Origin of the sequence: Halorussus litoreus (genome assembly GCF_003382685.1) — an archaeon.
GTDB classification, from domain to species: Archaea; Halobacteriota; Halobacteria; order Halobacteriales; family Haladaptataceae; genus Halorussus; species Halorussus litoreus.
The window spans coordinates 55,299-111,598 of record NZ_QLVG01000017.1 but is presented as its reverse complement, the minus strand read 5'-3'; the positions used below and the strand labels follow the sequence as shown (position 1 = coordinate 111,598).

51 protein-coding genes and 1 pseudogene (1 of these 52 only partly in view) are annotated in these 56,300 nt (G+C 67.3%); 25 read left to right on the top strand and 27 right to left on the bottom strand.

The genetic code is table 11. The features are described 5' to 3' along the window. Positions 1-179: 179 nt before the first annotated feature. The 4 genes from DPQ64_RS11005 to DPQ64_RS10990 form a co-directional block, all read right to left on the bottom strand. Positions 180-1,634 (bottom strand): serpin family protein, encoded by a 1,455-nt coding sequence (locus DPQ64_RS11005; protein ID WP_115864388.1) that lies wholly within the window; start codon positions 1,632-1,634, stop codon positions 180-182. Positions 1,635-2,017: 383 nt separating this feature from the next. Continuing rightward, complete coding sequence (locus tag DPQ64_RS19250) at positions 2,018-3,868, bottom strand: PKD domain-containing protein (protein WP_198662098.1); 1,851 nt, start codon at positions 3,866-3,868, stop codon at positions 2,018-2,020. A gap of 145 nt (positions 3,869-4,013) precedes the next feature. Next, entirely contained in the window at positions 4,014-4,943 is a 930-nt protein-coding gene (locus DPQ64_RS10995; RefSeq protein ID WP_115864387.1) for an HhH-GPD family protein, read from the bottom strand. Positions 4,944-5,311: 368 nt separating this feature from the next. Further along, entirely contained in the window at positions 5,312-5,578 is a 267-nt protein-coding gene (locus DPQ64_RS10990; RefSeq protein ID WP_115864396.1) for a YgaP family membrane protein, read from the bottom strand. 375 nt (positions 5,579-5,953) lie between these two features. Here DPQ64_RS10990 and DPQ64_RS10985 point away from each other — a divergent pair, with 375 nt between their 5' ends. From DPQ64_RS10985 to DPQ64_RS10975, 3 genes are all read left to right on the top strand, one after another. Next, on the top strand, positions 5,954-6,283 hold the full coding sequence (locus tag DPQ64_RS10985) for a hypothetical protein (RefSeq protein WP_115864386.1): 330 nt from the start codon (positions 5,954-5,956) through the stop codon (positions 6,281-6,283). A 78-nt stretch (positions 6,284-6,361) separates the two neighbouring features. Further along, the gene (locus DPQ64_RS10980; RefSeq protein WP_115864385.1) at positions 6,362-7,072 is read left to right on the top strand and encodes an RNase P subunit p30 family protein; all 711 of its coding nucleotides are present in this window, start codon (positions 6,362-6,364) and stop codon (positions 7,070-7,072) included. Then, positions 7,056-7,730, top strand: coding sequence for a class I SAM-dependent methyltransferase (locus DPQ64_RS10975; RefSeq protein ID WP_115864384.1), 675 nt, complete (start codon positions 7,056-7,058; stop codon positions 7,728-7,730). The genes DPQ64_RS10980 and DPQ64_RS10975 overlap by 17 nt, the downstream gene beginning before the upstream one ends. Before the next feature lie 9 nt (positions 7,731-7,739). Here DPQ64_RS10975 and DPQ64_RS10970 read toward each other — a convergent pair whose 3' ends face one another. Beyond that, the gene (locus DPQ64_RS10970) at positions 7,740-10,157 is read right to left on the bottom strand and encodes a PGF-CTERM sorting domain-containing protein (RefSeq protein ID WP_115864383.1); all 2,418 of its coding nucleotides are present in this window, start codon (positions 10,155-10,157) and stop codon (positions 7,740-7,742) included. Positions 10,158-10,521: 364 nt separating this feature from the next. On the opposite strand from DPQ64_RS10970, the pseudogene DPQ64_RS10965 reads away from it, so the two are divergent. Then, a pseudogene (locus DPQ64_RS10965) lies at positions 10,522-10,866 on the top strand (DUF7528 family protein); the annotation flags it as partial. Between the two features lie 177 nt (positions 10,867-11,043). On the opposite strand, the gene DPQ64_RS10960 reads toward DPQ64_RS10965, so the two are convergent. The 6 genes from DPQ64_RS10960 to DPQ64_RS10935 form a co-directional block, all read right to left on the bottom strand. Then, entirely contained in the window at positions 11,044-12,072 is a 1,029-nt protein-coding gene (locus DPQ64_RS10960) for a phosphate signaling complex PhoU family protein (RefSeq protein WP_115864382.1), read from the bottom strand. A gap of 105 nt (positions 12,073-12,177) precedes the next feature. Continuing rightward, positions 12,178-13,374 carry an ATP-NAD kinase family protein gene (locus DPQ64_RS10955; protein ID WP_115864381.1) on the bottom strand — a complete coding sequence of 399 codons (1,197 nt, stop codon included), beginning with the start codon at positions 13,372-13,374 and terminating at the stop codon, positions 12,178-12,180. Positions 13,375-13,465: 91 nt separating this feature from the next. Then, entirely contained in the window at positions 13,466-14,164 is a 699-nt protein-coding gene (locus DPQ64_RS10950) for a hypothetical protein (RefSeq protein WP_198662097.1), read from the bottom strand. Positions 14,165-14,647: 483 nt separating this feature from the next. Then, positions 14,648-15,334: a competence/damage-inducible protein A gene (locus DPQ64_RS10945; protein WP_115864380.1), complete on the bottom strand. Its 687-nt coding sequence runs from the start codon at positions 15,332-15,334 to the stop codon at positions 14,648-14,650. A 260-nt stretch (positions 15,335-15,594) separates the two neighbouring features. Continuing rightward, positions 15,595-16,926, bottom strand: a complete 1,332-nt coding sequence (locus DPQ64_RS10940; RefSeq protein ID WP_115864379.1) for a class-III pyridoxal-phosphate-dependent aminotransferase — start codon at positions 16,924-16,926, stop codon at positions 15,595-15,597. Between the two features lie 87 nt (positions 16,927-17,013). Continuing rightward, positions 17,014-18,279: an MgtC/SapB family protein gene (locus tag DPQ64_RS10935; protein ID WP_232820560.1), complete on the bottom strand. Its 1,266-nt coding sequence runs from the start codon at positions 18,277-18,279 to the stop codon at positions 17,014-17,016. 161 nt (positions 18,280-18,440) lie between these two features. Between DPQ64_RS10935 and DPQ64_RS10930 the strand changes: the two genes are divergently transcribed. Next, positions 18,441-19,769, top strand: coding sequence for an AI-2E family transporter (locus tag DPQ64_RS10930; RefSeq protein ID WP_115864378.1), 1,329 nt, complete (start codon positions 18,441-18,443; stop codon positions 19,767-19,769). 121 nt (positions 19,770-19,890) lie between these two features. Here the strand turns inward: DPQ64_RS10930 and DPQ64_RS10925 are convergent, their stop codons facing one another. Further along, positions 19,891-20,178 carry a PadR family transcriptional regulator gene (locus DPQ64_RS10925; protein ID WP_115864377.1) on the bottom strand — a complete coding sequence of 96 codons (288 nt, stop codon included), beginning with the start codon at positions 20,176-20,178 and terminating at the stop codon, positions 19,891-19,893. Positions 20,179-20,427: 249 nt separating this feature from the next. Between DPQ64_RS10925 and DPQ64_RS10920 the strand changes: the two genes are divergently transcribed. Further along, complete coding sequence (locus tag DPQ64_RS10920) at positions 20,428-20,721, top strand: amphi-Trp domain-containing protein (protein ID WP_115864376.1); 294 nt, start codon at positions 20,428-20,430, stop codon at positions 20,719-20,721. Positions 20,722-21,071: 350 nt separating this feature from the next. Here the strand turns inward: DPQ64_RS10920 and DPQ64_RS19245 are convergent, their stop codons facing one another. The 3 genes from DPQ64_RS19245 to DPQ64_RS10910 all read right to left on the bottom strand — a co-directional run bounded on the left by DPQ64_RS19245 (position 21,072) and on the right by DPQ64_RS10910 (position 22,397). Beyond that, positions 21,072-21,218 carry a hypothetical protein gene (locus DPQ64_RS19245; RefSeq protein WP_198662096.1) on the bottom strand — a complete coding sequence of 49 codons (147 nt, stop codon included), beginning with the start codon at positions 21,216-21,218 and terminating at the stop codon, positions 21,072-21,074. Between the two features lie 246 nt (positions 21,219-21,464). Beyond that, positions 21,465-21,902, bottom strand: a complete 438-nt coding sequence (locus DPQ64_RS10915; RefSeq protein ID WP_115864375.1) for a DUF7528 family protein — start codon at positions 21,900-21,902, stop codon at positions 21,465-21,467. Between the two features lie 243 nt (positions 21,903-22,145). Then, positions 22,146-22,397: a hypothetical protein gene (locus DPQ64_RS10910; protein WP_115864374.1), complete on the bottom strand. Its 252-nt coding sequence runs from the start codon at positions 22,395-22,397 to the stop codon at positions 22,146-22,148. Between the two features lie 127 nt (positions 22,398-22,524). On the opposite strand from DPQ64_RS10910, the gene DPQ64_RS10905 reads away from it, so the two are divergent. Together DPQ64_RS10905 and DPQ64_RS19800 are read left to right on the top strand one after the other, a co-directional pair. Further along, a complete protein-coding gene (locus tag DPQ64_RS10905; protein ID WP_115864373.1) occupies positions 22,525-23,268 on the top strand; it encodes a DUF7117 family protein in 744 nt (247 codons plus the stop codon). Positions 23,269-23,439: 171 nt separating this feature from the next. After that, entirely contained in the window at positions 23,440-24,366 is a 927-nt protein-coding gene (locus DPQ64_RS19800) for a peptidoglycan-binding protein (RefSeq protein ID WP_115864372.1), read from the top strand. Between the two features lie 55 nt (positions 24,367-24,421). Here DPQ64_RS19800 and DPQ64_RS10895 read toward each other — a convergent pair whose 3' ends face one another. Both DPQ64_RS10895 and glyA read right to left on the bottom strand, forming a co-directional pair. Continuing rightward, positions 24,422-25,315 carry a bifunctional methylenetetrahydrofolate dehydrogenase/methenyltetrahydrofolate cyclohydrolase gene (locus DPQ64_RS10895; protein WP_115864371.1) on the bottom strand — a complete coding sequence of 298 codons (894 nt, stop codon included), beginning with the start codon at positions 25,313-25,315 and terminating at the stop codon, positions 24,422-24,424. 252 nt (positions 25,316-25,567) lie between these two features. Next, complete coding sequence (gene glyA, locus DPQ64_RS10890; RefSeq protein ID WP_115864370.1) at positions 25,568-26,815, bottom strand: serine hydroxymethyltransferase; 1,248 nt, start codon at positions 26,813-26,815, stop codon at positions 25,568-25,570. A 102-nt stretch (positions 26,816-26,917) separates the two neighbouring features. Here glyA and DPQ64_RS10885 point away from each other — a divergent pair, with 102 nt between their 5' ends. The 3 genes from DPQ64_RS10885 (at position 26,918) to DPQ64_RS10875 (ending at position 32,154) form a co-directional block, all read left to right on the top strand. Next, a complete protein-coding gene (locus tag DPQ64_RS10885) occupies positions 26,918-29,008 on the top strand; it encodes a hypothetical protein (protein ID WP_115864394.1) in 2,091 nt (696 codons plus the stop codon). Between the two features lie 431 nt (positions 29,009-29,439). Continuing rightward, positions 29,440-30,264 (top strand): transcriptional regulator TbsP, encoded by an 825-nt coding sequence (gene tbsP / locus DPQ64_RS10880; RefSeq protein WP_115864369.1) that lies wholly within the window; start codon positions 29,440-29,442, stop codon positions 30,262-30,264. 81 nt (positions 30,265-30,345) lie between these two features. After that, the gene (locus DPQ64_RS10875) at positions 30,346-32,154 is read left to right on the top strand and encodes a YcaO-like family protein (RefSeq protein WP_115864368.1); all 1,809 of its coding nucleotides are present in this window, start codon (positions 30,346-30,348) and stop codon (positions 32,152-32,154) included. Positions 32,155-32,483: 329 nt separating this feature from the next. Here the strand turns inward: DPQ64_RS10875 and DPQ64_RS10870 are convergent, their stop codons facing one another. Then, positions 32,484-32,849 (bottom strand): hypothetical protein, encoded by a 366-nt coding sequence (locus tag DPQ64_RS10870; RefSeq protein WP_232820559.1) that lies wholly within the window; start codon positions 32,847-32,849, stop codon positions 32,484-32,486. Continuing rightward, positions 32,846-35,221 (bottom strand): penicillin acylase family protein, encoded by a 2,376-nt coding sequence (locus DPQ64_RS10865; protein ID WP_115864367.1) that lies wholly within the window; start codon positions 35,219-35,221, stop codon positions 32,846-32,848. Before DPQ64_RS10865 ends, DPQ64_RS10870 begins: the two co-directional genes overlap by 4 nt. A 185-nt stretch (positions 35,222-35,406) precedes the next feature. Here DPQ64_RS10865 and DPQ64_RS18780 point away from each other — a divergent pair, with 185 nt between their 5' ends. Further along, positions 35,407-35,859: a hypothetical protein gene (locus DPQ64_RS18780; protein ID WP_157971669.1), complete on the top strand. Its 453-nt coding sequence runs from the start codon at positions 35,407-35,409 to the stop codon at positions 35,857-35,859. Between the two features lie 189 nt (positions 35,860-36,048). Then, the gene (locus DPQ64_RS10855; protein ID WP_115864366.1) at positions 36,049-36,375 is read left to right on the top strand and encodes a hypothetical protein; all 327 of its coding nucleotides are present in this window, start codon (positions 36,049-36,051) and stop codon (positions 36,373-36,375) included. Positions 36,376-36,481: 106 nt separating this feature from the next. Here DPQ64_RS10855 and ndk read toward each other — a convergent pair whose 3' ends face one another. From ndk to mvk, 6 genes are all read right to left on the bottom strand, one after another. Then, on the bottom strand, positions 36,482-36,946 hold the full coding sequence (ndk, locus tag DPQ64_RS10850) for a nucleoside-diphosphate kinase (protein ID WP_115864365.1): 465 nt from the start codon (positions 36,944-36,946) through the stop codon (positions 36,482-36,484). Continuing rightward, positions 36,943-37,134 carry a 50S ribosomal protein L24e gene (locus tag DPQ64_RS10845; protein WP_115864364.1) on the bottom strand — a complete coding sequence of 64 codons (192 nt, stop codon included), beginning with the start codon at positions 37,132-37,134 and terminating at the stop codon, positions 36,943-36,945. Before DPQ64_RS10845 ends, ndk begins: the two co-directional genes overlap by 4 nt. 3 nt (positions 37,135-37,137) lie before the next feature. Beyond that, on the bottom strand, positions 37,138-37,365 hold the full coding sequence (locus DPQ64_RS10840; protein WP_115796086.1) for a 30S ribosomal protein S28e: 228 nt from the start codon (positions 37,363-37,365) through the stop codon (positions 37,138-37,140). A 12-nt stretch (positions 37,366-37,377) separates the two neighbouring features. After that, entirely contained in the window at positions 37,378-37,740 is a 363-nt protein-coding gene (gene rpl7ae, locus DPQ64_RS10835; protein WP_115864363.1) for a 50S ribosomal protein L7Ae, read from the bottom strand. 374 nt (positions 37,741-38,114) lie between these two features. Further along, on the bottom strand, positions 38,115-38,882 hold the full coding sequence (locus tag DPQ64_RS10830; protein ID WP_368276062.1) for an isopentenyl phosphate kinase: 768 nt from the start codon (positions 38,880-38,882) through the stop codon (positions 38,115-38,117). Between the two features lie 16 nt (positions 38,883-38,898). Further along, positions 38,899-39,888: a mevalonate kinase gene (mvk, locus tag DPQ64_RS10825; RefSeq protein WP_115864361.1), complete on the bottom strand. Its 990-nt coding sequence runs from the start codon at positions 39,886-39,888 to the stop codon at positions 38,899-38,901. A gap of 139 nt (positions 39,889-40,027) precedes the next feature. On the opposite strand from mvk, the gene DPQ64_RS10820 reads away from it, so the two are divergent. The 6 genes from DPQ64_RS10820 to DPQ64_RS10795 all read left to right on the top strand — a co-directional run bounded on the left by DPQ64_RS10820 (position 40,028) and on the right by DPQ64_RS10795 (position 47,168). After that, positions 40,028-40,510: a DUF5518 domain-containing protein gene (locus DPQ64_RS10820; RefSeq protein ID WP_115864360.1), complete on the top strand. Its 483-nt coding sequence runs from the start codon at positions 40,028-40,030 to the stop codon at positions 40,508-40,510. 94 nt (positions 40,511-40,604) lie between these two features. Beyond that, a complete protein-coding gene (gene glpA / locus DPQ64_RS10815; RefSeq protein ID WP_115864359.1) occupies positions 40,605-42,311 on the top strand; it encodes an anaerobic glycerol-3-phosphate dehydrogenase subunit GlpA in 1,707 nt (568 codons plus the stop codon). Continuing rightward, positions 42,301-43,803 carry a glycerol-3-phosphate dehydrogenase subunit GlpB gene (glpB, locus tag DPQ64_RS10810; protein ID WP_115864358.1) on the top strand — a complete coding sequence of 501 codons (1,503 nt, stop codon included), beginning with the start codon at positions 42,301-42,303 and terminating at the stop codon, positions 43,801-43,803. The genes glpA and glpB overlap by 11 nt, the downstream gene beginning before the upstream one ends. Next, entirely contained in the window at positions 43,800-45,227 is a 1,428-nt protein-coding gene (locus DPQ64_RS10805) for an anaerobic glycerol-3-phosphate dehydrogenase subunit C (protein WP_115864357.1), read from the top strand. Before glpB ends, DPQ64_RS10805 begins: the two co-directional genes overlap by 4 nt. Positions 45,228-45,294: 67 nt before the next feature. Continuing rightward, on the top strand, positions 45,295-45,696 hold the full coding sequence (gene paaI, locus DPQ64_RS10800; RefSeq protein ID WP_115864356.1) for a hydroxyphenylacetyl-CoA thioesterase PaaI: 402 nt from the start codon (positions 45,295-45,297) through the stop codon (positions 45,694-45,696). A gap of 89 nt (positions 45,697-45,785) precedes the next feature. Then, complete coding sequence (locus tag DPQ64_RS10795) at positions 45,786-47,168, top strand: hypothetical protein (protein WP_115864355.1); 1,383 nt, start codon at positions 45,786-45,788, stop codon at positions 47,166-47,168. A gap of 23 nt (positions 47,169-47,191) precedes the next feature. Here DPQ64_RS10795 and paaK read toward each other — a convergent pair whose 3' ends face one another. Further along, positions 47,192-48,478, bottom strand: a complete 1,287-nt coding sequence (gene paaK / locus DPQ64_RS10790) for a phenylacetate--CoA ligase PaaK (RefSeq protein WP_115864354.1) — start codon at positions 48,476-48,478, stop codon at positions 47,192-47,194. A 285-nt stretch (positions 48,479-48,763) separates the two neighbouring features. Here paaK and DPQ64_RS10785 point away from each other — a divergent pair, with 285 nt between their 5' ends. The 5 genes from DPQ64_RS10785 (at position 48,764) to DPQ64_RS10765 (ending at position 54,878) form a co-directional block, all read left to right on the top strand. Then, a complete protein-coding gene (locus DPQ64_RS10785; protein ID WP_115864353.1) occupies positions 48,764-49,942 on the top strand; it encodes a thiolase domain-containing protein in 1,179 nt (392 codons plus the stop codon). Continuing rightward, positions 49,939-51,435 carry an OB-fold domain-containing protein gene (locus tag DPQ64_RS10780; RefSeq protein WP_115864352.1) on the top strand — a complete coding sequence of 499 codons (1,497 nt, stop codon included), beginning with the start codon at positions 49,939-49,941 and terminating at the stop codon, positions 51,433-51,435. Before DPQ64_RS10785 ends, DPQ64_RS10780 begins: the two co-directional genes overlap by 4 nt. 519 nt (positions 51,436-51,954) lie before the next feature. Further along, positions 51,955-52,842, top strand: a complete 888-nt coding sequence (locus DPQ64_RS10775) for a 3-hydroxyacyl-CoA dehydrogenase family protein (protein WP_115864392.1) — start codon at positions 51,955-51,957, stop codon at positions 52,840-52,842. After that, positions 52,839-53,699 carry an enoyl-CoA hydratase/isomerase family protein gene (locus DPQ64_RS10770; RefSeq protein WP_115864351.1) on the top strand — a complete coding sequence of 287 codons (861 nt, stop codon included), beginning with the start codon at positions 52,839-52,841 and terminating at the stop codon, positions 53,697-53,699. The genes DPQ64_RS10775 and DPQ64_RS10770 overlap by 4 nt, the downstream gene beginning before the upstream one ends. An 84-nt stretch (positions 53,700-53,783) precedes the next feature. Beyond that, complete coding sequence (locus DPQ64_RS10765) at positions 53,784-54,878, top strand: S1C family serine protease (protein ID WP_115864350.1); 1,095 nt, start codon at positions 53,784-53,786, stop codon at positions 54,876-54,878. 49 nt (positions 54,879-54,927) lie between these two features. On the opposite strand, the gene DPQ64_RS10760 is transcribed toward DPQ64_RS10765, so the two are convergent. Further along, on the bottom strand, positions 54,928-55,671 hold the full coding sequence (locus DPQ64_RS10760) for an SDR family oxidoreductase (RefSeq protein ID WP_115864349.1): 744 nt from the start codon (positions 55,669-55,671) through the stop codon (positions 54,928-54,930). A 121-nt stretch (positions 55,672-55,792) separates the two neighbouring features. On the opposite strand from DPQ64_RS10760, the gene DPQ64_RS10755 reads away from it, so the two are divergent. Further along, positions 55,793-56,300, top strand: partial view of a DUF2391 domain-containing protein gene (locus tag DPQ64_RS10755; protein WP_232820558.1) — the 5' portion only. The gene runs 89 nt beyond the window's last position; only the first 508 of its 597 coding nucleotides appear in the window; the start codon lies at positions 55,793-55,795; its stop codon lies beyond the right edge, outside the window.

Sequence of the window (56,300 nt, the reverse complement as noted above, 5' to 3'; positions counted from 1 at the left end):
GACGCGGCCGAAGCCGCGTCGCACGACCGCCGACCCTCGGGTAGTCGCGGAATGGATTCGCGAAGCGGACTCCACAGACGGTGGGCGCGCCGCGTTCGCTTCGCTTCGAAGGGGTTCGACTGCGACGGACGAAAGCGACGCGCCGGGTCAGGGGCGGGAACTTCCGGTTCGCTCGCAGGTCATTCTTCGAGGTCTGTCACGCGCCCGACGAACAGTGGCGTCTCGGTCGGTTTATCCCGGATGTAGAACAGGAACGGCCGGTCGACCGTCATCTCGGGCTGTCTGCGGGGCGCGGACTCGGCCATCGCGACCGCCGTGGCAGCCGCTGCCTCGGTGCCGCGCTCGTCGACCGTCACGAAGCTCTGGTGTTGGATCTCGTCGACGAACAGGTCGCCCTCCTCGGTCATCCCGCCGAAGTCCGCGCTCCCGGTGAACGCCTCCTCCATGCCGAGCGCCTGCATCGTCTTCACGAGGCTGAACGACGACTCGACCTCGAACTTCGGCAGCGAGAGGTCGACCAGTGCCCGGCCGGCCTGATCGAGCATGATGGCGAGCCTGTCGACCGTGAGCGACTCCTCGAACGCCTCGAACTCGCCCTCCGCGGGGAGGACGATCACCATGCTCGTGTCGGCGTTGGCGTAGTCGAGCTCCACGAGCTGATGGCCGTCGACGTTGGAGTACGGGGCTTTGAGCTCCCGGTGCATCGTCGGCACCTCGGTCGTCGTCCCGTCGAGCGCGGTGAACGGGCGCGGCTCCGTCGCGTCCTCGTCGAAGGGCGTCCGCCAGCGCGCCGAGAAGTAGACGGCGTTCGTCAGCACCAGCCGGGTCGCCCTGTCGATGGACGAGCGGGGGAGCAGTTCCTCGATGCGGTCGTCGGTCCGCTCGGCGACCCAGTCGTTGATCTCCCGTCGCGCGGCCTCCGGGTCGCCCGCGAAGTCCACCAGATTCAATCCGGCCTCGTAATATGCTTCCAGCAGGTCGACGAAGTCCTCGCGGAAGGGGTAGCCGTCTTGGCCCCACGTCGCGTTCGCGGTCGAGAGTTCGAACGCCGGGCCGGCGTCCTCTCCGGCGTCGGGGCCTGTCGGAACGTTCGCCTCCTGTCCGTCTTCGTTCCGACGCTCGAACTCGGCCGCCAGCGAGCCGAACGCGCCGTGGAGGTCCTCGCCGTCGAGAACGTAGTTCAGCGCGTCGGCCATCTCCGCGGCGGTCGAGCTGCGCGCCCCGGCGTAGGTCATCGCCAGCGCGGCCGAGACGCTGTACGGCGAGACGAACAGGTTACCGCCCTCGCGCTCGCGCAGGACCGCGAGCAGGTCGAGCGCGAACCCGACGTTGCCCCGGATCTGGTCGGCCAGCAGCGTCTCCGAGATCTGCGGGTCGGTCGCGGGGTCGATCTCGGGGAACGGCGGCGCGTCGAGTTCGTCGAATCTCGGCGGCTCCTCGGTGGTCGTCTCACCCTGCTCGGGGTCGTCGGTCGGGGTTTCGGTGGTCGCGGGGTCGGTGGTCTCCGTGGCGTCCCGAGTCGCGGTCGTCTCGGTGGTCGCGCCCGGGTCCGGTTCTGAGTCGCCCGCACAGCCCGCCAGTCCGGCGAGGAACGCGCCGGTCAGTGCCAAGGTCTCGCGGCGTCGGAGGGACATGGTCGGTGGTTCCACGCGGGATGGTAAACCCCTTCTGTAGACTGAAGTGGCTACTTCAGTGACTCGGTAGCGGGTCGGTCGGCGACCGCGCTTGAGAACGCCCGACTGTCCGAACGGTGTTCAGACAAGGGCGACCAGTCCGCGGCTTCGCTCGGTGAGTCAACCGCCGGCCTGGTGGACTGAAAGAGCGACCGGCGAGCAGCTTTGGGGGTTCGAGACGCTGAACGGGTCGGATAGTTCGGCGGTGCTGGCCGTCGGCTCGGTCTACTACGGGACCGGTGACGGGGAGCTCTCCCGGCTCGACGCCGAGTCGGGCCGACCGGAGAGGAAGTACACCACCGAGACGCGGATCTACAACGCCAATCTTCTGGAACTCCGGCCGATCAGTCCTCCGGTCGGTCTCCCCGCCGCCAACCGAGCAGATAGGTCGTCGCGCCGACGCTGGCGAGTGCGGTTCCGACGCCGAAGCCCGGGAGTCCGGTGCTGGAATCGCCATTCTCCGTCGAGTCGTCACTTCCATCCTCGTCGCTCTGGCCGGTCTCGCGCGCGCCAGTCGTCGGGGTCGAGTCGGCAGTTCTCGTCTCCTCGCGCGTCGTCTCAGCGTCTTCTGCCGTGTCCGTTCGGGTCGTCCCCGCGGCCTCCGTCTCGTCGGCCGTCCCGTCACCGACGGTGATCTCCACGGCGGCCTCCTCAATCCGCCCGTTGCTATCGACGACGGTGAGTCGTACCTCGTAGTCGCCGCCGTTCTCGAACGAGTGAGTGACGACTTCACCTGCGGCCGTCTCGCCGTCGCCGAACTCCCACGTGTACGCCAGTATCTCGCCGCGGGTCAACGTCGACCCGGTCGCGTCGAACTCGACTGGCTCGCCCGCGCCGGGGTCGCTCGCACTCGCCTCGACCGCCGGTCGCAGACCGAGTTGCTGGCCGAACTTGCTCACGTCTTCGCCCTCGATGCTCCGCCTGTGGAACTCGACGACGTCCTCCTTCGCCGGTCGGGGCGTGTGGCCGACGCCCTCGTACACGCGGAACTGAGCGGTCACGCCGGCCTGCTCGTAGGCCGACTGGCAGTAGGGGAACCGGTCGTTCAGCATGTGGTCGCCGTACACAGACAGCGCCGTCTCGCGCAACTCGTCGCTGGTCCACGCGTCGTCGTACGGGATGGTGTCGTTGGAGTCCTCGCCGCCCATGTAGAGGAACTGGTTCACCTCGTCGAGCGCGTCGAGATCGACCGGCTCGCCGGTGAGGTCCTCCACGTCCGCGATGCCGACGTGGAAGTCCAGGGTGTGGCCCTTCGCCTCCGCCAGCGGGAGCAGTGTCATCCCGTTCAACCCGCCCGCGGTCACCGACACCACGCGGTCGGGATGCAGCACGGTGAACCGGTCGACGAAGTTGCTCGACGCCGAGAACCCGTTCATGATGATATCCTCCGCGACGGGGTACGACTCCTCGGCGAGCATCTGGCGGGCGTGGTCGACCATGCCCAACAGTTGCAGGTCGACCCGCTCCAGCGGGCCGTCGGAGAGCTGCATCGTGTCCCGGTCGAGCTGGTGGACGTAGTGGGTGCCGTCGACGGGGTCCGACTGCGGGCGGGGGAACACCGGGACGAGCATCGGGACGCCGAGTTGGCCGCTAATATCTCGGGAGAACCCGCCGCTGACGAGCTGTCTCGCTCGCTCCTCGTGTCGCTCGAAGTCGTCGGTCGCGGTGCCGGTGTTGTTGGGCTCGACCAGCATCGGCTTTCCAGCTTCCGCCTCCGGAACCGGCGGTGCGTACAGGAAGTACGGGTAGTTGAAGCCGGACTCGGGGTCGGCGTCGACCCGCGTCACCGACACCCCGTCGAGGTACGAAACCCCGCCCGAGACGGTCACTCCCGCCGTGTCCCGAGCCAGCGACTGGCCGCCGTCCACGGGGTACAGCGAGAACGCCAGTCGAGCGTCCTGCTGGAGGGGACGATCGAGCGTGATCGTGACGCCTTCGCGGTCGGTCCCGGCTTCGAACTGGCCCCTCGCGAGCATCTCGTCGAGGTCCGGGGCTCGCACGGCGTAGCTCACGTCCACCGACGTGGTGATTTCGGCGATCACGACCTCCCGGCCGTCGGTGACCTGATCCTCGAACGTCACCGAGGCCTGCGCGTCCTGTCCGGCGGTGGTTCCCGCGCCGGCCAGCAGTGAGACAGCGGCCGCGCCGGTCCCGGCTACTCGCAGCAGTCCGCGCCGGGTCACGTGGTCGGCCATCTCAGCGTTCGCCTCCGGTCGCGCCGGTGGTACTCGCCGCGGCGTCGTGCATGTCCCTGCTGTGGAAGTTCCCCGTGAAAAACGTATCTGAACGCGGGAAGCTTGCCGGCTGGCGGTATCGGTCGAGCGGGAGTTCGGTCGCGCCTTACCGGCGGAGCGAGGCGACTATCTCTCCGTCGCGCTCGCCGACGCTGACGAGTCCGTCGTCTGCGAGGTCGTCGAGCAGTCCTTCGAGCCACTCTCGGCCGTACTCGCCGCCGGGCGCGTAGTCGACGCGAATCCGGGGGCCGAGCTTCGACAGCGGGAGTTCGTCGTACTCCTTCAGAAGCGAGATGACCTTCCCGCGGAACTGCCTGCGGCTCCCCTCGAAGCTTGGCTGGGTCGGCACGTCGGGCGCGGTGAAGTCGCCGGTCGCGTACGCGCTGCACCACTCGCGCCACGGACAGCCCGCCGCGTCGCACTTGGGCGACTGCTCGCAGGCCACCCCGCCGAGTTCCATGATGGCGTTGTTCCAGACTCTGGACTCGCCCTCTGGCATCAACTCGCTCGCGGCCTCCTCGAAGGCGGCATCGTCGTCCGGCACGTCGAACGCGCGGTACAGCACGCGCTTGACGTTGGTGTCCACCACGGCATAGCCGTTGTTGAACGCGAACGAGGCCACTGCGTTCGCCGTGTAGGGACCGACGCCCATCAGGTTCTGAAGCTCGTCCGGACTCTCCGGAAACGCCCCGCCGTACTCCTCGGTGACCTGCTCGGCGGCCTCGTGGAGGTACTTCGCGCGGTTGTTGTAGCCGAGGCTGTGGTCGGTCCAGAAGCCCACCACGTCGGCGCGGTCGGCCGCCGCGAGGGATTCGGGGGTCGGCCACCGCTCCAGAAACGCCTCCCACGCCTCGACGACCCGGCCGAGCTGGGTCTGCTGGCTCATGACCTCCGAGATCAGGATCTCGTAGGCGTCGTCGGTCTCGCGCCACGGGAACTCGCGGTGGTCGGCCTCGTACCACGAGACGAGTTCGTCGCGGACCGCCGGGAGGTCGTCGGGCAGGGCCTCGTCCGACTCCGGGTCGGCGTCGCTCATCGACTCCGGGTAGGGACGACGCCGATAAAGGAACCGCGGTTCGGGGACGACAGAACTAACCTCGGGGCGTGAAACCGTCCGCCCGTGACCGAAACTCGAACCGGAGGCGGAGTCGGACAGACGTTGGTCCTCGCTGGCCTCGCGCTCACGGCGGGCGCGGTCGGACAACTGGCCTTCGGGAGCGTCGGTCTGCTCGCTGCTGGGCTAGCAGTGACGGCCTTCGGTTTGTCGGCGTCGGCCGTGAGCTACCTCCGCGACGGTGACAGATATCGAGTCGCGTGCTCGGAATGTGGAACGAAAAACTGGGCGGAGCGAACTACCTGTCGAGACTGTGACGCACGGCTTGGGTGACCGCAGTCAGTCGTTCGCTACTGGACCGCCCGCTCGCGGATCTGCTGGGCCTCCTCGGTGAGGTCGTCCGACGGGCGGTAAGTATCCCGACCCATCACGCTGTTCGCGGGACAGGTCTGGGTCAGCCCGGTGGCGGTGAGAATCGCGCCGACTGCGAACGCGGCCGCCGTGGCCGCCGAGCCCAGTCTGAGCTTGCCGAGCAGCGACCCGACCGCGGCGACCACCAGCATCGGGCCGAGCGTGATGCGAATCCCCTGATCGAGTCCGCCGACGTTCTTCTTCATCTGTATCCCAACGAGGTGGACCACGGCGAGTCACTTGAAGATTCGTGGCGGAACGAAGGAGATGTTCGGAAGGATAGTCGACCGGGATTGGCTTCTTGGAAACCCTCGCGGTGCTCAACTACTCCGAGATTGGGAACGGGTCCTCGAAAGCCCTCGGCGCGCTCGCCGCCGGAAGACGGTCCTGCTCGGCCTTCGGCCTGCGCGGGCTGCGACTTCCGAGGTCACACTCGCTCCGCTCGCGTGACCGCGGACCCGCCTCGCCCTTTCAGTCCACCAGGGCAGCGGCTGTTGGGCCGAGCGACACCGATGTTCAGCTCAGAACCAGCGTGGTGCCGGGTCGAAAGGCGTTTCCCGCCCGCGGACGACGCTCCGGGCATGAGTCTGGACGACCTGCAGGCCGACATCGAGGACGAGTACACCGACCTCGGCGACGAGGTTGCGGTGTCGCTCGACCGCGAGACGCGCAACGAACTCGCCATGCTGAACGCTGGGCTCGACCCCGAGGCGACCGACGAACTCCTCCGGCGGGCGGTCCACATGCTGTTCCAGTCCGCGGTCGAGACTGGGAACCTCGACTTCCACCTCCGGAGCGAGTACGACGTGACCTACGACGAGTTCCTCTCGGGGATGACGTTCGAGGAGATGACCGGCGCGAACCAGTTCCCCCAGCAACAGCAGAAGGACGACCGGCGATATCAGTTCTGACGGGCACGCACTACTCGTCGTGCGAAGGAACAGAGTGAAAACCGCCCCGAGAGAATTTCCCAACGAGAATTCGTTTACATGCCTCTCTACGAGGGCGTCCACGCCCACCCTGACGGCGACAGCACCGTCGCGCGCATGGCAGCCACCGCCGCCAACTACGAGTTCGACGGCGTGGTCGTGCGCAACCACAGCGACGCGCGCGCCGACTACGACGCCGAGCGCGTGCGCGACGAGTACGGCGTGGACGTGGTCGAGGCGGTCGAGATTCGGGCCGACAATCCCGAGGTCGCGTCGGGCCACGTCGGTAACTACCGGCCGAAGGTGTCCGTGCTCGCGCTCCACGGCGGGACGAACGCGCTCAATCGCTTCGCGGTCGAGCAGGCGCGCGTGGACGTGCTCGCCCACCCGATGCGCGACCGCGGGGACTTCAACCACGTGCTCGCCAAGGCCGCGGCGGAGAACGGCGTCCGCGTGGAGTTCGACCTCTCGCGCGTGGTCCGGAGCGACGGCGGGCCACGCGTGCAGGCCATCCAGGACCTCCGGAAGCTCCGGGAGATCGTGACCCAGTACGACGCGCCGTTCGTCGTCAGCGCCGAGCCGACGAGCCACCTCCAGCTTCGCGCGCCGCGCGAACTCGCGGCGGTCGGCGAGGCCATCGGCTTCTCCGAGGAGCAGATCCGCGCCGGCCTCCGGGAGTGGGGCGAACTCGCCGAGCGCAACCGGGAGCGCCGGTCCGACGACTTCATAGCGCCGGGGGTCGAACGCGGCAGGTATGAAGAGGAGTCTTGACGAGCACGCCTCGCGCTTCGACGAGGTAGCGGGCGAGTACGACGACAGCCAGAACGACACCGAGGAGTACCGCGCCTGCGTCTCGCTGGTGGTCGAGCACGCTGTCGGCGAGGCGCGAAGCGCCTCGGAATCGCCGAGCGGGCAGCGCCCGCGAGGCCTGAGCGAAAGCGACACCGTGCTGGACCTCGGGACCGGAACCGGCGCTATCGCGCTCGCGCTGGCCGACGACGCCGGCGACGTGATCGGTCGCGACATCAGCGAAGGCATGATGGAGCAGGCCCGCGAGAAGGCCGACGAACAGGGCATCGAGAACGTGGAGTTCGGCGAGGGACGCTTCCGCGAGCCGAACGTCGGTGCGGACCGCGAGGTCGACGTGGTGGTGTCGAACTTCGCGATGCACCACCTCAGCGACGAGGAGAAGCGCGAGGCAATCGAGGCGATTGCGGAGTTGGGACCCCAACGGTTCGTGCTCGGCGACGTGATGTTCTTCGGCGAGCCGAACCCCGACGAGCCGTTCTACAGTCCGGAAGTGGACGACCCCTCGACGGTGGGGTATCTGGCCGACGCGCTGACGGACGCCGGGTTCGCGCTGACGGCCGTCGAGCAAGTTCACGACCAAGTGGGCGTGTTGGTGGCGGAGCGCAGAAACGGCGAGTGAGTCCGGACGCTACCGCGACGTTCTCCGGCGTCTTGCGAGAGTGACCGCGACCAGGAGGGCGACCACGGCGGCCGGGACTCCGAAGCCGGGAGTTCCGCCGGTGGCGTCGGCGGTCGTCTCCTCGGTCGGTTCCGGACGGTCAGTCGTTTCCGATTCGGCCCCGCTCTCGGATTCGGTTTCCTCACTGTTTCCGGCGTCGCCCCCCGAACTCGTCGTGGTGGTCTGCACCGTGGTCGTCGTGGGTTCGGCGGTGACGTTGACGGTCGAGATAACCGTTCCCCCGGCGCGAACTTCGTAGCGGCCCGGTTCCTCGAACGTGTAGCCCGGGTTGGCCCACGGTGTTTTAGCCGATTCGACGTAGGCGTATTGGTCGTCGCCCGCGACCTCGATAGCGAACCGCCCACCGGGTTGACAGTCATCGCTCGGTACGAGAGTTATGAGCCACTGCACGTCGTCGCCCGGGTTAATGGCCGAGACGTTCTCGGGGTTGAACCAGTCCTCGTCGTCTTCCTTGTAGATGTCCCAGAGCTCGGCGGACTTTATCGTCGCCGAACACGTCTCGTCGGTGCCGAGGTCTTCGAGTTCGACTTCCGCGATGCCGACATCCTCCCTGACTTTGATGCGTCGGGCGAAGCCGTCGACGGGGGAGGCGTCGCTGACCGCCGAGCCCCGGATGTGGTAGTTCCCCGGTTCGGACGGCGCGGTGAAGTTCAGCCTGACGGAGGAGTACCCGCTCGTGAAGGTCACCTCGCGTTGGGCTATCGTCCGGTCGCCGACGTAGAACTCGACGGTCTCGGTCCTCGTCGCGTCGTCCTCGTAGCCGACTGCGTCTACGACAACCTCCATCCGCTTGCCGGGTTTGACCATCGACTGCATGAGCCAGCCCTCGGTGCCGTTCGGGACCGACATGGAATCGAACTTGAGCGAGAGGTTCGGGTTCTCGACGTAGACGGTCCGCGTCCACGTCTGATTGCCGATTACGACCTCGTACTCGTAGGTGCCGGGGTCGAGGTCGGCCGGAATCACGTGTTCGACCGAGAGCTGGCGGGCCCCGTTGGCACCGAGGTCGAGTTGGCGGGTGGCGACCGTGCGGTCGGCCAACCGGAGTTCGACGGTTTCGGACCCGGTGATTCCGCGGTTGTGGACGGTCACGTTCAGCGTGCTCTCCACGCCTGCGAAGCCACGGTGGTCGGCGTCGCGGTCGGCCGGGTAGGTGAGACCCGCGGCACGCTTCACGTCGGTTACCTCGAACACGGGTTCGAGCGCGGTCCGGCCGAGCGCCATGCTGCTGTCGAGCAGGTCCTGCTCGGCACGGTGGCGCTCGCCGTCGATGGTCACGTACAGCGTCACCGTGGTGTTTGCGGGGTCGTCGATGGTCCGGGTGACGGTCGGTCCGGTCGCCTCTATCTCGCCGTCACCGTCGAAATCCCACTCGTACGAGTTGGCTTCGCCATCGTACCAGGACTTTCCGAGTTGCTCGATGGCGGACGGCGTCCGGGCGTCGAACGTGACCTCGCTCCCCGCTTCGGGGAGGAACGGGTCGTAGGTGAACCCGACCAGCGGGGCACCACCGTCGGCCATCCGGGACGCCTGTTTGGGGAGTTGGTCGTAGAATTGCTCGACGAGTTCGGGGTAGTCCCCGTTCGAGAGCGTGGCGACCTCGCGGGGGTCGGAGGTGGTGTACAGCACGTCGAGCCCTTCCCGGCCGAACTCGTGGAGGACGAACTCGGAGAACAGCGCGAGATCGTCGTAGCCGTCGAACGAGACGTTCTTCGTCGTCATCGGGGTGTCCTCGGCCCGGAATGACGCCCGGGCCGCGATGTCGTCTGCGGGGGTGCCGAGGTAGCGGGCGGTGCCCTCGACGAACACGTCGAACTTGGCGATACTCCCCGGCGGGTCGATCCACGTCCCGCCCTCCATCGCTCTGGCCTGGAATCGGTGGGTCAACTCGTGGTAGAACAGCGAGCGGCTGTCGGAGGTGACGTAGATGGTCGCCTTGACGCCGCTCTTGTAACACCCGGCGGCGTCGACGAGGGTGCAGTCCATGCTCTCCTCGTCGACGACTCGTACCGGAATCAGCTCGTCCACCGGCTCGACGCCGAACCGCTGGAAGATGACCTCGTAGTACTCGTCGGCGAACGAGGCGACTTCCTGGGCCTCCGCTCGGTTGCCGTCCTCGTAGCTGATGGTGAAGTAGTCGGTCTTGATGGGACCGTTCAGTGAGTCCTGCGCCGCAACCCCATCCGTGGTTCCGGCAACCCTGTCCGTGGTTCCGGCAACCCCGTCCGTGGTTCCGGCGATCCCGTCCGTGGTTCCGGCGACTCCATCCGCCATCCCGGTGGCTCCACCGACGGCCCCGGTGACGAGTAGTCCGACGAACACGACGACCCCGACGAGCGACGCCGAGGCGGCTATCTTGCGTCTCATGGGTCGGCGGCTAGGACACCTCCGAGGGTCCACTGGGTCGACGCGACGTGCGCTAAACGACTGGCGTTCGAGCTACGGAGGGTTCGATTCATGGTCGAGGAATAGTATGTTCCCGGCTTAGTTGTTACTGAACGCGGAGGTGTTTGGACGGAAATCTGCACGGAGCCGAGCGGTCTCGACCCCCGAGGATCGCGCAGCATTTCGGAACGCCGGAAACGTTTTATCCCCGGCACTGTGACGTACGGACGCATGACACGGAGTGTAGACGCTCCTGATCGAGTTCTTCTCGGGCGATGAGACCGACGTATCCGTCGAGAGAGACGGCGAATCGATAGTGCTGGCCATCGAGGGCCGCGACTACGAACTGACCAGAGACGAGGCCGCCGACCTGCAGGACGCGGTCGGCGAGGCGCTGACCCAGCGCCGGGAGTTCTTCCGGACGGCGGGTGTCCACCGCGAGGACGGCACCTACGAGGTCGCACGCCGGGGCGCGGACTCGGCGGGCAACTCCAAGGTGTTCGACAGCTTCGCGGTGCTGGGTCGGCTGTTCGACCGCCTGCCCGCGGAGTTCACGGCCGACGACGTGGGCCGGAACGGCATCACAGGGTCGCGCCGGCACATGCTGGTGCGCCACTTCGCGGAGCATCCGGAGTTCGACTGCGACATCTCGCGGCGCAACCCCCTGACGGCCGAGAAGACCAGCGAGGAACAGCGCGCGAAGGAGACGGCGTCGGACGAGACGGTGGCATCCAGCGAGGCGATTTCGTCCGGCGAAGCGATGGCGACCGACGAGGGCGAGGTGGTCGGCGCGGACTGACCGCACCACCGCATCGATTCTACCAAGCTGAGTCGAAAGCCGACCGATACCGAACTACTTGCTTCCGGGTTACTTGATCGTCGTGTGCTCGCTCTCCTCGTTCAGCGCGAGGTTCGCGGCGATCTCGGCGTTCCGCATGGCGTACTGGGCTGTCTGCTGGAGGCTCACCAGCACCTCCCGGACCGCCAGCAGCGACTCGTTGTCCATCTCGGGCAGGTCCGACAGGATCTCGCTCTCGCGGTCGCCGATCTCGTGGAACAGCGCGCGGACTTCGAGCGTGGTGTCGTAGTCGCGCTCGACCGCCGCCTCGACCGCGAGCGCGGTGATCTCGTCGACCTGATCGGTGAACTCCCGGATGCGGCGCATCGTCGCGCCGTCCACGTCGAGGGTGTGGCCCTCGGCTTCGAGCGCGATCTCCGCGATGTCCTCGGCGTTGTCCGCGGTGAGTTCGAGGTTCTTCGCGATGGAGCGGTAGCCGATGAGCGGGAAGCCGGTGTCGAGTTCCACCGCGCGGGCGAGGGTGGGGTTCTGGTAGGCCGTGAAGATGAGCCGTAGGAGTAGGACGAAGATCTTGTTGGCCTGCCGCTCGCGGTTCAGGGCCCGCTCGGCGAGGTCGGGGTTGCCGTGCGCGAGCGCCTTGACCGCCTCGCCGCGCATTGTCGAGCCGGTGTTCTCCAGCCGTTCGAGCAGGTTGTCGAGGCTGAAGTCCTCGGGGTCGACCGAGCACCGGATCGCGATGCTGTCGGGGGTCTCCTCGACGACGCCCAGTCCCATGAGCTGGGTCTCGGCCTTGTACACCGCGTTGATGATCTCGCTGTCGAGTGTCTCCTCGCTCTCGACGTGGATGATGCGCCGCCCGAGGACGTACTGGGCGACGATAGCGCGCTCGACCGCGTCGGCATCGAGGTTCTCGGCGTGGATGACCGCCTCGGACTCCTCGGTGTGAGCAGACTCCGGCAGCACCGTCAGCGTCCCCTTGCCGGCCATGCGGAGCGACACCTCGTCCCCCTTCTCGACGTTGTTCTCTTTGGTCCACTCGGCCGGCAGCGTCATCGCCAGCGTCGAGGGGCCCAGCCGCTGTACCTTGCGAGTTTCCATGGGGAGAGAGTGGGGGAGCAGTCACCTTAAGCTTGACTAAGGGACAATTATTGTTCCTTAAACGCTCGTTGCCAGTGGACGAACCTCCACTCGTGATCCGACTCGTCAGACGACCTTCATCATCCGGCGTTCGAATCGGCCGACCCTGACCTTCCGCCAGCCCCGGAGCGACTCGTCGACCGCCTCGTCACCGGTGTCGACCCGGAGCACGCCGAGTCCGTCGAGCTTGTGCTTCGAGGCGACCACCTCGACCGCCGAGCGCTCGATCACCGCGGGCGAGATCTGGTCGTTCCCGCGACCGAAGACGAACCCTTGCCCGCCGATGGGTGACACCACGACCACGTTCCGCTCGCCGAGATTCGCCAGTATCTCGTCGGCGCTGGCGTCCTCGACCAGCAGTTCCCCATCCCGCCACACGTCCACGCCGAGCGGCGAGCCCGCGAAACGGAGTTCCGACTTGACAGCGCCGACGGTGCTTCCCGGCCCGAGGACGTAGGTCGCGCTCTCGTCCTCGCGGGCGTCGTCGCCCACTCCAGCCGCGAGGCTCTCGACGGTGCCGCCGCCGACCTGCTTGCTCGACTGGAGGTCCTCGGCCACCGGCACTTCGGCGAGCGCCTTCAGGTCCGCGCGGACCTCGCCCTCGCGGTAGGCGTCCTCGTCGATGTCGTTGACCTCGCGCGTCTCGGTCCGGTCGAAGTCGGCGGCGACCCGACCCGCCGCCTCGGGTGACACCGCGAACACTGCCGAGTACACCTTCACGCCGGCCGGGACGCCGAGCATCGGCGTGTCCGAGTCGAGGTCCGCCAGCGTCTCGGCCACGTCGACCGCGGTGCCGTCGCCGCCGACGAACAGGATCAGGTCCACGTCGTTCGCGACGAACTGTCGAACCGCCTCCCGGGTGTCGGCTGCGCTGGTCGGCGACGCCGCCGCGGCGGCGTCGCCGACCAGCGCAGTGCCGTCCGGGGTTCCGGGCTCGCCGACGACCACTGGGTCGAGCCCTGCTTCGCGGGTCTCGTCCTCGCCCATCTGGCCCGCGACGGTCACGATCTCGAGTCCCGGCTCGTCGGCGTTCGGGCCGTCGGAATCGTCGGCGGTCTGCCCGCCAGTATTGCCGGCTTTCGGACCGGGCGACCCGCGCTGCGCGCGCTCGCCAAGCGCGCGCAGCGCGTCGGTCGCCCGGTCGGGTGCGCGCGGTTGTGCGCCGCGCTCGCGCGCCTCCGCGACCTTCCCGTCGGTGCCTTTCAGGCCCACTCGACCACCCATCCCCGCGATGGGATTGACCACCACGCCGATGCGTCGCATACCGCGACGTAGGCGGGTCGGGCGCAAAAGCGACGCGGTCCGCGTCGTGTCGAAGCCTCGAAAAAAGTGTCACTGGCGAGTCGGCGGCGAGTCAGTACGACTGCGGGAACTGGCCCTGCGATTGCTGGCCTACCTGTCCCTGACTACTGCCCTGGTACTGCTGACTCTGCGGCTGCTGACCCTGAAACTGCTGGCCCTGTGGCTGCTGGCCCTGCATCTGCTGGGCCATCTCCTGGAACCCCTGCTGGCCGCCGATGGAGTTCAGCAGCCGGTTCGTCGACTCGATGGCCTGATAGACCGACTCCAGCGTCTCCTGGACGTGTGGCGACTGCTGGTGCTGTTCGAGGACCGGCAGCCCCTGCTGGGCCACGATGAGGAACGTCTCGGCGACCTCCGGCCCGTTGATGGAGTCGCGCGCGATGAGCTTCTCGTTCAGCTCCGCGACCTCGGCGAGGTCGAGACAGAGTCGCGCGCACTCGGCCATCTGCGGGCCGCTCTCGATGCACTTGTCGGCGCACCACGAGGATATCTCTACCACGCGGTCGAACGCTTCGAGCGCCTGATTCAGCTCCGGCGTCAGCTCGGACTCGAACTGCTGGCCGACCTGCTGGTGCGTCGTCTGGTGGGACGCCCCCGTCTGACCGCCCATCTGCTGGCCGCTCATCTGGCCGCCCATCTGTTGGCCGCCCATTCCTCCCGAGCTCCCCATCTGGCGACCCATCTGTGAGCCGCCCATCTGACTGCCCATTCCCTGCGTTCCGCCCGTCGGCTGCTGGCTGTGCTGTGTCATTGTTCGTACCTCCCCGCGTCGGCCGCCTGCCACGGTTCCCCATCCGTGAATAACGATGCGAGCGACCGCCGCGGACAGGGTGACCTTTGCCGGTGTGACGGATAAACCGGCGCGACCGTTACGGACGGTTTATCGGGACAAGCGAACGGTTCATCCGGGCAAGCGAGGGTTTCGACCTCGCGGGACTCGAAAAAACGGGGTTCCGCGGGGAAGCCAACACCCGATTACGCCGCCGTTTCCGCATCGTTTCGGGATTCAATCGCCGGTTTCGCCAGAGGGCAGGCGGCTCCACGCGGGCGCTTGGCAAACGTTAAGGGTAGCGGTCCGGAACCCCCTGTATGTTCGTACTCACTCAATCCACGTCGATCCCCATCAACGACGCCGGTATCGTCGTCGGCGCGCTGAGCGTGCTGCTGACCGTCGCGTGGCTGATCTACTTCTACCGGTAGTATCGCCCCGTCGGGTAACGCTCGTTTCTCCGTCCTACGTCGAGTCCACGCGCTCGCGGAGCCACGCGGCCGCGCGATCGAGTTCGTCTTCGTCGGGACTCTGGAGCTTGAGCCGGACGTGTTCGCCGGGGTAGCTCCCGACGGTCACGTCGAACCGCTCGCGGAGTTGTGCGACCCGCTCGACCAGCGCGCTCTCTGGCTCGTCGGCCTCCACGACTCGGACGTGGCGGTACTCGCCGGCGAACTCGTCGGCGACCGACTCGAACATCGCCTCCATCTCCTCGGGGACGCCCGGCAGGACGTAGATGCCCTCGACGACGCAGCCCGGCGCGACCCCGGCCTCGTTCGGGAGCATCCGCGAGCCCTTCGGAAGGTGTGTCGTGCCCGCGACGAGGTCGCCGGCCTCGTAGTCGGTGTGGTCGGTGATCCACGCCACGGCCTCCTCGTGCTCTTCGACGGGCACCCCCACGGCGGCCGCGACGCCCTCCATCGTGAGGTCGTCGTGCGTCGGTCCGAGCCCGCCGGTGACGATCACGGCGTCGTAGTCGGCCCGGAGCTCGTTGACCACGCGGGCGATGTCGGCGATCCGGTCGGGGACGACGACCACGCGCTCGACGCTCGCGCCGCGCTCGGCCAGCCGCTCGCCCAGCCACGCGGCGTTCGTGTTCACGGTGTCACCCGTCAGCAGTTCGTCGCCGACGGTGACGAGACCCACTTGCATGGGCTCGGATAAGGTTCGCGGAGGTAAAAACAGGCCGCTCTCGAAGGATTCTCGTGAGAGGTGGCCGTAATTCGGTGCGATTCGGGCTTCCTCGGTGGTATCCGTATTCGCTTGGCGAACTCAACGACCCGACGACCGCGCCAGCACGCGCCCAGGGTCCAAAGTCGAATAGCTGAAAGACGAACGTCTGAAAGCCGAATAGCTCTCGCCGAACGAGACACGGACAAAGTAGAGTCCCGAAAGCAGTTTGCGGAAGTCGTTCAGGCCACGTCCTCGACTGCCTCCCGCAACAGGTCGAAGCCGATTTCGATCTCGCGCTCGGTCACGTCGAGCGGCGGGAGCAGGCGCAGCGTCTTGTGGCCGCAGCCGAGGACGAGCAGACCGCGCTTGAGCGCCGCCTCGACGACGGCTTCGCGGCGCTCCTTGGTGTCGAACTCGACCGCGAGCATGAGGCCGCGACCGCGCACGTCGATGGCGTTGGGCAGGTCGCTGTCTTCGAGCAGTTCGCGGAGCTGGCGGCCCCGCTCGGCAACGTTGTCGAGCAGGTCGTACTCCTCGATGGCGTCGAGGGTGAACACGCCCTGCATCGAGTCGACGATCTTGCCCGCGCCCCACGTCGAGGAGAGCCGGGACTTCTCGGACGGGAACTGGTCGCGGTTGGCGACCGTCGCGCCCGCGCGAAGGCCCTTCGCGGACGTGATCACGTCGGGTTCGAGGTCGAGGTGGTCGACGCCCCACATCTCACCGGTCCGGCCGAGCCCGGACTGGATCTCGTCGGCGATCACGGTCACGTCGTAGCGCTCGCGGACCTCGGCGAGGTCCGCGACGAACCCGTCGTGGGGGACGCGATAGCCGCCCTCGCCCTGGACCGGTTCGAGGATGAGGTAGGCGACCTCCTCGGGGTCGATGACGCCCTGCTCGGGGTGGAGCTTGTCGGCGACCACGTTGCCGCCCGCCCCGTCGGTCAGCCACTGCTGCTCGTAGGCCTTCTCGGTCGAGGGATACGGCACCGAGACGACGCCGCCGACCTCGGGGTAGCCCTTCCGATGGTTCACTTTCGAGCGGTTGAGCGAGAGCGCGCCGAGCGTCCGGCCGTGGAACGCGCCGTCGAAGGTGAACGCGCGGTGGCCGCCCTGCGCGTAGGCGATCTTGATGGCGTTCTCGACCGCCTCGGCCCCGGAGTTCGACAGGAAGACGGTGTCCATGTCGTAGTGGCTCGTGAAGTCGGTCAGCCGCTCCATGAGCTGGCTCGGCCCGGGGAACTCGGGGTCTTCTGGCGGCCAGCCGCCCGCAGCGTAGAAGTCCTGGCCGGCGATCTTGGTCGGGTCGATGAGGTCGAACTCCGCGAACTTCTCGGTGATCTTGGGGTTGTTGTACCCCAACGGCGCGCTTGCCACGTGGGAGGTGAAGTCGAGCAGGACGTTCCTGTCGACGTCGGTGCAGAACGGCCCCACGGCGTCCTCGGTGAAGTCCCAGACGAAGTCGTAGACGTACGTGCTCGGTGCGGAGAACTGGTGATGGTAGTCTGCCCACTCCTGTGCCCGTTTCCCGGGCATCTCTTCCACGGTGGGTTCCGCGGTGTGTCGGTCCATGCAGACCGGTATGGAGAGGTACCCTTTAATTCGTTCGTTCCGATTCGTGCAATTCTCTCCGAAACTCAACTGATCGCGCTCCGAGATTCAGACCACCGCAAATAGCGCGGCGAGGCCGGACCCGGCGAGCAGGACGCCGCTCCACGCCGCTACCCGGAGGCTGAACGACCGGTTCGCCGCGGAGAGGGTGAGCGCGGCCTTCACGACGATGGAGGAGGCGGTCGCCAGCAGGATGGCGAACACCGCGGTCCCGTGGTCGATGGTGCCGCCCATGTACAGCAGGACCGCCGAGGAGACCGCGCCGGCGCTCGACACCAGCCCCGACAGGAACGCCGTCACGTAGAACGCCGAGGCGCCGAACTGCTGTTGGGCCAGCGCCCCGGCCACGATGACCAGCAGGAAGATGGCTCCGAAGCCCAGCGCGTTCCGGAGCGAGAACGGGCTGTCGAGGTCGATGTCGACCTGCTCGGACCAGTCGGCCGCGTACGCCGCGATGGCGACGCTTCCGAGGATGACCGCGCCGAGGGGCAACACCGCGCCGTAGAGGACGGGCGTGTCGCTGCCGAAGGTGAACGCCAACGCGATGGCGAGGTTCCGGACCGCCATCGCGGCGTCGGCGAGCAGGATGGCCGCCACGCCGTAGGAGGCCGCCTCGGGCCGCTGTTTGACGTGATCGAGCATGGTGCCCACGACCGCGGTCGAGGACGCGAGCCCGCCGAAAAAGCCCGTGACCGCGATGCCCCGGCCGCCGTACGTCTTGACGACCGCGTAGTTGACGATGCCGATGGCCGCCACGGTGACGACCATCAGCCAGACCGTCCGGGGCTGGATGCCGTACGCGAACTCCTCGTTTGGCAACAGTGGGTAGATGACGAACGCGAGGATAGCGAACTCGACCGCCGACCGGAGTTCCTCGCGGGACATCCCCCACGCGAAACTGTGGAGTTCGCGCTTGAGCACGAGCAGCATCGACGACAGCACCGCCACCGTGACTCCGACGAGGATGAACCCCTCCATCACGAGCGCGCCGACGCCGAACGCGACCAGCATCGACACGGAGGTCGTCAGCGACAGGCCCACGTCCTCCTCGTCGTCGGCGATCAGCCCCTTCACGCCGAGCATGGTTCCTTGAACGATGACGAGCAGGCCGCCCAGCAGGAGCAGCACATCGCGGTCGAGGATGGTGAACACCGCTCCAAGCAGGCTGATGAGGGTGAACGTCCGGATTCCCGCCGGCTTGTGTGACCACTCGCGCTCCAGTCCGAGGAACAGTCCGAGCGCTGCCGCGAGCGCGACGCGCACGACCTGACTGTCCAGCGGCACTTGCGTGAAGAAGTCGACGATACTCGTCACTCTTCTACCTATTACTATGTAGGTATAAATATCTCTCCCCCGTCGGCCGAGCTGCGGTCCGACGACTCCCGTTCTGTAGTCCGACAACCACCGCGAGCGCGGTGTTCCGAACACCTCATGGACTACGAAGGTTTTTGTCCCGGGGGTTCGGTGGCTGGAACATGGACGCTGGCTGGAACGTCGAGCGCTCGCGGCTCGCGTGGTCGCTGCTCGGACTGGCGCTGGCGGCGGCGGTGCTGTTCGTGATCTACTCGTTCGTCGGCACCTTCGTCTTCGGCGTCTTCATCTACTACGCGACCCGGCCGCTGTACCGCCGCATCCGGCGGCGGGTCCGGCCCGCGAGCCTCGCGGCCGCGACGGCACTGTTCGCGCTCGCGCTCCCCGTCCTACTCTTGCTAACCTACACCGGAGCTATCGCGGTCCAGGAGTTCAACAAGATCTCCCAACGGACCGACCTCGGCATCCTCGAATCCGCCATCCAGCCGTACGTCGACGTCTCCTCCATCGCGCGAAGCCCCGAGGAACTGCTCGCGAATCCCGACCCGGCGCTCGTCCGCGACATCGGAACCTCGGCGCTGGAGTACGGCGGCGTCATCGGCACCGGTGCGCTCCACCTGTTCGTGATGATCGCCATCGCGTTCTACCTGCTCCGGGACGACCACCAGCTCTCGCGGTTCGTCAAGCGCCAGTTCGCCGACGGCGGCGGCGTCCTCGACGCGTACGTCCGGGCGGTCGACCGGGATTTCAACAGCGTCTTCTTCGGCAACATCCTGAACGCGCTGGTCACGGGCATCATCGGCGCGGCCGCGTACAACGTCCTCGACCTGCTCGCGCCCGCGGGACTGGGCGTTCCCTACCCCACCGTGCTGGGGCTGCTCACCGGCGCAGCGAGCCTCATCCCCATCGTGGGGATGAAACTGGTGTACTTCCCGGTGTCGGCGTACCTCGGCGTCGAGATCGCGATGGGCGACCCGAACGCCCTGTGGTTCCCGGTCGCGTTCTTCGCAGTGTCGTTCGTCGTCGTGGACACCATCCCGGACCTCGTCCTGCGGCCGTACGTCTCGGGGCGGAACCTCCACATCGGACTCGTGATGCTGGCGTACATCTTCGGGCCGCTGCTGTTCGGCTGGTACGGCATCTTCCTCGGACCGATGATCCTCGTGCTGGTGGTCCACTTCGTCCGCGTCGTACTCCCAGAGCTGTTGGCGGGCGAGCCCATCCGGCCGTGGGCCGTCGACCCCACTTATCTGTTCGAGGGGGAGGAAGCGGCCGGTTCGAGCAGTGCTGGTCCGGGCGGCACCGACCCGGACGGAGGTGGGACGGATCCGGCTGCGGCGGGCCCGGTTTCGGCCGATGGCTCTACTGGCGGCCCAGGTTCGACAGATGGCACCCCGACCGACGCGACCCGGACAGACACTCGTTCCGCCGACTCGCGCTCGACGGACGCGCCCGTGGATGAACCGGTCGGCGGGTCGCCCAACGACGACTAATCTGTTGGTCAGAGAAGAACGAAGCGCGTGACGAGACTCACGAGACGTGTCTCGGCGATCCGAACGCGACCTCGAGACTGACGAGTACGTCCCCGCCCCGCTGCTGGACTGCGAATCCGTCTCAGGCCTCGACGGTCGGTTCGACGTACTGGGACTCCCACTCGCGGCGGGCCTCGATCTCGCGGGTGCCCCGCCGGGTCAGCGCGTAGTAGTTCGTCCGGCGGTCGCGCTGGCCCTTCTCGACGAGTCCCTTGTCGACGAGCGTGTCGAGGTTGGGGTAGAGCCGGCCGTGGTGGATCTCCTTCTCGTAGTAGTGCTCCAGCTCCTCCTTGATGGCGAGGCCATGGGGTTCGTCGAGCCCGGCGATGGTGTACAGCAGATCTCGTTGGAAGCCTGTCAGGTCGTGCATCGGTAACGTCCCAGCTAGGTTGCCGACGGAGAAGAAGATAACGGCCCACCGTTGCCGACTCTCGCGGTGTAACCGTCGCGGTACGTCTCGCGCGGAACCGGTAGCGCTGCCCTCGTTTCCGGCCGCCGTCAGGTCACTAGTTGACGAAACGGCTGTCGACTCGGCGGAAGGCAGGACCACGGTCGAACCAGCCCGACTCCGTCGGAATCAGCGTCGGGGTTTAAGCCTCGCCGCCGCGTCTATGCAAGTATGCCAGAGGAAGTACTCTTCGAGACCGAACGCCGCACGAGCCGCGACGACGCCGCCGCCTACCTGAGAGCCATCGCGGAGAAACTGGAGTCGGGCGGCGACATCACGCTGTCGGCGGGCGACCAGTCGGTGACGCTCGACCCGCCCGCGGAGCCCACCTTCGAGGTGAAGGCCGAGCGCGAGACGCCCAGCGGCGGCGGGTCGGGCGAGTTGAGCGTCGAGTTCGAGTTGGAGTGGGACGAGAACGCCAGCGGGTCCGGGTCGGCGTCGGACGCGTCGCTGGAGATCGAATAAACGGCTGTTCGGCGTCGTGTGTTTTCGAGAAACTACTTTCGAGTACGAAGCGTCACGAGGAATTACGAGTCCAAGTGAGCATCGCGGCGAATCCGAGACTAGCGAGTCGGATACTCTGGAAAGTGATATGGAAAGGAAAGCGGATAACGCGGGGGTGAAAACGCCCCGCGGAACCGCTTGCCGCCCTGAATTGGTCCCCGCTGACGCTTCGGCCCTCCAAGCGAAGCGTCACCTGAACAAACCCGCTCCAACATTATAAAGCTAACGCCCCCGGTGACCCGTACCGGTGTCGGGAGGGAACGTCTCTTTCAGGGCGTCTATCGGTGATTTCTAGCGCGGCCGGATCGCGATCAGATGTGTTCTTCCTCCAACACCCAGCCGAGCGCGCGCTTGTAGTAGGTGAACATCTGCTTGACGCCCTCGTGGCGCATCTCCTCGTCCTCGAGGTGTTCGGTCAGGAACTCGTACTGCTCACGGATCTCTGCTTCGTCTCTCATGCGCTGGAGTTTGGGTTCCGGGATTATGAGTTCGGTGGGACTCGGAATTGGATCTCAACAGCAGATTGCTTCTTTGACTTTCGGAACTCGGATTTTCTTACTAAAGAAGCGAACTACTGCCGAGGCACGTGAGAGACCGCACGGCACCGCACAGCACCGCGGCCGAACTGCGACCGCAGGTCTCACACCTCCCCAGATCGCGCGCGACGATGGAGAACGTGGATGGTCGCGGTTCCATCTCGGGTGTCAGTCGCCGGCTCCACCTCCGTCGTGGGTCTCGCCCTCCTTCGCGCCTCGCCCGCACTTTCGCGCGGTCAGCGGCTGATGCTTCGCCAGTTCGCAGTCGAACGCGGGATGCTCCGCGAGGTGGTGGACCAGCATATGTCGTCGGCCGCCGGTCAGCCCGGAGCGCTCGACGTCCGCGGCGCGGAACTCGGCGGGCAGGCGTTCGTAGAGCCGCCCGAGCGCCGCGAACGAGTCGAACACCTTCCGGTGGCCCGCGGAGTCGGCTCCCCGGCGCTCGACGACGTAGCTGCCGTCCTCGCGGTGGGTGCCTGCCGTGCGCAGGAACTCCCGGCGCTGGGTCAGCGCCTCGCCGAGTGATCGCCGAAGCTGGTCGGCCTCGGCTCTGGTGAGTCGGTGGCGGTCGTCCGCGACGGTGACCGCGACCGTCTCCTCGTACACCGACTGGTCGGCGTCGGGACTGCTCGAACTGGGCTCGTTCGGGTCGGGACCGTCCGTCTCGGTGTCGGCCGGCTCAGAACGGAGTCGTCGTTCGGCACAGAATTTCTCGATCAGCCGCCGACTGGCGACTTCCTCTATCCTCGGATGCCTCGGATGGGAGGCTGTGACTCGACATGCGTCCGACCGTAGTGGAACGGGGATGATAAACGTAGGGGTCCGCGATGCCGAGATGTCGGTCGAATCTCACCGCTGTGCGACGAGCAGAGCGATCACGACGACGTTGTACACCAGCAGGCCCGCCAGCACGGCCCCGACCGACAGGCCGACGACCGTCGCGCCGACGACGAGACCGTCGTCGAGTTCGCGCGCGGCCACCACCGCCGCGGCTCCGAGCGTGCCGAGCAAAAGAGCGAGGGGGACGCCGTACTCCCGCCAGTAGTCCTCGGAGACCGGCATCCGGAACCTGACGAGCGGGCGCTCGTCGCCGTCGTCCATGCGGGGCTCCTCGTAACTCGACGGCATAAGTTTTCAGTTGGACCTGCGGTCTCCTCGGTGCGGGGCGACTGCTTCGCTCCCGCGCGAGTCCACGATCGTTTTGTGTCGCGGGGCCCAACCGCGACCCATGAAAGTTCGCGGCCAGCGCGAGTGCAGGGACTGCGGGGCGCGGTGGTCTTACTACGACACCGGGAGCGTCGAGTGCCCGGACTGCGGGAGCCTCAAGAGCGTCGGCGTCGAGGGCGAGCGCAGGCTCCACACCGATAGCCCGGCCGACCTCGACCTGAGCGACGCCCGGGAACTCGTCGACGTCCAGCCGCTCCGCGAGGTCGCGGACCGCGCAGGCGACCTCGCCCGGGAGTACGTCCGCAAGCGCGGGTTCGTGCGGGGCGGCGACCTCCTCGCGCTCGATGCCACCTACCTCGCGGCGCTGGAGCTCCGCCACGCCGCCGACGTGGTGGGTCGAGGACTCGACCTCAGCGACGACGAAGAGTGGTACTTCCTCGCACTCCTCCGGCAGGCAGACAGCGAGGAGGACCAGCGCCCGGACGCGGCCGAGGTGCCCGAGTCGATGCGTCCCATCCGCGGGCTGGCCGCCACCGACGCGGCCGGGGAGTACCGCGGGGAAATGGCCGACTGGCTCGACGAGACGGACGCCGAGTCCGCGGGGATTGGGGAGGAGGCAGGCCGCGACGCGCTCGAAACGCTCGACTCGCACGTCAGGCGCGTGCGGGCGCTCGACGGCGACGTGACCCCCGAAACTGCCGACCTGCTCGTAGCCGCCGCTCGCGAGGTGGGCCAGTACCTCGCAGAAGGTGACGCGGACGCGCTGGCGAGCGCGCGCGACCGTTTCGAACGACTTCGCGTGTGACTGGCGACCGCTCCGGGACTACTTCTCGAACGTCGCCCGGGGTCGTCACTGATGGCCGCAACTGCGTCGTGGATCCAGTCGAGCCCCAGCGGTTCCTCTAATAATCCAGGCTTAATTCTACTATAGATACGTAGGGAAAATACTAATAAACTCCTGTTCGACAGCCGACCGATGGCAGACCAGTACACCGTCCGGACCGACCTCCGGGACAGACACGACGACGGCAGTCTGACGGGCGACGACCTCGACGACGCGATCCTGTCCGCGCACGGCGAGTGTCCGCTCGTCGGACTCGGTGAAGTCTGGGTCGAGGTGGCCGACGAGTTGGGCATCAACGAACTGTACATGGCGGCCCACGCCGTCATCGAGACCGGGTGGGGCGAACTCGGCGATATCGTCCGGGAGAAGAACAACCTCTACGGGTTCGGCGCGTTCGACGTCGCACCCGAGGAGATGGCCCACGGGTTCGACTCGTTCGCGGACTGCACCCGGCACGCGATGTCGTACGTCCGCGAGGAGTACCTCACCGAGGGCGGCGACCACTACAACGGCCCGACACTCGACGGCATGAACGTGAAGTACGCGACCGACGACCAGTGGGCCGAGAGCATCTGCGGCGTGATGAACACGCTGGCCGACCACGTCGAGAACCCCCGCGGCGGGCGCTCGGACGAGTGGCCGGTCTACTCCGCGAACGTGGACACCGAGAACGAGGCGACCTACGTGGTTCAGCACCTCCTCGAGTTCCACGGTCACGACCTCGAGTACCACGACGGAAAGTACGGTCCCGAGACGGCCGGAGCGGTCGAAGTGTTCCAGGACGAGCACGGCCTCACTGTCGACGGAGTCGCCGGCCCGAACACGTGGGAGGCGCTGTGCGTGACCGTCGGTCCCGACCGTGGGACCTCCGACTGGGCGACTTACGCGGTCGAGCACGTGCTCGACCGCCTGCTCGGCTACGACGTGGCCCCCGAAAGCGGTGACACCGACGCTACGAGGGCGGCGGTCGGACAGTTCCAGCGCGGGATGAACCTCGACGACGACGGCGTGGTCGACGCCGCGACGTGGAAGGCGATGGTCAACGCGTCGGACGAGTGAGCGGGGCAACTAACTCGAAAGCGTCGGTGGGGAGAATTTACAGAGAAGTCGCGTCTCAGGGCAGTTCCACGTCGACGGATTCCTGTTGACTCGCGGCCTTCACGGTGTTGTACAGCAACATCGCGCGAGTCATCGGGCCGACGCCGCCGGGGACCGGCGTGATGGCGCTGGCTTTCTCGGCGGCGCTCTCGTACTCCACGTCGCCGACGAGTTCGTACCCCTTGTCGGTGTCCGCGTCGACGCGGTTGATGCCAACGTCCACGACGACCGTGCTCTCCGAGAGCATCGACCCGTCGACCATCTCTGGGACGCCCGCGGCTGCGACCATGATGTCGGCCCGGCGGGTCTTTTCCGCGAGGTCGGTCGTCCGGGAGTGACACAGCGTGACGGTCGCGTTGCCGAGGTCGGTCTTCTGGACGAGCAGGTTCGCCAGCGGTTTGCCCACGATGTTCGACCGGCCGACGATGGTCACGTCCTTGCCCTCGGTGTCAACGTCGGCGGATTCGAGGAGCTTCTGGACGCCGTGGGGCGTGCAGGGCTTGAATCGCGGGTTCCCGGCGACGAGTCGGCCGACGTTCTCTGGGTGGAAGCCGTCCACATCCTTCGCCGGGTCGATAGCCCGGATGACGTCCCGGTCGTCCACGTGGTCAGGGAGCGGCATCTGGACGAGGATGCCGTGGACCTCGGGATCGTCGTTGAGGTCCGCGACGGTGTCGAACAGCTCCTCGGCGGGCGCGTCGGGGTCGAGCTCGACGTGGATGCCCTCGATGCCGACCTCCTCGCAGTCGCGCTGTTTCATCGAGACGTACGTCTCACTCGCGGGGTCGTCGCTCATCAACACCGTGGCGAGTCCGGGTCGGACGCCGGCGTCGGAAAGCGTCTCGATGCCGTCCGTGAGCGCGGACCGCATCTCCGCGGCCACCGCGTTGCCGTCGATAACCTCTGTCATTGTCGGAAGATGAGGCGCCGAACCATTTCAACCCTCGGGTTCGTGCCCATTTCCCGCTCCCGAATCACTATTTGATGCACGTTCTTGCAATTCCATCGTCGGCAGTTTGGCCTCGGTCGCGGAGTGGAATTCGGGACGCCACGTTAAAAGGTAATGACCGGTTTCGGATAAGAACCGAGACCATACGTCGCTAAATTCCGGACGAGCGATAGGACTGACGCTGGACGACTCGAATAACGGGCTGGGTCGGAACTACTCGTACAGCGGATTCGCCTCGCAGAGTTCCTGAACCTGCTCGGCGACCTCGCCCTTCACGTCGTCGTCGTCGACGTTGCCGACCACTTCGGCGATGAGGTCGCCGACGTACCGGCAGTCCTCCTCGTCGAACCCGCGCGTGGTGAGCGCCGGGGTCCCAGCCCGAATCCCGCTGGTCACGAACGGCGAGCGCGTCTCGCCCGGCACGGTGTTGGCGTTCAGGACGATGCCCACGTCCTCCAGGGCCTCCTCGGCGTCCTTGCCGGTCACGTCCTCGTGGGACTCGCGGAGGTCCACGAGCACGAGGTGAGTGTCGGTGCCGCCGGAGACGAGGCCGAAGCCGTGCTCCTGCAGGCGCTCGCCCAGCGCGCGGGCGTTCGCGACGGTCTGCTCGGCGTATTCCTCGAACTCCGGGGTGAGAGCCTCTTTGAACCCGACCGCCTTGCCGGCGATATTGTGCATCAGAGGTCCGCCCTGCATCCCGGGGATGACGGCCGAGTCGATCGCGTCGGCGTACTCCTCGTCGCACATGACGATGCCGCCGCGGCCGGCCCGGATGGTCTTGTGCGTCGAGCCCGTGACGAAGTCGGCGACGCCGACCGGCGAGGGGTGTTCGCCGGCGGCGACCAGCCCCGTGATGTGGGCGATGTCCGCGAGGTGGTAGGCGTCGACCGCGTCGGCGGCCTCCTGGATCGTCTCCCACTCGACCTCGCGGGGGTACGCCGAGTAGCCCGACACGACGATGTCCGGCTCGAACTCCTCGGCGTGCTCGCGCAGTGCCTCGTAGTCGAGGTATCCCGTCTCGGGGTCGACCTCGTACTGCTCGACCTCGTAGAGCTGGCCCGTGAAGTTGGCGTGGTGGCCGTGGCTGAGGTGGCCGCCGTGGGTCAGGTCCAGCGACAGGATCTTGTCGCCGGGGTCGAGCATGGCGAAGTACACCGCCATGTTGGCCTGCGTGCCCGAGTGGGGCTGGACGTTGACGTGCTCGGCTTCCCAGAGTTCTTCGGCGCGCTCGATTGCCAGTCGCTCGACGGTGTCGACGTGTTCACAACCCCCGTAGTAGCGTGATCCCGGATACCCCTCGGCGTACTTGTTGGTGAGCACGCTTCCCTGCGCTGCCATGACCGCCTCGCTGACGTGGTTCTCGCTTGCGATCATCTCCAGCGTCTGCCGCTGGCGGTCGCGTTCGGCTTCGAGCGCCTCACCTACCGCGGGGTCGACCTCGCTGACCCGGTCGTAGTCCATGTCGGAAATTCGGCTCGCCCGGCGTATAAGCTTACCTTTCCCGGCTACGATAGCGTCGATAAAAATATAAGCGCCCGGTGAGAAACGTTGTACACCGCCGACATGATCGAGTGGGAGGAGACGGAGTCCGGGTTGCGCGTATTCGATCGCACGAAGACGGAAGTCTCTATCGACACCGAAGGGTGGACCCACGCGGACGCGGGCTACGACATCGACCGGCCGCTGGACGAGACGGTTTCGGGGTACGTCTCGGAGCTACGCGTCCTCGCGGCGCTGGTGAAGGTGACGGATCTCCAGTCCGGGCAGGAGCACGAACACGGTGCCGATTCCGAGCCGCTGACCCTCCCGCCGAGCGAGTACCTGCTCGACATCAGCCTCAACATCAAGCTGTACGTTCGGTTCTCTGGCTCTGCCACAGTCGAGAAGACCGACGACTTCAACGAACTCTACGTGTCGTTTCCCGAGCCAACGCTCGTGACGTTCGGGTTTCGGAGCCGTCACGAGGAACCGGTCGACACGATCACGATACCGGAGACAGCGGACGGCGTGGCGACCGCGGTCTCCCACCTCTCCTCGTCGCACAAGACGACCGGTTCGATGCGTTCGTACCCGTCGCTCCGGGGCCATCCGCCGCGAGTCGAACTGGGTTCGACCGACATCCCCGATGCCGTAGTTGACCAGCGTTTCGACGTCGGGATCGAACTCGCCGTTCCCGATTCGTTGAAGTACTCGTTCGTCGCCGCGCCCCTGGCGTACTACCTGCAGGCAGAGATGAGCGTCGAAGATCGTCGGATGCCCGTGCTTCGGGCCCCCGAAGCCGGGGTCGAGTACCAGCTCGCACCGCTTCCCGGATTCCAGCACGAGGTCGCGGACCTCCTCCGACGAGTGTTCTTTCTCGACTGTCTCGTCCGAAACGCCGCCGAGTACAGCTGGAATCTCTCGGAGCTGTCGCTGCTCGACGACGTCGGGCTCGACAGCGAAGCGGCGTATCACGCCAGTCCGGCGGAGCAACTAGCGACGTATCTCGACACGCCGTACGAACGCATCGACGACGAGTTTCCGGAGTGGCATCTGGCCTTTCACGTCGACCCGTCACCCGACCGTATCGAACTGCTCCCGTATCTCCTCAACAATCTTGGCCTCGTCTACCTGCCCGAGTCCACCGACCTCGAGAAGGACGAACTGCTGAACAAGTCGATAGACGACTTCTACCGTGGCAATGGCTCCCGACCGTCGAACGGACGGGAACCTACGCGAGCGGGGACGGGACCAGTGAAGTCCGTCGATAGACGGGACCCGGTGCTCCACGAGGGCCGGGTGAACGGGTGGGTGGCCGACGGCGTTCCGATAGACGTGTTCAAGGTGGTGCCCCAGGCGTACGAGAATCGATTCAAGTACCTCGACAACGACGGCGGGGACATCGACATCTCGGTGATTCTCAACGACGAGGAGATGGTGGACGAACACGAGAGCGTCGCGGAGATCTACAAGCGGCGCGCCAAACAGCTTCCGCTCGACGTAACGGTTCGAGAACACCTCTCGAAGGACGAGTTGACCGATGTGTTCGAGTCTTCCCACGACTTCGTCCATTACATCGGTCACTGCGAAGAAGGCGGCCTGCGCTGTCGCAACGGAAATCTCGCTGTTTCGAACATAGAGGAGAGCAACGTCCAGACGTTCTTCCTGAACGCCTGCGGGTCCTATTACGAAGGAAGAGATCTGATCGAGAAAGGGAGTGTCGCCGGTGCGGTCACGTTCACGAAGGTCCTGAACAAGCAGGCGGCGAAGGTCGGCGTGGCGTTCGCCCAACTTCTCGTCAACGGGTTCAACATCGACCTCGCACTCAGGTTCGCGCGCCGACGCATCATGATGGGAAAGGACTACGCGGTGGTCGGGGACGGGACACACGTCCTCACGCAGGCGGACAACCGGTTCCCAGTCCTCTTGACGGTCGACGAGCGAAGCGACGGCTCCTACGAGATGACGCACGAACTCTTGTCGGTCAACAACAACGGTTCGATCTACCAGATCTTTCACGAGGACTACGAGGAGTTCCGCCTCCAAGGGACGAAGCAAACACTGGAGTTCAATCGCGACGAACTTTTGACCTTCCTGGATCGCGCCAAAGCCCCGGTTATATACGACGGCGAACTGTACTGGTCTGAAGAATTAGGCGACGGACTCGACTTCTAGGGTCCGGAAGCCGCACCGGCCGCGTTCTGGAGACTGATCTCCGCAAACACCGAACCAGTCAGTAGCAGACCGTACGCTGCAGTCATCGCTCTGGGATTGTCAACGAACCACTGTCGAATGTTGCCTCGCATGGCTTGTTTCCTGTTACAGATTCACAACACTTGAATATTTCGTATCTTTCATTGAGTGGTATGGAGAGAATAACAGTGGAAACTGCTCGTTAAATCGGTGAGCGAAAGTACGGATTACGGCTGGGCCGCTCGATTTTCTGAGACAGCTACGTATTATTTTCGGTCAGAGGGTTCACATCCAAGGCGAGTCAGATTGTACAGTTACGACTTTCACACTGTCTGTCGAATCACGTGTATAATCCGCGATTTCCCCCTGTTAATAACGTTAAAATTAAGTAGGGGTAAAACGTTTGTGGGTATATGGAGACCGAATCGAATTTACTGAACCGGGAAATCGCCGAAATCCTCCGGACGGTCATCGACGACGCGCCGGACGAACTGCTCGTGGTCAACCCCTCGACGGAAGCCATCGAGGAACTCATCGACGTCGCCACCGAGTACGACGGTGAACTGCCGACGATCCAGATGCTCGCCCAGTCGGGGACGCTGAAGGACGTGATGGAGGACTTCATCATCGCGAGTAACGCCGCCGACCTCATCGACGCGGGCGCGCTGGCGCTGCGCACCACCGACGAGGTGCCGAGCAACTCGCTGCTGGTGACCGACGAGGTCGTCATCGCGCTGGTCACCGCGGACGACCGCGTGGGCGGGCTCACCGCAGACGACGAGGAGTTCGTCGCGGAGGCGTTCGACTCCTACACCGCGCAGTTCGAGGCCGCCGACGAGTTCTCGCTCCGGACGCCCCCGCTCTCGCGCGTGCGGGACACGCTCGGCGACGAGATCAGCCCCGACGCCCAGAACGACTTCGACGAGGTGCTGTCCTCGATGGAGACCGCGCGTGGTGACGGCGACGGGCTCGACGAGGTCACGATCAGCCTGCTCGTCGCAGCGAAGAACGAGGCTCTGCTGTACGACATCAGCAAGTGGGGCGAAGACGTCGGCATCGCCAGCAAGGCGACGTTCTCGCGGACGAAGACGAAGCTCGAGGACATGGGCCTCATCGGCACGGAGAAGGTCCCCATCGACGTGGGTCGACCCCGCCTCCGGCTGAAGCTGGCCAACGACGACCTCCGCGAGGCCGACACCGACCAGCTCGCGGGCGTCGCCCAGAGCCTCCTGCACTGACGTCGCGACCACCATTCTTTTGCGCGCCGATCGCCGAGCGATAGCACCGCGCTTTTGCTCCCGGACTCCGAGCGTCGAGCCATGAGTACACCGACTGTCGGACTCGTCGGGTCGGGGCCGGGCGTCGACGCCGTCAGTGCCGCGCTCGACGACGTGCCAGCCGAGACCGTCACGTGCGACCCCGACCGCGTGGGAGTGACGGACTTCGCCGTGGTCGTCGCCGAGGCCGGCGCGGCGGCGTTCGCCGCGGCGAACGCCGCCGCGCGCGAGGCGGGGACGCCGTGGCTCGGGGTGGAACTCGGCGGTGTCGGCGGCCGCTCGATACCGACCGTGGAGGCCGCGGTGTCGGGGTACGCCCCGTCCACCGCCTGTTACGAGTGTCTCCGGACCAGAGTTCGCGCGAACCTCGACGGTGAGGACGACTCCGGCGACGCGGACGGCGGGACTGCCAGCAGTGCGGCCGACGGACCGAACGACGACACCTCCACGCCGCGCCCGGCGAGCGCGCGCTTCGCGGGCGCGCTCGCCGGGCGCGAGGCGGCGAGTTTGCTCACGGGCGGCGAGTCCGCTGCGCTCGGTGGCGTTCTGGAGGTCCCGCACGCCGAGCGCACCCTCCTGCCAGTGCCCGGCTGTTCAATCTGCGGATCGGAACCCGGGAGTGGCGCGGCTACCCGTGACTCAGACATCGACCGCGTGTACGTCGACGCGGACCTCGACGACGCCCTCTCGCGCGCCGAACAGGCCGTCGACGAGCGAGTTGGCGTGGTGTCGGAGGTCGGCGAGGTCGAGTCGTTCCCCGCGCCGTACTACCTCGCGAACCTCGCCGACACCGAGGGGTTCAGCGACGTCACGGCGGCCGAGCAGGCTGCGGGACTCGCGGCCGATTGGAACGAGGGGCTGATGAAGGCGCTCGGCGAGGGGCTGGAACGCTACGCCGCGGGCGTCTACCGGGAATCGGCGTTCCGGACGGCGCGCGCGTCCGACCTCGACGCGGCAGTTGCTCCCGACGCGTTCGTCCGGCCCGAGGACTGGTCGGTGCCGGGGCCCAACGCGGAGCTACAGTGGGTTGAGGGCGAGGAACTTCAGACGGGCGACGCCGTCCACCTGCCAGCGGAGTTCGTCCACTTCCCCCCACCGGAGATTCGGAACAAACCGTCGATCACCACCGGGCTCGGCCTCGGAAACTCGCCGGTCGAGGCCCTGCTGTCCGGGCTGTACGAGATTCTGGAACGCGACGCCACGATGCTGGCGTGGTACTCCACGTTCGACCCACTCGAACTGTCGGTTCGGACGGAGAGATTCGACGCGCTCCGAGCGCGCGCACGCGCAGCGAACCTCGACGTGACGGCTCTGCTGGTCACCCAAGACGTGGACGTCCCGGTCGTGGCCGCCGCGGTCCACCGCGACGGGAAGTGGCCGCGGTTCGCGGTCGGGTCCGACGCCGACCTCGACCCGGACGCCGCGGCGACGTCGGCGCTGGCCGAGGCGCTCCAGAACTGGACCGAACTCCGCTCGATGGGTGTCGAGGACGCCGCCGACGCGGACGGCGCGATCGGTCGCTACGCTGACTTCCCCGAAGTCGCCCGGGAGTTCGTCTCGCCGGAGACCACCGTACCGAGCGCGAGCGTCGGCCCGGCCGACCTGCCGGAGGGATCGGCCGAACTCGACGCCGTACTCGCTCGGTTGGCTGATGTCGACCTGTCGGCGTACGCCGCGCGGCTCACGACCCGCGACCTCGAACAGTTGGGTTTCGAGGCGGTCCGCGTGCTCGTCCCGGCGGCGCAGCCGCTGTTCACCGGCGACCCGTTCTTCGGGGAGCGCGCGCGGGAAGTACCGCCGGACCTCGGGTTCGAGTTCCGGCCGGAGCGGGGCCACCACCCCTACCCCTAGCGGCGCACGCCGGGGGAACTCGGTCACGGACGATACGGTTCTCGAACCAGCTACTGACGACTCTCGGCGAATTCGATGGCGAACAGGCGGCGCGCATTCGGTCAGTGGTGTCTCGCGGCGTGGTCGTTTGCTACCCGCGTCGCGGAGCGACTTCTGTCCGGAACGCTGCGCGCCGCGCAACAGCGGACGCGTTCCGGCCCGGGTCAGGTCACGGGCCGGTTTCGTCCCGCCTTCGTATTTGAATCTTTGCAGGGGATTCCGATGCAAAAGCGAATAGGGCAGCAGATTCCGGGGAGAAATAGGACGTTCCGACAGTTCAGCCACTGTTCTCAGACGACGCCCCTAATGAGCGACCCGAGCGCGGCCAGTCCGACCGGAATCCCGAAGCTCAGGGCAGTCAGCTGACCCATCTCGGCGTACGCGAGGAGTGCGCCGTTGGCCGCCAGCAAGCCAGCGAAGACGCCCCACGCGAGGAGGCCGAACCCGATTCCCGCGAGCAGGCCGCGCTTGGCGGTCGCCGAGACCAGCCCCACCAGCGCGCCCCCGAGCACGAACCCGTACCAGTGGACCCGCGCGGCCGCCAGACCTGCGGCGAGTCCGGCTGCCAGCGCGAACCACCGCGCCCGGCGGTCGCTCCGAATCTCCCGAAGCCACGCGCGAGCGACTCCCGGCCGACGAGGTTCGTCGTCGCTCATCCGTCTCCCTCCGTCGTCTCGAAGGTGAGATCCGTCCCTTCGGGACCCTCACGGTCCATCGGCTTGTACTCCCCGTCGGCCCACATCCGAAGCTGATCGTCGTAGTGGTCCGAGAAGTACTCGCCGGAGTTGCCGCCAGGCAGGATACAAATTGAGTCTTCGGCTTCGGCCATCGGACAGATCATCCGCCAGCTGCTCCCGACGGCCGACTCCGACCGGTAGTTGTTCAGGGTGTACGCCGACCCGTCGGTCGGATAGTCGGGGTAGTTGAGGAACGCCTGGCCGAACGGGTGCGTGATGGCCGCGGTGGTGTTGTGGTCGCCGTAGGTCGCGCCGTCCTCGAGTTCGTCGAGAGCGGCCCGGAGCGCGCTAATCATTACACCCCCGCGCCCTTCCTCGCCGAACCACCGGCTGTCCTCGGGCAGCGTCGCCAGCACCCAGTCGTTGGGGTAGTACGACTCGTCGAGGCCCGCGGCCTCGAACTCGTCGCCGAACGTCTCTTCGCGGAACCGGTCGAACCATCGCGAGAAGACGAGCGCGGCCCGCGAGTCCCGATCCATCCGGTAGTCCCACTCGCGGAGCGTCTCGACCGCGTCGGCGAGATCGTCTTCGCCTTCGGCCGCGGCGACCAGTTCGTCGGTGAGCTGCTCGGCGCAGGTCGACAGGGTGTCGCGCTGGAGCTCCCGCATGAATTCGGGGTCCATCGGCTCGTCGGACGCGGCGCGGCGGTCGAGCAGGTCGTAGAGGCGCTGGCCGCGGTACGGCGCGCTGTACTGTTCGCCCACGTAGTGTTGTGGGTCGTCGACGACGCGCTGGTTCGCGGTGCCGAGGTAGTCCGGATTTATCACGTGGGGTTTCTCCTCGAAGGGGACGAACCCCTCCCACGAGGAGACGCCGAACGGCTCGAACCCGTCCCACTCGCCCTCGCCAGCCGAGCCGTCGAACACGCGGGTTCCCCACACCTCCTCCCCGTCGACCGTCCGGATGGGGATGCGACCCGTCACGTAGTAGAGGGTGTTGCCCTCCCGGTCGGCGTACACGACGCTCTGGGTCGGCAGATCCATCTGGCGGGTGGCGTCGAGAAAGTCGTCCATCCCGTCGCTGTGGCTGTACCGGTGGATGGCCTTGGTCGTCTCGGTCGCGGTGTGGCCGGTCCACGCGACGCCGACCCGCTGGCCCTCGCGTTCGAGCATCGGGCCGTGGACCGTCTTCCGCACGGTGATACTCCGGTCCTCGCCGCCAGCGACGGCGATGGTTCGCTCTTCGGTCTCGAACTCGCGCCACTCGCCCTCGTAGCGGTAGCGCTCGCCAGCGTCGTCGATCTCGTAGCTGTAGAAGTCGATGACGTCGGCTCCGGCGTTGGTGAACCCCCACGCCCCGGCTTGGTTCTCGCCGATGACGACGAACGGGACGCCGGGGAAGGTGACGCCCCGAACGCTCACGTCGTCGGTCCGGAGGTTCATCTCGTACCAGACCGGCGGTGCCATCAGGTTGAGATGCGGGTCGTTGGCGACGATGGGTTGGCCGCTGGCGGTCTGCTCGCCCGAGACCACCCAGCTGTTCGACCCGACGCTCGGCGGGCGCTCGAACTCGCCGAGCCAGTCGAGCAGCGCGTCGCTCTCGAAGTTACCGGAGGCTCGCGCGACGCTCCGATTCTCCACGTTACCGCCGCCGCTCCCGTTCCGGATGATCGGCGAGTCGTGGTCCATCCGGAAGGGGTAGAGTTCCTCGGCGGCGTCCGCGCCGAGTTCACGGGCGAGGCGCTCGCGCCGGAGCGTCCAGAAGCTCCCGGTCAGCCCCCACGAGATCTGCTGTTCCATCAGCATCGTGTCGGCGGGGGTCCACGGGTCGGGCTCGTACTCCAGCAGGCCGAACTCCAGCGGGAGTTCCTCGCGCGTCCGACACGCCTCGACGCCCTCGGTGAACGCCTCGACGAGAGTCCCCGTCTCCGTGCCGTCGAGGAGTTCGAGGTTTGCCTCGGCACCGCCCGCGAAGTCCATCCGGACGTGGAACTCGTCGGAGTCGACCGTCCCCTCGCCGACGACCTCCGAGAGCTGCCCGCGCATGACCCGGCGCTGGAGGTCCATCTGGAACAGCCGGTCGGCTGCCTGCACGTACCCCGCGGCGAAGTAGAGGGCCTGCTCGTTCTCGGCCTCGACGTGGGGAACGCCGTAGTCGTCGTAGCTCACCTCGGCCGCGCCGTAGGGGCTCTCGACCCGGCGATTCGTCGAGTCGGTGGCGTCGCGCCACGCCGACCCGGAGAGGGGTGCGAACCGGTCGAGATAGCCCCGAACCGGCGAGAGCGACCCGCCGACGACCCCGCCGCCGACGATGGCGGCGATGAGGCCCCGGCGGGTGATGTCTCCGTCCATGCCGGGGAGTTGTATTGGGGACACAAAACTGCTTTTCCACTAGAGGTAGGTTATTTTGAGTTTATTTGATAACCTTCATAAATGTCGTGTCGGCCAGACGACCATAATTCTCGGGGATAATCGAGATTATTACTGACGCGGTAACTTAGATGGGATTTATTTATTCATGGTAGATATGTATAGCTATGAATCAACCAAATTGGGCTGTCGTACTCCATTATATACACGATTCAGATGGGGTAGTACGGATAGAATTCCCCAAAGAGGGAAAGATATTGAAATCGCATCCCGTAGTCAACGATAACTCCACTCTCTCACGTACTGAAGCAGAAAATGCACTCGAATATTTGATTCACACGGGACTGATTAAAGAAGAACAGAATTCGCACTACGTAATTTCGGAGAGAGGCTTTGACACAGTTCATCAGCGACAAGTTGAAGCCCGAAATTGGGATGCCGCTTATTCTTCGGTGATCGTCTCGTTCGGACTAGTAACGGTTACAATGGTTGGTTTAATGATGAATGAATTAGTAGGATGGTGGCGCATATCAGAGTTAGTTGGAATATTGGCAGTATTCCTAATTGGCATGGTATATTTCAATAAGACAATATATGTCGAGGATCTCTTTGGCGAATAAACACTGCCTGAAGATCGGACTGCGAAAGGACCGGACTTCTCGTACAGCCACTGCTCGTCGACGCGCTCGTAGTCGACCAGTTCCACCCCGCCGAAGAACAGGTCGGTCTCGCGCTCGTTCGAATTCGCCGAGTCATGTGAACGCCGTTTGAAAAACTTATTTCCCCCGAGTTCGACCGTCCGGTAGAAGATGGGGTGGACCGTCGAGTTTTCGGGCGACTGGCTCGGTCGCCTCGTCTACGCGTTCCAAGTGGCTGCGTTGCTGGCGGTCCTGCTCTTCGTGGTACTCCCTCTCGACAGTTCCGCCAGCGTCCCGTTAGCCCTGCTGTTCGCGCTGTTGGCATTCACGGCGGCGTTCGGCCTGCGGCGGACGACGAGCGACGGCGACGGGCAGAATCGGGTCGGGACGGCCGAGGACATCACGTACGACCCGTTTGCGGACCCCGGACAGGCGGCCCGGGACAGGTGGGAGAAGGCGATCCGTCGGCTCCCCGGCAGGGACGACGAGCGGGATTGACGAGCGGGATTGACGAGCGGAATTGACGAGCGGGACTAATCGCTGCGTCGCTGGAGCGATCCAAGAACGAACCGCGAGAACGGGACTGCGAAAATCGACAGCTACGCTACTCGTACAGCCACTGCTCGTCGATGCGCTCGTAGTCGACCAGTTCCTCCTCGTCGAAGAACAGGTCGATCTCGCGCTCGTTCGCGCCCTCGTCCTCGTGGTCCGAGCCGTGGATGACGTTCCGACCGAGGTCGAGTCCGTAGTCGCCGCGGATGGTGCCGGGCGCGGACTCGGCGGGGTCGGTCTCGCCCATCATCTTGCGGACCTGTCGGGTCGCGTCCTGACCCTCCCACACCATCGCGAACACGGGGCCGGACGTGATGAAGTCCACGAGGCCCTCGAAGAAGGGCTTGCCCTCGTGCTCGCCGTAGTGGTCGTGGGCGAGCTCCTCGTCGATCTGCATGAACTTGCCGGCGACCATCTTCAGGCCGCGCTCCTCGAGTCGGCCGACGATCTCGCCGATGAGTCCGCGCTGGACTCCGTCGGGCTTGACCATCACGAAGGTGCGCTCGGCGTCGCTCATTGTTCGGCCTCTTCTGCGCCACCTTCCTCGGTCCAGCCCAGATCGCGGGGCTCGCGGCCGAGGTCGGCGTTCTTCTCGCACTTCGCCGAACAGAAGTGGATGGTACTCCCGTCGGTGCGGACGAACATCGTACCCGTCCCGGGCTCGATGTCCGACCCGCAGAAGTCACACTCTCTGGTCTGGGGCATCGATTACTGACCTCCGATTGAGTCGGCTTCGCGGGCGGTCTCGCGCAGTTGCAGGACGTCGCCCTCGCGGACGGGGCCGAGGCAGTTCCGCGTGATGATGCGGCCCTGGTTCTCGCCCTCGCGGATGCGGCACTTGACCTGCATGGCCTCGCCGTGCATCCCGGTCTTGCCGACGATCTCGATTACTTCGGCGGGCGTGGAGCCTTCCTCTTCGGTTTCCTCTGCACTCATGACTCAACCACCTTATCGAAGTTCCTCGACCTTGTCGGCGATGTCCTCGACGTCGTCCTCGGCCTCGCCGGCGTCGGTGACGGCGGCGGCGGCACTTCCGACTTCGAGGCCAGCGGCGTGGCCGATGTCGTCCTGCGTCTCGACGAAGATGAAGGGGATGCCCTTCTCGTCGGCCAGCTCGGGGAGATGCATCACGATCTCCTCCGGCTGGACGTCTTCGGCGACGTAGACGAGGTCGGCGTTACCGCGCTCGATCGCCTTGGTCGTCTCGTTGGTTCCTTTCTTTACGCTTCCTGTGTCTCGGGCGACCTCGAGCGCCTCGACGGCGCGGTCTTGGAGGTCGGCTGGGACGTCGAAGTTTACGTACACTGGCATGGTTGTTCACCTCCCTGCACGTCGGCTCAGGCTCCCCTGCCGGTCGGATCCTGTGCGGCTAGGAGCATCATCAACCGCGCGCAGGTCGTACCCTTGGGTTGTTCGTCACCCCTTAAAAGCGCTTTCAAATGCACCGGCGGCGTGCGAACGGAAGACACGGGCGAGGGACTGGGGTGTCGGGTTCGTTTCGAGACCATCGGGAGAGGTTCGAAGCGCTAGACTCCACCGAAACCCGGGTATCGTGGGAAACTTTTGCCCCGCGCTCCGCGCTGTACACTGGTCGCGCGCCGAGTCGACAGGAGTAATTGCACTGACTATCAGAGTGACTCTTCGAAGCGACAGACAGCCCGACCGTCACGTCCGCTCGCCCGACCTCACGCCCCGTCGATTCGCGTCCCGGGACCCTCCCCGTCGAGGAACGACCCGAGGTCGTCCGGGCCGAAGATGCTGGCCGGCGCGCCCAGTTCCAGCAGGGTCCGAACCTTCCCGGCCATCCCGCCGGTCACGTCGGTCGCGTCGCTCCCGCCGAGGTAGTCGGCGACCTCCTCGTACGAGTTAATCTCGGGAATCACCGCGCCTTCGTCGTCGAGTACGCCCGAGACCGACGAGCAGAAGCCGACGCGGTCGGCCCCGACGCCTTTCGCGACCTCGACGACCACCTCGTCGCCGCTGAGGATGGTCACGCCCGCGCCCGCCTGCGCAACCACGTCGCCGTGGAGCACCGGCACGAACCCCTCGCCGAGCATGGTCGCGACTTGTTGGGTCGGAAGCGTCGTTTCGGCCGCTTCGCCTCGGCTGGCGGCCTCGTCGCGGTGGGCCGCCGAGAACGGGTGGACCGGCACCGCGGGCACGTCGCGTTCGTGGAGTCGCGCCAACACGAACTCGTTGAGGGTCTTCATCGAGCGGTTGATCTCGACCGCCGCGGTCGCGTCGCGCGAACCCTCGGTCTTCGAGACGCCGTGCTGGCTGGCGTAGTGGTGGCCGAAGCTCCCCGCGCCGTGGACCACCACCAGATTCGAAACCTTTCCGCCCGCGAGCGCGTCCGCGAGCGCGTCGGCCGCCGCGTCGAGCGCCGGCCCGTCCAGCGTCTCCGGGGAGTCCTTCTCGGTGACGACGCTGCCCCCGAGCTTGAGGACGGTCAGTTCGTTTCCGCTCATCTCACTCGTCCTCCACGCGCACGCCCTCGGTGTCGAGCTCCGCGCGGAAGGCGTCCTCGCAGCCCGGCGTGAACTCCAGCGCGGTCTGGGTCTCGTCGGTGGGGTCGAGCGCGACGATGCAGCCGCCGCCGCCCGCGCCCGTGAGCTTGGCCCCGAGCGCGTTCGCGTCGCGCGCGGCCCACACCATCCCGTCGAGCGAACGCGAGGAGACCCCGAGCGCCGCGAGCAGGCCGTGGTTGAAGTTCATCAGCTTGCCGAGTTCGTCGAGGTCGCCCGCCGCGAGTGCTTGTTCGCCGGAGCGAACGAGGTCGCCGACGGTCTCGACCGTGTCGGCCGCGAAGTCGTACTCCTCGCGGAGCTGCCGGACGCCCGAGACGAGTTCGCCCGTGTCGCCGGCGCTGCCGTCGAAACCGATGACCAGCGGGAGGTCCGGAGCCTCGATCGACCGGCAGTCGTCGCCCTCTACCCGGACCGCGCCGCCGGTCGCCGAGCAGAAGGTGTCGGCCCGCGAGGCGTCGCCGTTCTGCGCGTCGTGCTCGGCGCGGTAGCCCCGGTCGGCGACCTTCGCCGTGGAGAGTTCGACGCCGAGTTCCCTCGTCGCAGCGTCGATGGCCGCGGTGACGACCGCCGCCGACGAGCCGAGCCCCGCGCCGAGGGGAATCTCGCTCTGGATGACGACGTCGAAGCCCGCGTTCGGCGCGTCGGCGGCGTCGCGGGCCTGCGCGACCGCGGCGTCGACGTACCGCATCCCGGCCTCGACAACCGACTCGGAGACGTCCACGTCCGGCGTGGCGGCGGAATCGCTGCTGTACTCGACCGTGAACCCGTCGAGGCTCAGGTCCTCGGCGTGGACCCGGATGCGGTCGTCGTCGCGCTCCTCGACCGTGACCCGCGCCCGGCGCTCGATGGCGCAGGGGACCGCGGGCTCGCCGTAGACGACCGCGTGCTCCCCGAACAGGTAGACCTTCCCCGGAGCACTCGAAGTGACCATGCGAGACGGTTCTGCTCCGGGGGTTAACACGTTTGCGAAGCGATTCGGGGCGGCCGTCACCCTGCGCCCTCGCCCGACTGACCTGAAGGGAGTGCGATAGGTTCAACTCCCTACAACTGCTACCCGGGAACTATCCACCATGTGCGCAGCCTTCGATCCGATAGCGGCAGTTCGCGACGAGTCCCTGCGGACGGCGACGCTCCTCGGATTGGCTTCGATCCCGTTCACTATCGTCCTCTCGTGGGAGGTGTTCTTCAGGTCGTGGGGGATCGGACCTGCCGAGGGTGCGTACCTCGGCGGGACAATCTCTGGCGGACCGATACTCGCCGCCGGACTGGTCGCGGGATACCGCTACAGCCAGCGGCCCACCAGCAGTCGGTCCGCCGGAATCCGGGTCGGAATCGTCGGGTCGGTACCCATCCTCTTCTCGCACTTCTCGAACTCGGCGGCGCTCGTCCTGAACGGGTCGCTGGAGATCGCCGTGCTCGCGACGCTGCTGACTCCTCTCGTGATCATCGTCGGTGCTGGCATCTGTGGCCTCGTCGGCATGGTGGCGGCGATTCTGGGCGACCGACTGGCCGACAAGGTCGGTCGCGACCGCGCCCACGATGCCGGTAACTGAGTCACGGTGCGGTCGTCCCGACGTCACCGCCAGCGCCACCTCGGGGCCGCCGCCAGCAATACACTCAAGTTCGCGGCGGCCAACGCCCAAGCGAATGACCGACACCGAGGTGGTCGTGGTCGGCGGCGGGTCGACGGGCTGTGGCGTGGCCCGGGACCTCGCCATGCGCGGGGTGGACGTGACCCTCGTCGAGCAGGGCAACCTGACCCACGGGACCACCGGCCGGATGCACGGGCTGCTCCACAGCGGGGGCCGCTACGCCGTCTCCGACCAGTCGAGCGCCCAGGAGTGCATCGCCGAGAACCGCGTACTGCGCGACATCGCCGACCACTGCGTCGAGATGACCGGCGGCCAGTTCGTCCAACTGGAGGGCGACCCCGACGAGTACTTCGAGGAGAAGCTCGCGGGCTGTCGGGAGTGCGGGATTCCCGTCGAGGTCCTCAGTGGCCAGCAAGCCCGCGAGGAAGAGCCATATCTCACGAAGAGCGTGAAGCGCGCGATTCGGGTGCCCGACGGCGCGGTCGATCCGTTCCGGCTCTGCGTCGCCAACGCCGCGAGCGCCGAGGAGCACGGCGCGCGCATCGAGACTCACGCCGAGGTCGTGGCTGTCCTCAAGAACGGAACCCAGGTTACAGGCGTCGAGGTGCGCCACGACTCGGGTCCCGGGAAGCGCGAGCACCGCCGGGCGGGCGAGCGCGAGACCATCACGGCCGACCACGTGGTCAACGCGGCGGGCGCGTGGGCGGGACAGCTCGGAGAGATGGCCGGCGCGGACGTGGCGGTCCGGCCCTCGAAGGGCGCGATGGTGGTGACCAACTGCCGACAGGTCGACACCGTGATCAACCGGTGTCGGCCGAAGGGCGACGCCGACATCGTGGTCCCCCACGAGGCGACCGCGATTCTGGGAACGACCGACGTGGAGGTCGACGATCCCGAGGACTACCCGGAAGAGCAGTGGGAGGTCGACCTGCTGATAGACGAACTGTCGAAACTGGTGCCGATCCTCGGGGAAGCCCGCACGGTCCGGTCGTTCTGGGGTGTCCGCCCGCTGTACGAACCGCCGGGGGCCGCCACCGAGGACCCGACCGACATCACGCGCGACTACTTCCTGCTCGACCACGCCGACCGGGACGACCTCGCGGGCCTGACCACCATCGTCGGCGGCAAGTTCACGACCTACCGGCTGATGGCCGAGTCCGTCGCCGACCACGTCTGCGGGAAGCTGGGCGTCTCCGCGGACTGCAAAACCGCCGACGTCCCGCTCCCCGGCAGCGAGGACTTCTCGGTCCTCCGGGAGTACATGGACGAGTTCGGCCTGCGCTCGCCGGTCGGCCGGCGGAGCGTCCAGCGGCTCGGTTCACGGGCCGACGAGGTCCTGACGACCGACGGTCCCAACCCGGTGCTCTGTGACTGCGAGGCCGTGACCCGGGCAGAGGTCCGGGACGCAATCGAAGGGTCGGGGACCGACCTCAACGCGGTCCGCATTCGGACCCGGGCCTCGATGGGAAACTGTCAGGGCGGGTTCTGCTGTCATCGAATGGCGGCCGAACTGCATCCCGAGTACGACGAGTCCCAGTCCCGCGAGGCGCTCGACGAGCTATTCCAAGAGCGCTGGAAGGGCCAGCGCCACGCGCTCTGGGGCGAACAGCTCTCGCAGGCCGCGCTCAACTACGCGCTTCACGCGACCACGATGAACCGGGATCGGGACCCGGCCGAGGGGGACGGAACGCTCGATTTCGGGCGATTCGACTCGGGAGCGCCGAACCGACCGGAGGAGACGGAGGCCCGAGATGGCGATTGAAGACGACGTGGTGGTCGTGGGCGGCGGCCTCGCTGGCATGGTCGCCGCGCTCGCGGCCGCTCGCCAGGGCGCGGGCGTTCGCGTGCTCTCGCACGCGGACTCGACCCTCCAGAGTGCGAGCGGGCTGGTGGACGTGCTGGGGTACCCGGCGGCCGCTGGCGACCGTAACGCGGTCGCCAGCGGCCGCGGGAGTGAAGCGGTGGGCGAGAGGCCCGCCGAGAACGGGGTCGGCGACGGGACCACCGAGAACGGGGTCGGCGACGGGACCACCGAGAACGGGGTCGGCGACGAGACCACCGAGAACGGGGTCGGCGGCGGGACCGCCTGCGGTCCCGTCGCCGACCCCTTCGACGCGATTCCCGACCTCCCCGAGCGCCACCCGTACCGGACGGTTGGCGTCGAGACGGTCCGCGAGGCGCTCGCGCTGTTCGACGAGGCGACCGGAAATCTGTACCGCGGCGGCCACACCGATCGGAACGCGCTGGTCCCGACCCACGGCGGGACGGTCAAGCCGACCGCGAGGTACCCCGCGACGGTCGCCGAGGGCCTCGCGAGCGACGACCGGCCGACCCTGCTGGTCGGCTTCGAGACCGTCACCGACTTCGACGCGCCGCTGGCGGCCGACCACCTCCGGGCCGCGGGCGTCCCGTTCGAGGTCCGGGGCGCGACGGTCCGATTCCCCGGCGAGTTCCGAGCCGACGCAGCCAGAACCCGGCTCGCGGACGCGCTCGACGCGAACGAGCGCGTCGAGCGCGTCCGCGATGGCGGCGGCCGTGGGGCCGGCGGTTCGTACTCCACCACGCTCCCGGCTCGCCGAGCGCTCGCGGCGGCCGTCGAGCCCCACCTCGACGGCGCGGAGCGCGTCGGTTTCCCGGCGCTGCTCGGCCAGCACGAAACCGAGGCGGTGCTGGCCGACCTCGAAGCCGAACTCGGCGCGGCGGTCTTCGAGGTGCCCACCGGCTCGCCGAGCGTCCCCGGGATGCGCTTGGCGGGCGCGCTCCGCCGGGCCTGCCGCGAGGCCGGCGTTCGGTTCACGACAGGGAACCCAGTGGTGAACTACGAGACCACCGGGAACGGGGAGCAGGACGGCGAAATCGCCGCGGTCCGGGTCGACCGGAACGGAGCGACGGTGCCGTTCCACGCCGCGGAGTTCGTGCTGGCGACCGGCGGACTGGTCGGCAAGGGTGTGGACTCGGACCGCGAGAGCGTCCGCGAGCCGATCTTCGACTGCCACGTTCCCCATCCCGAGGACCGCTACGACTGGTTCGCCGACGGGGCGTTCGGCGACCACCCGTTCGCCCGGTTCGGCGTGGCCGTGGACGACGACCTGCGGCCGCTCGACTCGGCGGGCGACGCGACGTTCCCGAACCTGCGAGCCGCCGGCGCGGTCCTCGGCGGGTACGACTTCGCGGCCGAGAAGTCGGGGTCGGGCGTCTCGCTGGCGACGGGGCTCGCGGCCGGGCGCGCGGCGGCACGGGAGGTGTTCCAATGAGTGAAACAGAAGACGTGAACGACCCAGGGGACGTGCGTGAAGAGGAAACAGTCGAATCGGACGAGTTCGAGCCGGTGCAGGTCTTCGGCGACAGCGAGTCGATGGACCTCCGACCGGGGAGCGACGACTGCTACAAGTGCTCGACCTGCGACACGAACTGCCCGGTCGCGGAAGTCGACGACGAGTTCCCCGGGCCGAAGTTCCAGGGACCGGAGCAGTGGCGGCTCAAGCGAAAGGACGACCGCGAGGTCGACGACTCGATCACGTCCTGCTCGAACTGCATGCGCTGTGACTCGGCTTGCCCCTCCGACGTGCCCCTGAGCCAGATGCACAACACCGCCCGCGGAGAGTTCGTCTCCGAGCAGATGGAGAAGCTCTCTCGGGAGTACGTTCGGAATCGCATCCTGGCGAACTACGGGACGCTGGCCCGACTCGGGAGCAAGGTACCGCGGCTCACCAACTTCGTGATGGGCAACTCGCTGGTGCAGACGCTCAACGAGAAGCTTCTGGGAATCACCAGCGAGCGCGAGTTCCCGGAGTTCGCCGAGGAGACGTTCCGCGAGTGGTGGGAGAAGCGAGGGGGCACCGCCGCCTCGAAAGAGCGAGCGCAGGAGGCGCGAGCGCAGCGAGGCGGAGCCAAAATCGAACGCGACGAGAAGCGCGTCGCCTACTTCCACGGCTGTTACTCGAACTACAACACCCCGGCGGTGGGCAAGGCGACGGTCCGGGTGTTCGAGCGGTTCGGCTACGAGGTGCTGGTCCCGCCCCAGCAGTGCTCGGGCACGCCGATGTTCGCGAACGGGATGCTCGAAGACGCCCGGCGCTCGGCCGAGACGAACGTCCGGGAACTCGCCGCCGCCATCGAGGACGGAGCCGACGTTATCGCCTCCTGCACGTCCTGCTCGATGGCACTCCGACAGGAGTACCCCGAACTGTTCGACTTCGAGGGCACCGCCAGCGTGGCGGCCCGGACCTACGAGGCCGCGGAGTACCTGCGGCTCCACGAGGACCTCGATGGCGCGCTCGCGGACGCCGAGGTCGACCTCGACCCCGTCGGAACCGAGGTCGAGGGCGAGGAGGATGGTGACGCCGAATTCGCCTACCACGCGCCCTGCCACGCCCGGAATCAGGGTATCGCGGGCCAGGCGGTCGAACTGCTCGACCATCTCGACGGCGCGAGCGCGGAGGACGTGGGACCGTCCTGTTCGGGCATCTCGGGCACCTACGGCTGGAAGGCCGAGAAGTACGACGCCTCGATGGAGATCGGCGCGGAGATGATCGAGCACATGGAGGAGGCCGACGCCGAGACTGGCCTGACGGAGTGTCCCACCTGCGCGATGCAGATGGAACACGGCACGGGCTACGACGTTCGCCATCCGATGGAGGTGCTGGAGGACGCGCTGGTGGACGGCGAGAGCGCGTGAGGCGGCGGGTAGACGACCGCGCTGCCGACGCGCCCGACTTTAAATACCAGCCCGACCAATCGCCGCCATGAGCGAGATTCCCGACGAGCGCCGCGAGCGCATCGCCTCGGACCCCTTCGCCGCGAAGCTGGGGGTCGAACTCGTCGACCTCGGCCCCGGTCGGGCGCGCACGGAGTTGACGATCACCGAGGACCTGTTGAACTTCCACGGGACGCCTCACGGCGGTGCGATCTACTCGCTGGCCGACGCCGCGTTCGCCGCGGCCTCCAACGCCGAGGGCGAAACTGCGCTCGCGATGGAGACCGACGTCTCGTACTTCGAGTCGGTCGCGGTCGGCGAGACGCTGACCGCCGAGGCCGAGGAGGTCCACGTCCGCGGTCGGACCGCCGCCTACCGCGTCGCGGTCACCGACGAAGACGGCGAGCCGGTCGCGAGCTTCCGCGGACGAGTGTACCGCCCGGAGGAATGACTCCAGCCGGTCGAGTCCACCGGTCGTCGGCCGGCAGGCGACCATTTAACTCCCCCACCTTTTTTGAACGCCGGGCGTCATCCACCGGTATGCGACGCCGCCCGTTCCTCCACCTCGCAGCGGCCGCGGTCGCGACCAGCGGCTGTCTCGGGACCTCCGAGCCGGTCGACGACGAGCCCAGCGCGACCACCGGGACGACCAGCACCGAGACGACCACCGGCACCGCGACCGAGGAGACCACGTCGAGCACCGAGTCGACGACCGAATCTGCCGAGAGCGCCGGCCCGCTGGCGGTCGAGCGCGTCGAGGCGTTCGACTACGCGGTCCGGATGAACGACCTCGGCCAGAACCCCGGCGGCGGAGCCGTCCAGTTCGACGATCTCACCGACCGCGAGCAGGGGATCGTCGAGCGCGCGCTCGACGGCGGCTACGAGACCGACGACCCGCCGGACTGGCTGTTGCAGTTCGCAGAGGGGACGCCGGTCGTCGCGCGCTCGGGAGCGTACTACCAGCTCGACCACGACTTCCCGACGACCACGGTCACCGCCGAGGCCGTTTCGGAGTCCGAGGTCGACGGCGAAATCGCCGACTACGAGGCCTACGAGGCCGCGGTCACCCACGACGGGCGCGTGATGTCCGGGCTACTCCGCATCGCTCGCGAGAAGGGCATGGATTTCACGCACGTCTGGCCGAGCCTCCGGGAGTTCCTCGACGAGTACGCGGCGGTCCGGTACCACGGCGACGTGGTGTCGATGTCTGCCGACGTCGAGGACTCGGGCCCGCCGTACGGCGTTTCGGCGACCGAGATATCCGTCTCCGAGGCGGTCGGGGGCGACGTGTGGCAGGTGGCCGAGGCCGACGCCGAGGTCAGGGAACTCGTCAGGGCCGCCGGAAACGCCAGCGGCGCGTACGGCTTCGACAGCGCGCCGGCGGGCCTCTTCGAGAAGCTGGAGAACCACCGCTACGCCTACCTCGACGGCGCCTTCTACACCACGTACGTCGAGGCGACCGAGTCGGCGCCCGTCTCCCTGTCGGCCGAGGTCGCGGGCGAGTCGGGCGACGGTTCGAGCGAGTCTGGCGAAGGAGCAGGCGAGTCCGGTGGGAAACTGCGGCTCGCGCTCGAAAACGACGCCGACAGCGAACTGGAGATCTCCACGGGGGCGCCCCGGCCGTTCGGCGTGCTGCACGCCGCTCCGGTGGGCGAGTCCGACGAAAACCACCTGCTCTGGACCGACGCCTACGCGGAGAGCGACCACGTTCACACCGAGGGCCGCGAGGTCGAGGCCATCAACGCAATCGGCCTCATCGTGACCCTCGCGCCCGGCGAGACGGCCGGCGAGAGTTTCGAAGTTCCGACCGGAGAGATGGCCTCGGGCGAGTACGTCGTGGATGTCTCGGTCGGCGTCGAGGGCGGTGAGAACGGCGGGGACAGCTCGACCGCCCGGTATCGGGTCGTCTTCTCGGTCGAATAGAATAGCAGGTCCCAATCGCCGCCTCACCGATGGTCGAACACGCGCTTGACCTTCCCGACCTCGGTGCGCTCGATCTCGCCGGGTTCGACCACCTCCACCTCGTCGGGCCTGACTTCGAGCACGTCGCGGAGTTCCGACTCGATCTCCTCGCGGAGATCGTCGGGCGTCCCGCGGAAGTCCTCGTGGTGCTCGACCGTGATCTCCATGGTGTCGAGGGTGTCCTCGCGGTAGAGGTCGATGCGGTAGTGGGGAGCCACGTCGCCCAGATCGAGCATCACCTCCTCGATCTGGCTCGGGTAGACGTTGACGCCGCGGACGATGAGCAGGTCGTCGGTCCGGCCCGTCACGTTGTCCATCCGGACCGCGGTGCGACCGCAGTCGCACTTCTCGTAGTTCAGCGAGGTGATGTCGCCCGTGCGGTAGCGCAGGACCGGGAGCGCCTCCTTCGTGAGCGAGGTGAGGACGAGTTCGCCCTCCTCGCCCTCCGGCAGGGGCTCGCCGGTCTGCGGGTCGACGACCTCCGGGTAGAAGTGGTCCTCCCAGACGTGGAGCCCGTCCTGGGCCTCCTCGCACTCGATGGAGACGCCGGGGCCGATGATCTCCGAGAGGCCGTACACGTCGACCGCGGTGACCCCGAGCGCGCGCTCGATCTCCTCGCGCATCGGGTCGGTGAACGGCTCCGCGCCGATGACGACTCGCGAGAGCGGGAGTTCGCGCACGTCCATCATCCGCTCGTCGGCGGCCTCCGCGAGGTAGAGGCAGTAGGAGGGCGTGCAGGCCAGCGCGTCGCTGTCCAGATCTCGGAGCATGTCGAGCTGGCGTGCGGTGTTGCCGCCGCCGGTCGGGATGACGGTCGCGCCGAGTTCCTCGACGCCGTCGTGGAAGCCCAGCCCGCCGGTGAACAGCCCGTAGCCGTACGCGTTCTGGACCGTGTCGCCCGGCCGGACGCCAGCGGCGTGGAGCGACCGGGCCATCACCTCCTTCCAGACGCCCAGGTCGTCCTCGGTGTAGGCGACGATCTTGGGCTTTCCGGTGGTGCCCGAGGAGGCGTGGATTCGCCGCACGTCCTCGTGGTCGACCGCGAACAGGCCGTCGGGGTACTCGTCGCGGAAGTCCTCCTTGGTCGTGAACGGGAGTTCGGCGAGGTCGTCGACCGAGTCGACGTCGTCCGGCGAGACGCCGGCCTCGTCGAGCGCCTCGCGGTAGAAATCCACGTTCTCGTAGGCGTACTCGACGGTCTCGGCGAGTCGGTCGTCCTGTAACTCGCGGAGGTCCTCGCGGCTGGCCGTTTCGATGTCGCTGTAGGCCATGTCGACTGGTAGTTCGGACGAGTGCGCCTAAACTGTTTGGCCACCGAAGGATACGGTACTGAATCGGAAGCAGTTGGGGTTGTTGGTGTGGTCGGGGTTGCGGTTGCTGGTACGGTCGCGGTCGCAGTTGCCGGTGCGGTTGCGGTGGTTGAGGCGATTGCGATTCCAGCCTCGGTCGCAGTAGCAACCAACGACGACACGCCGAGAACGTTCCCCCACCGACCTCCCGACGCGCTCCCGACCGGACGCGGCAATTATTTCCCGGCAGGCGAGCAACCGTCGTCCATGCGCGACGCTTACCTCGTGGGCGCGGCCCAGACCGACTTCGGGTCGTTCCCCGACGAGAGCTACCGGTCGCTGTTCCGCACCGCGTTCGAGCGGGCCCGCGAGTCCGTGCCCGCGGGCCTCGACCCCGACGACGTCGAGGAGGCGGTCGTCGGCACCCTCGGCGTCGGCGGTCGCCAGTTGGGCCTGTCCGGCCCCGCCGCCACCGAGCACGTCGGCCTCCACGGCATCCCCACGACTCGGGTCGAGAACGCCTGCGCAGCGTCGGGGTACGCCGTCCGGCAGGCCGTGCAGGCCGTCCGCTCCGGGATGGCCGACGTGGTGCTGGCGGGCGGCGTCGAGATCATGACCGACATGTCCGGCGACGCGACGAAGTACTGGCTCGGCGTCTCCGGCGAGACCGAGTGGGAGCGACTGTCCGGCACCACGTTCGCGGGCGTGTACGCCCAGATGGCCGACGCACACATGGCCGAGTACGGTACCACGAGCGAGCAGCTCTCGCACGTCGCGGTGAAGAACCACCGGAACGGCGCGAACAATCCCCACGCCCAGTTGGGGTTCGAGTGCTCGCTGGACGACGCCGAGTCGGCACAGACCGTCGCCGACCCGCTCACGCTCTACCACTGCTGTCCGACCAGCGACGGGGCCGCGGTCGCCGTCGTCGCGAGCGAGGACGTGGTCGGCGAGTACACCGACGACCCCATTCGCATCGCGGGGGTCGGCGCGGCCAGCGACGCGGTGGGACTGTTCCAGCGCGACAGCTACACCGGCATCGAGGCCTCCCAGCGCGCGGCCGAAACGGCCTACCAGCGAGCCGGAGTCGCACCCGACGATCTCGACTTCGCGGAGGTCCACGACTGTTTCTCCATCGCGGAGATCCTGGCCTACGAGGATCTGGGCTTCTGCGAACCCGGAGAGGGTGGCGAACTCGCGGAATCGGGCCACACGGCGCTCGACGGCGACCTGCCGGTCAACACCTCCGGCGGCCTCAAGTCGAAGGGCCACCCAATCGGCGCGACCGGTGCCGGACAGGTCGTCGAGGCGTTCAAACAGCTTTCAGGCGATGCGGGCGACCGACAGGTCGAGGGCGCGACCCGGGGGCTGACCCACAACGTCGGCGGGAGCGGGGGTGCGGCCGTGGTTCATGTTCTCGAAAGGGAACAGGAGGTGGATGCATGAGCGCAGAAAAACCAAAAATCGAGGCCGTCGGCGCGTACGCGCCGCGATTCCGCGTCTCCGCCGAAGAGTTCGAGCGTGCGTGGGGTCGATTCCACGCCGCCGGGGTGAACGCCAAGGCGGTGCCGGACGCCGACGAGGACGCGCTGACGATGGGGTACGAGGCCGCCGTGCGCGCACTCGACGCGGCCGGGCGCGCAGGCGCGGACGTGTCGTTTCTGGCGTTCGCCTCGACGACCCCGCCGCTCGCCGAGGAGGACCTGACCGCCCGTCTCGGCGGCATGTTGGCCGTCCCGGCGGACGCGACTCGCCACGTCTTCACCGGGAGCACGCGCGCCGGAACGCGAGCCATCGACGCCGCGCTCGCAGCCGGACCGTGGGCGGATGGGTCGGACGGCGGCGACGACGAGGTCGACCGAGTCGGCCTCGTCGTCGCTGCCGACTGCCCGCGAGGCGACCCCGACAGCTCCGAGGACCACGCCGCCGGAGCGGGCGCGGCAGCGTTCGTCCTCTCGGGGTCGGGCGCAGCCGAGGTCGCGGCCCGGGCCGAGTACGCCGAGGCGTTCCCCGGCACGCGCTTCCGCCGGACTGGAGAGGAGACGGTCGAGGGACTGGGCGCGACTGGTTACGAGCGACAGGCGTTCACGGAGACGCTGGCCGGCGCGGTCGAGCAGTTGGACGCAGACGTTTCCGAGGTCGACGCAGCCGCGGTGCAGGCCCCGGACGGCAAACTCCACTACCGCGCGGCGGGTGCGCTCGGCGTCGACGCCGAGACCATCCAGCGCTGTGCGACGGTCCACGAGTTGGGCGACACTGGTGCGGCCAGCGTTCCGTTGAGTCTGGCGAAGGCGTTAGAACAGGACGACGAACGAATCCTCGCAGCGTCGTTCGGCAGCGGCGGGGGCGCGGACGCCTTCGTCGTGGAGAACGAGCGCGAGCGCGGCGGCGACGCCGTCGCCGCCGCGCTCGCGCTCGGTGGCGAAGACGCCGAGCGGGTCGGCTACGCCGAGTACCTCCGCAAGCGCGGGGAACTCACCTCGGGACCGCCCGAGGGCGGCGGCGCGTACGTCAGCGTCCCGTCGTGGAAGCGCACCCTCGACCAGCGCCACCGGCTGCTCGCCGGGAGATGTCCCGAATGCGGCGACCTCAACTTCCCGCCGGAGGGCGCGTGCAACGCCTGCAAGTCGCTGGTCGAGTCGTACGAGGAGGTGCAGCTACCGGGGACCGGGACCGTGGAGGCCGCCACGGTCATCTCACAGGGCGGCGCGCCCCCGGAGTTCGCCGAACAGCAGGCTCAATCCGGGGATTTTGCGGTCGTGGTTGTGGCGCTAGATGGTCCTGATGGTGAGTCTGCAAGCGTCCCCGCGCAGGTCGTCTCGGCGGACCCCCAGTCGGTCGAAATCGGCGACCGCGTGGCGGCGACGATGCGGCGCATCTACACGCAGGAGGGCGTGACGCGGTACGGGTTCAAGGTTCGACCGCAGGGGACGGAGTGACGGAGGGTGACTTCGGAGCTGCTGTGCCGTGTTTCGCTGTCGCGGTGATTCCTGTATTTAATTCGCAGCTTGCTTCAGGAGTTCGACTGCTGTTCACTGAAGTTTGTTCAGGGTAGCTACTGATCGAGCCTAGAAGTAGGTCAAAGCTAGCTACTGCCGAGGCATCGGAGACACCGCACCGCGACCGCACAGCGACCGCGGGCCTCGAACCTCCCCAACCTCCTGCGGTCCTCAGCCTCCGCTTCGCTCCGGCTTGCGGTCCTCGTCCCTCGCACGCTTTGCGCGGCGCACGAGAGCGCCGTGGGAGCACAGCTCCCACGAGCCTCGGCTCGCGGCACTCGCCGAGACGCCGCGCAGCGCGCGCCGGGCCGGAAGGTCAGATGAGCGCGCACCGGGTTCGGAATCGAAAGAAGCGCACGGAGGTACGATTGGTAAGCGCCCGAGCCGAATTCGTTCCGCTTCCGCGAGAGATAAACGCTTAACCGCGCGCCCGACGCCGTTCTACCTGTTATGAACGACTTGCGAGTCGCAGTGCTCGGAGCCGGAACGATGGGCCACGGCATCGCGCAGGTGTCGGCGATGGCCGGCCACGAGGTCACTATCCGCGACATCGACGGGGAGATCGTCGCGGACGGCATCGACGCCATCGAGGGGAACCTACAGGGCGGCGTCGACCGCGACAAGGTCACTGCCGAGGAGATGGCAGCCGCGCTCGACCGCATCTCGGGCACGACCGACTTCGCCGAGGCGGTCGCCGACGCCGACCTCGTGGTCGAGGCGGTGCCCGAGGACGTGGCCCTCAAGAAGCAGACGTTCGAGGACGTGGCGGCGGCCGCTCCGAGCGAGGCCGTCATCGCGTCGAACACCTCGTCGCTGCCCGTGACCGAGATCGTCTCGGCGCTCGACGACCCCGGCCGGGGCATCGGCCTGCACTTCTTCAATCCGGTCCACATCATGGAACTCGTGGAGGTCGTAGTGGCCGAACAGACCAGCGAGGAGACCGTGGCCTTCGCCACCGACTTCGTGGCGGACGTGGGCAAGACCGCCATCGAGATCCGGGACACCGCGGGGTTTGCGTCCTCGCGGCTCGGCGTCGCGCTCGGCGTCGAGGCGATGCGGATGGTCGAGACGGGGGTCGCCAGCCCGCGGGACGTCGACCGGTCGATGGAACTCGGCTACAACCACCCGATGGGTCCCATCGAACTCGGCGACGTGGTCGGGCTCGACGTGCGCCTCGACATCCTCGAACACCTCCGCGAGGAACTCGGCGAGCGCTTCCGACCACCCCAGATCCTCCGCCGGAAAGTTCGGGCCGGGAAGCTCGGCAAGAAGACCGGGGAGGGGTTCTACGTCTGGGAGGACGGCGAGATCGTGGGTACGAGCGGCAACTGGGGTGACGAGCGATGACGGGCGACGACGAGGAAGTCTCGGTCGGAAACGACGGGCGGTCCGTCGGAAGCCCCGAGGCGGTCGCGGCCGAGTGCGAGACGGTCGACGTCGGGATCGGCGACCGCGTCGAGGGCGTCGTCACCGTCACGCTGTCGCGACCCGACGCCAGGAACGCGCTGAACGCCCAGCTTCGGGCCGAACTCAAGGACGTGCTCGACGCGATAGAGGCCAGCGACGCCCGCGTGGTCGTGCTCACCGGCTCGGCGGAGTCGGGCGCGTTCGTCGCGGGCGCGGACGTGACCGAACTCCGCGAGCGCGGCCCGTTCGAGCAGCGCGAGGCGAGCGAGCGCCCCCGGGTGTACGAGTACGTCGACGACCTCCGCCAGCCGGTCATCGCGGCCATCAACGGTCACGCGCTCGGCGGCGGGTGCGAGCTCGCGCAGGCCTGCGACACGCGCATCGCCCGCGAGGGCGCGAAGCTCGGCCAGCCCGAGATCAATCTCGGAATCGTGCCTGGCGGCGGCGGCACCCAGCGCCTCCCCCGACTCGTCGGCGAGGGGCAGGCGATGAAGATGATCCTCTCGGGGGAACTCGTCGACGCGACCGAAGCCTGTGACATCGGCCTCGTGGACGAGGTCCACCCGGACGAGGAGTTCGAGGATCGCGTCTACGACCTCGCCGAATCCATGGCCGAGAAGAGCCCGCTCGCGCTGGAGTACGCCAAGAAGGCCGTGAAGGCGTCCAGCCGGATGGACCTCGACGCGGGCATCGAGTACGAGGCCGAGCTGTTCGCCCAACTGTTCGCCGCCGAGGACAAGAACGAGGGTATCGACGCGTTCCTCGAAGATCGCGAACCCGAGTGGCAGGGGAAGTGACCGACTCGGAGCGGGCGGGGAGATAGGCGATTCGATCAACAGCGCAGGTAAAGGTTCTTGGGCGGTCGGTCCTACTCCGGAAACATGACCGATTCGACGCCGAGCAGGCGGCGCTTCCTCCAACTCGGCGGGACCGCCCTCGCGGCTGGCCTCGCAGGCTGTGGCGCGCAGGTGCCGACCGACGAGGGACCGGACGAGGCCGGACTCGCGGCCGAGAGCACCGGTTCCGAGGGCCAAGCGTCCGGCTCCGAGAGCGTCTACACGCAGGTGTACCGCGAGACCATCGACTCCGTCGTGTTGGTCCGGACCGACGGCGGGCAGGGAACGGGTTTTGTGTTCGACGACGGCCACGTAGTCACGAACGCCCACGTCGTCGGCGAGGCGACCGCGACCGACGTGCGGTTCAGCGAGGGCCAGTGGAGTTCGGGCGAGGTTGTCGGCTCGGACCCCCACAGCGACCTCGCGGCAGTCGCGGTAGAGGAGGTCCCGTCGTCGGCCACGCCCCTGCCGTTCGTCGAGTCCGACCCCGTGGTGGGACAGGAGGTCGTCGCCATCGGCAACCCCTACGACCTCGACGGGTCGGCCACGACCGGAATCGTCTCGGGGGTCGACCGCTCGATTCCGGCGCTCACCGGCTACCGCATCCCGGACGCCATCCAGACCGACGCCGCGGTCAATCCCGGCAACAGCGGCGGTCCCCTGATGACGCTCGACGGGCGGGTCGCCGCCGTCATTAATTCGGGCGGCGGCGACAACATCGGGTTCGGTATCTCGGCCGCGCTCACCCAGCGCGTCGTGCCCGACCTCATCGAGGACGGCGAGTTCCGCCACGCCTTCGTCGGCGTCGCCTTCGCCAACGTCACGCTCGCACTCGCGGACGCAAACGACATGACCGAGGCGCGCGGCCTGCTGGTGACGAGCGTCGCGTCCGACGGCCCCGCCGCGGACGTACTCAGGCCGAGCGAGACGGAGTTGGTCGACGGCACGCGAATGCCCGTGGGCGGCGACGTGCTGCTGGCCATCGACGGCACGCGGCTGCCGACGACCGAGGACCTCGGGAGCTACCTCGCGCTCCAGACCCGGCCGGGCGACGTGGTCGAGTTCGACATCCTCCGCGATGGCTCTCGCCAGACGGTCGAAGTCGAACTCGGCGTGCGACCCGACGACCTCGGTCTGTGAGGCCCGGCCTGTAACTCCAGTCTGTGAGTCGCCGATTCTCGGTATCAGTTCACCGCATCAGTTCGCCGCCGTTGACGTTCAGCGTCTCGCCGGTGACGAACCCAGCGTCGCGGAGGTACGCGACCGCTTCCGCGATGTCGGCGGGCTGGCCGTACCGGCTGACCGGAATGTCGGCCAACTCCTCGCGCTTCTCCGCCTCGGACCTGTCGGCGGTCATGTCCGTCTCGACGTGACCCGGCGCGACCGCGTTGACCCTGATATCGGGCGCGAAGTCGCCCGCGTGGCTCTTGGTCAGCCCGAGCAGTCCCGCCTTCGAGGCCGCGTAGTGGCACTCGACGGGCGCACCGGTGTACGCGAGGATAGAGGAGACGTTCGTGACCGAGGGCGTCGGCGCGTCACCCCCCTCGGATTCTTCGAGGTGGGAGAGGGCTGCCTTGGTCACGTTGAACGCGCCGTTGACGTTGGTGTCCATCACCCGGTCGAAGTCCGCGGGCGAGAGGTCCTCGGTGTACACGTGCTGGTCGATCCCAGCGTTGTTCACCACGTGGGCGAGGCTCCCGAACGACTCGACCGCGGCGTCGACGAGGTCGGCCGCGTCGTCGGGGTCGCCAACGTCCGCGCGGACCGCGAGCGCCTCGGCGTCGGTCTCGCGCTCGATGGCGTCGGCGACCGCGCGCGCCCGCTGTGCGCTCTCGACGTAGTTGACCGCGACGTCGTAGCCGTCGCGCGCGAACCGCTCGGCGATTGCCCGGCCGATACCCCGCGACGATCCGGTGACGATTGCTCCCGGCATACTTCGAGTACCACACCCGGCGGCCTTGGGGTTTGCGACCTCGGCGATTGGGGCCGTATCGATTAGGACGTCGGTGTTCGCGACCTTGCAATTTTTGTCCGGTGGGCGTGAGTCGCCACGCATGAGCGAGCGCGGACGCGGGTCGAGGGCCGAGCGGTCGGGCGGCTCCTCGAACCCCGACCACGAGATGGACGACCTGCTCGACGAACTCGAAGAACTCGAGGAGACCGTCGACGACCCCGAGGAGCGCGAGCAGGTCCGCGAGACCATCCGGGTGGCGCGCCGGGTCCAGACCCCCGGCGCGTTCGGGCGGGTCATCCGGGGATTCGACCGCCACGACGCCGCGGAGGCGCTGGTGGGCAGCGTGGTGTTTGGCGTGCCGATGCTCGTGGAGGGCGGCACCCTCGAAATCGGGGAGTTCCTCGCCGCGCATCCGCTGGCGTTCGTCGCGACGATTCTCGGCGCGGTCGGAATCGTCATCGGCGTGCTGTACGTCGCCGAGATCCAGCAGGTCGAGATCCACGAGCCGCTGTTCGGCGTGATCCCCCGCAGGCTCGCGGGCGTACTGACCATCTCGTTCGCGACCGCCGGGGTCCTGATGACGGTCTGGGGCCGCGTCGACTGGGCCG

Coding starts and splice junctions, on each gene's coding strand:
- mvk (WP_115864361.1), bottom strand. CDS start 39,888: ATGGTCACTTCGAGTGCTCCGGGGAAGGTCTACCTGTTCGGGGAGCAC.
- DPQ64_RS10820 (WP_115864360.1), top strand. CDS start 40,028: ATGTGCGCAGCCTTCGATCCGATAGCGGCAGTTCGCGACGAGTCCCTG.
- DPQ64_RS10875 (WP_115864368.1), top strand. CDS start 30,346: ATGAGTACACCGACTGTCGGACTCGTCGGGTCGGGGCCGGGCGTCGAC.
- DPQ64_RS10870 (WP_232820559.1), bottom strand. CDS start 32,849: ATGAGCGACGACGAACCTCGTCGGCCGGGAGTCGCTCGCGCGTGGCTT.
- DPQ64_RS10780 (WP_115864352.1), top strand. CDS start 49,939: ATGAGCGCAGAAAAACCAAAAATCGAGGCCGTCGGCGCGTACGCGCCG.
- DPQ64_RS10865 (WP_115864367.1), bottom strand. CDS start 35,221: ATGGACGGAGACATCACCCGCCGGGGCCTCATCGCCGCCATCGTCGGC.
- DPQ64_RS10925 (WP_115864377.1), bottom strand. CDS start 20,178: ATGCACGACCTGACAGGCTTCCAACGAGATCTGCTGTACACCATCGCC.
- DPQ64_RS19250 (WP_198662098.1), bottom strand. CDS start 3,868: ATGGCCGACCACGTGACCCGGCGCGGACTGCTGCGAGTAGCCGGGACC.
- DPQ64_RS10760 (WP_115864349.1), bottom strand. CDS start 55,671: ATGCCGGGAGCAATCGTCACCGGATCGTCGCGGGGTATCGGCCGGGCA.
- glpB (WP_115864358.1), top strand. CDS start 42,301: ATGGCGATTGAAGACGACGTGGTGGTCGTGGGCGGCGGCCTCGCTGGC.
- DPQ64_RS10960 (WP_115864382.1), bottom strand. CDS start 12,072: ATGGAAACTCGCAAGGTACAGCGGCTGGGCCCCTCGACGCTGGCGATG.
- DPQ64_RS19245 (WP_198662096.1), bottom strand. CDS start 21,218: ATGAGAGACGAAGCAGAGATCCGTGAGCAGTACGAGTTCCTGACCGAA.
- paaI (WP_115864356.1), top strand. CDS start 45,295: ATGAGCGAGATTCCCGACGAGCGCCGCGAGCGCATCGCCTCGGACCCC.
- DPQ64_RS10930 (WP_115864378.1), top strand. CDS start 18,441: ATGGACGCTGGCTGGAACGTCGAGCGCTCGCGGCTCGCGTGGTCGCTG.
- DPQ64_RS10765 (WP_115864350.1), top strand. CDS start 53,784: ATGACCGATTCGACGCCGAGCAGGCGGCGCTTCCTCCAACTCGGCGGG.
- DPQ64_RS10980 (WP_115864385.1), top strand. CDS start 6,362: ATGCCTCTCTACGAGGGCGTCCACGCCCACCCTGACGGCGACAGCACC.
- DPQ64_RS10940 (WP_115864379.1), bottom strand. CDS start 16,926: ATGGACCGACACACCGCGGAACCCACCGTGGAAGAGATGCCCGGGAAA.
- DPQ64_RS10855 (WP_115864366.1), top strand. CDS start 36,049: ATGGGGTGGACCGTCGAGTTTTCGGGCGACTGGCTCGGTCGCCTCGTC.
- ndk (WP_115864365.1), bottom strand. CDS start 36,946: ATGAGCGACGCCGAGCGCACCTTCGTGATGGTCAAGCCCGACGGAGTC.
- DPQ64_RS10770 (WP_115864351.1), top strand. CDS start 52,839: ATGACGGGCGACGACGAGGAAGTCTCGGTCGGAAACGACGGGCGGTCC.
- DPQ64_RS10910 (WP_115864374.1), bottom strand. CDS start 22,397: ATGGACGACGGCGACGAGCGCCCGCTCGTCAGGTTCCGGATGCCGGTC.
- DPQ64_RS19800 (WP_115864372.1), top strand. CDS start 23,440: ATGGCAGACCAGTACACCGTCCGGACCGACCTCCGGGACAGACACGAC.
- DPQ64_RS10885 (WP_115864394.1), top strand. CDS start 26,918: ATGATCGAGTGGGAGGAGACGGAGTCCGGGTTGCGCGTATTCGATCGC.
- DPQ64_RS10945 (WP_115864380.1), bottom strand. CDS start 15,334: ATGCAAGTGGGTCTCGTCACCGTCGGCGACGAACTGCTGACGGGTGAC.
- DPQ64_RS10920 (WP_115864376.1), top strand. CDS start 20,428: ATGCCAGAGGAAGTACTCTTCGAGACCGAACGCCGCACGAGCCGCGAC.
- rpl7ae (WP_115864363.1), bottom strand. CDS start 37,740: ATGCCAGTGTACGTAAACTTCGACGTCCCAGCCGACCTCCAAGACCGC.
- glpA (WP_115864359.1), top strand. CDS start 40,605: ATGACCGACACCGAGGTGGTCGTGGTCGGCGGCGGGTCGACGGGCTGT.
- DPQ64_RS10975 (WP_115864384.1), top strand. CDS start 7,056: ATGAAGAGGAGTCTTGACGAGCACGCCTCGCGCTTCGACGAGGTAGCG.
- DPQ64_RS10990 (WP_115864396.1), bottom strand. CDS start 5,578: ATGAAGAAGAACGTCGGCGGACTCGATCAGGGGATTCGCATCACGCTC.
- DPQ64_RS10950 (WP_198662097.1), bottom strand. CDS start 14,164: ATGACACAGCACAGCCAGCAGCCGACGGGCGGAACGCAGGGAATGGGC.
- DPQ64_RS10845 (WP_115864364.1), bottom strand. CDS start 37,134: ATGCCCCAGACCAGAGAGTGTGACTTCTGCGGGTCGGACATCGAGCCC.
- DPQ64_RS10905 (WP_115864373.1), top strand. CDS start 22,525: ATGAAAGTTCGCGGCCAGCGCGAGTGCAGGGACTGCGGGGCGCGGTGG.
- tbsP (WP_115864369.1), top strand. CDS start 29,440: ATGGAGACCGAATCGAATTTACTGAACCGGGAAATCGCCGAAATCCTC.
- glyA (WP_115864370.1), bottom strand. CDS start 26,815: ATGGACTACGACCGGGTCAGCGAGGTCGACCCCGCGGTAGGTGAGGCG.
- DPQ64_RS10785 (WP_115864353.1), top strand. CDS start 48,764: ATGCGCGACGCTTACCTCGTGGGCGCGGCCCAGACCGACTTCGGGTCG.
- DPQ64_RS10955 (WP_115864381.1), bottom strand. CDS start 13,374: ATGCGACGCATCGGCGTGGTGGTCAATCCCATCGCGGGGATGGGTGGT.
- paaK (WP_115864354.1), bottom strand. CDS start 48,478: ATGGCCTACAGCGACATCGAAACGGCCAGCCGCGAGGACCTCCGCGAG.
- DPQ64_RS10840 (WP_115796086.1), bottom strand. CDS start 37,365: ATGAGTGCAGAGGAAACCGAAGAGGAAGGCTCCACGCCCGCCGAAGTA.
- DPQ64_RS10985 (WP_115864386.1), top strand. CDS start 5,954: ATGAGTCTGGACGACCTGCAGGCCGACATCGAGGACGAGTACACCGAC.
- DPQ64_RS11005 (WP_115864388.1), bottom strand. CDS start 1,634: ATGTCCCTCCGACGCCGCGAGACCTTGGCACTGACCGGCGCGTTCCTC.
- DPQ64_RS10995 (WP_115864387.1), bottom strand. CDS start 4,943: ATGAGCGACGCCGACCCGGAGTCGGACGAGGCCCTGCCCGACGACCTC.
- DPQ64_RS10805 (WP_115864357.1), top strand. CDS start 43,800: ATGAGTGAAACAGAAGACGTGAACGACCCAGGGGACGTGCGTGAAGAG.
- DPQ64_RS10895 (WP_115864371.1), bottom strand. CDS start 25,315: ATGACAGAGGTTATCGACGGCAACGCGGTGGCCGCGGAGATGCGGTCC.
- DPQ64_RS10795 (WP_115864355.1), top strand. CDS start 45,786: ATGCGACGCCGCCCGTTCCTCCACCTCGCAGCGGCCGCGGTCGCGACC.
- DPQ64_RS10970 (WP_115864383.1), bottom strand. CDS start 10,157: ATGAGACGCAAGATAGCCGCCTCGGCGTCGCTCGTCGGGGTCGTCGTG.
- DPQ64_RS18780 (WP_157971669.1), top strand. CDS start 35,407: ATGAATCAACCAAATTGGGCTGTCGTACTCCATTATATACACGATTCA.